Source organism: Pseudomonas sp. TE6288 (assembly GCF_054062095.1).
Genome location: NZ_JBSSEW010000027.1, coordinates 1 through 56,399 on the forward strand (window position 1 = coordinate 1; position 56,399 = coordinate 56,399).

Here is a 56,399-nt window from a genome sequence, read left to right on the forward strand (position 1 = left end):
CCCGGAGCGAAGCGGAGGGCCGGATGAATGGAGCGCCACGGCTTTGCTTACTTTGGCCACGACCAAAGTAAGCCGCCGTAAGGGCGGAAAGGTGAATAAGCGTCGACATCGCAAATGAATGCGCATACAACTTTCAACACCAACTAACCAACTAACCAAACAATCAAACAACCAAACAACCAAACAACGCCACCCCAAAAAAACTCAAAGCCGCTGAAGAATCAACTCCCCCGAGGCCCCAGCCAACCCAGGCTGCCCGGCCTGCCCAGGCCGCCCATTCCCCCCCGCATCGGTCCGATAAACCAGACACCCCTTACTGACCCCACCCGCCCCGGCCTTCCCGGCAGCCCCCGCCTTACCAGGCGCACCACCATCAAGTCGCACCACAATCCGCTCCTGCGCAAACCCTTCAGGCACCGCCAGACGAACTCGCCCACCGGGGGCCCCATCATGCCCGTTGCCACCATCATCACCATTGGCCCCACGACTGGCCTGCCCCCAGGTGCAGCCCCCCGGCTTGCCATTGGCGCCGTCGAGCCCGACATACCCCGGCGCCCCAGCCCCACCCCGGGCGTCGATCGATAGCCGATCCGCTTCCAGCGCCTGCAACCGCAGATCCAGGTTACGCCCCGGCCGCGCGGGCCGCTCGTAGCTTCCGGGCGCTCCAGGCGCACTGAATTCGCTACCCTCGCCCAGCCGAGCCGTCAACGCCTCGATGCTCAGGTCGCGCTCGGCCGGCGCGATGGCGATGCGCGCATCGCGCCCCAGTTCGAGCCGGTCGATCTTCAGCTCGGTAAGGCTGGCCGGTAGCAACAAGGTCGCCGAGTCGGCCACCCGCAGGTGCTCCAGGTGCACGCTGGCCGCCTTGTTCGGCAGGCGCAGCATCGAATGGGCAGCAACCTCCAGGCTCTCGGCCTGGGCCAAGGGTGTGGCCAGTACGGCCAGCAAAATCAGTTTACGCATGGCTCGGCGCCTCCTGCGACCGGGGGATGGACATGACATGGAAGATACCGATCAACAGAATCTGCAAGCGGTCGAACCAGCGGTGACTGCGCCCACGCAAGCTGCCATTGAAGAACAGCACCTCGAGCACATGCAGCGACAGCAGGACGATACCTGCAGCATTGATCAGCAGATTGAGCGGCAATGGCTGTGGCATGAACAGGTTGAACAGCACCACACCCCAGAACGCCACTGTCAGAGCCTTGCCCAGGCCCAGGATGAACTTCATACCCCGCCCCCATGATTTTTGTTATGCCGGCACGGTCCGTTCGAGCGGACCGTGCCGGCAACAGTAACCCTACTGCCGGGGCATGCGCCAGAGGGGTCAGTTCAGGTGCAGTTCCACCCGTCGGTTGCGTGAGCGGCCTTCATCGGTGTCATTGTCGGCCACCGGCTCACTCTCGCCACGGCCCTGGCTGGTCACCTTGTTCGGCGCCAGGCCCTGGCTGATCAGGTACTCGGCAACACCGCTGGCACGGCGCTCGGACAGGCGCTGGTTGTAACTGTCGGAGCCCACGCTGTCAGTGAAACCGATCACCTTGACACTGGCCACACTGGGGTCGTTGAGCTTGGGCAGCAAGCCCTGCAGGCGCTGCTGTGCACCTTGGGTGAGTTCGGCGGAATCGAAGGCGAACAGCACCTGGCCCTGATCATCGAGCGTGATCACTTCCGAGGTCGCCGCAGGCTCCGGCTGCGGTGCGGCGGCTGGATACTGCGGCAATGGGCAGCCCATATGGTTGACCTGGGTACCGGCCGGAGTATCCGGGCAGCGGTCGCGGCGGTCGAAAACGCCATCGCCATCCTCGTCGCCATCCTGGGCATAACAGATCAGGCCACCGGCAATCGCACCGGCAACGCCGGCACCGGCTGCCCAGCTGGAACTTTCGATGGCGCCCAGGCCGCCACCGACCAGGCCGCCAAGCAGGCTGCAGATGGGCCAGGTCCTTTGATTGAGGGGCGCGCTGCCATCGCTGTGGGTGGCGCAACCTGCCAGCAGGCTCGTGGCCACCACCAACGGCAGTGCCGCTTTCGACAAAACACGCATGGTGAATGCTCCTGTGTCACCGGCCGCTACCGGTCACACAGGAGTAAAGACGTGCCCACGCCACTTCTCAAGGCGCGGGCACGTCGCCATCAACGCTGGATCTTGATCTCGGTTCGACGGTTCATGGCACGCCCGTCGGCGGTGGCGTTGTCGGCGACCGGCTGCGTTTCACCCGCCCCCACCACCGAGACGAAGCCGGCACGCGGCACACCGCTTTCGACCAGGTAGTTGGTCACCGACTGGGCGCGGCGCTCGGAGAGCTTCTGGTTGTAGCTGTCGGAACCGACGCTGTCGGTGTGGCCGGAAACGCTCAGGCGCGCGCTAGGGGCTTCCTGCTTGAGCCTCGTGGCGATGGTGTTCAGGCGCTCCTTGTCGGTGGCCGTCAGGCGTGCCGAGTCAAACTCGAAATGCACGTCACGGATGACGATGACTTCTTCCTTCTGTACCACGACTTCCTCGACCACCGGCACCGGCTCCGGCGGGCAGCCATTGGCGTCGACCTGCACGCCGCGCGGGGTGCCCGGGCACTTGTCGCGGCTGTCCGGTACGCCGTCGCCGTCTTCGTCACCGTCGCCATGGGCCCAGCAGTAACCCGCCGCCAGGCCGCCACCGAGCAAGGCGCCCCAGCCGGCCCAGCTGGAGCTCTCGATCGCGCCCAGGGCCGCGCCGCCCACGCCCCCGACGGCAGCACACTTCGGCCAGTCGGTTTTCTGCAAACCTGCACAACCAGTCAACACACTGGTGAGCAGAACCAGGGGTATCGCTGTGCGTACTATGCTCATCTTGTTGCTTCTCCTAGGGGGAATCGGTAGAAAACCGATGCTCTGGGAGTAAAGACCGGCGCTTCCCGCTCTGCCAGCAATAAGCCACGCCGCACCGGCGCACCCCTTTGCCCGCTGGCCTGGGACCGTTAGTCTTGAGCGACCTGAACGAGGAATGGCAATGACCGACGCTTTCTCCCAACGCACGCCCCAGCAGGCCCTGGCCGCCCTGTTGGAACGTTTCACCCCGCGCCACTTGCTGCTGGTGGGCAGCCGCTTCCCTGCCCTGGAAGCCTTCGCCGCCGCCCATCCCGATACCCACATCGAAGTTGCCGCACCCGGCCCGCTGCCTGCCGAACAGGCAGCCCGGCGCTTCGACCTGGCGGTACTGGTCGATTGCCTGGAACACCTGCCCAAGCGCACCGGCCTGGAGCTGCTGGGCGGCATCCGCAACCTCAACGCCAGCCGCGTCGCGGTGCTGGCCGACCTGGCTGCCTGCGGCTGGCAGGCCACCGATTTCTACTCGCTGGCGCTCTCGGCCAGCGAGCAGTTCCAGCGCGATGAACAGGTATTGAGCCTGTTCACCTATGATCTGCATGACTACAAACAAGTCCCGGACTGGCTCAATGCGAAGTTCTGGGCCAACCCCGAAAACTTCGGCAAGTACTGGTGGTGACCGAATGAGTGTCTCGATCTGCCCCTGCGGCAGTGGCAACCTGCTCGATACCTGCTGCGGGCACTATCACAGTGGAACACCAGCGCCGGATGCCCAGACGCTGATGCGTTCACGCTACAGCGCCTATGTGCTGGGCCTGGTGGATTACCTGGTGGCTACCACCCTGCCGGCCCAGCGCCCAGGCCTGGACCGCGCCGCGATGGCGGCCTGGAGCGCGCAGAGCACCTGGCTGGGCCTGGAGGTGGAGGGCGCCGAGGTGCTGGGCGGGCAGCCCGAGCATGCCTTCGTCACGTTCACCGCACGCTGGCACGACCTTGAGGGCGATCACCAGCACCGCGAGCGCTCGGCATTCGTCCAGCATGCCGGACGCTGGTATTTCATCGACCCGACCGCGCCCCTCAAGGCCGGACGCAACGACCCCTGCCCCTGCGCCAGCGGGCAGAAGTTCAAGAAATGCTGCGCCAGTTACTTCGGTAGTTGAGCATGCGCACCCTGGCTCGCCTGCTCTCGCTCAGCCTGCTACTGGGCGGATTGGCGGGCTGCGCCAGCTGGGGCGCTGATACCTGGCGCGAACCACAGTTGCACCTGCTCGAGGTGGAACCGGTGAAGGTGCGCCTGCACCAGCAGGAGTTCGTTCTGCACCTGCGCGTCGACAACCCCAACGACACCCGCCTGTTCATCCGCCACCTGGCCTATTCTGTACGCCTCGGCGACCTGTTGCTGGCCGAAGACGAGGCCAGCCTGTGGCGCAGCGTTGGCGGCCATGCCCGGCGCACCTTCAAGGTCACCGTGCGGACCAATCTCTGGCAGCACCTCAAACCTCTGGCAAAGCTGCTCAAGAGCGGGCAACCCGTGCAATACCAACTGCGGGGCGAGCTGGCCACCGGGCTGATCGTGCATCGGGACCTGCACTTGAGGCAAAGGGGTGAGATAATCCCCGGCGATCTTAAACCGGAGTAACGCTGCAATGACCCAACAACCCCATGTCCATGGCCCCGACTGCGATCACGATCACGGTCACGACCATCACCACGACCACGGCCATGTGCATGGCCCGCACTGCAACCACGGCCATCAGGAGCCAGTGCGCAACGCCCTGAAGGACATCGGCCGCAACGACCCTTGCCCGTGCGGCAGCGAGAAGAAATTCAAGAAGTGCCACGGCGCCTGATCAACGTCAGCGCCCATGTTCAGGGCCAAGCCCACTCCCAGGCAAATCGTCGCGGGAACGGGCTTGGCCCATGATCAACCCGCTCCAGCATGACCACTGGTAAATAAAGCTCCCCGGCACCTTGCACGGCGACTGCGCGCTCACTACCTTAGCGCCTTTCAGAACCCCGCCACGCCCTGCAGGAATCCAGCCATGGCCGCCCCCGTCCTTCCACCCTTCCCTCTCCGCCTCGGCAGTGCTGCCGCGTTGCTTGGCCTGCTCGCGCTGGGCGGCTGCCAGATGGGTGGCTATCAGGACAGCGTCCTGCCCAACAGCGGCGTGCAACCGCTCAAGGGTTTGGCGCAGAACGTCTCGGTACGGCGTAACGCCATGGGCGCGCCGCTGATCGAAAGCAGCAACTTCCATGATGCGCTGTTCAGCCTGGGCTACCTGCACGCAGGGGATCGCATCGAGCAGATGGTCGCCATGCGCCTGTTGGCCCAGGGGCGCCTGGCCGAACTGGCTGGAGCCGACGCCCTGGCGATCGACCGGCTGGTGCGCGCGGCCAACCTCAAGCAGAATGCCGGTCAGCTCTATGCCGATGCCTCGCCGCGCCTGAAGCGCTTCTTCGAAGTCTATGCCCGCGGGGTCAACGCCTACCTGTTCCGCTATCGCGACAAGTTGCCGGGCGAACTCGCTCGCAGCGGTTATCGCCCGGAATACTGGAAACCCGAGGATTCGGCGCTGATCTTCAGCCTCTACGCCTTCAGCCAGTCGGTGAACCTGCAGGAGGAACTGTCGGCATTGATCCTGGCGCAGAAGGTCGGTGCCGACAAGCTGGCCTGGCTGCTGCCCGGCGCTCCGGACGAGCCCCTGGCCGAAAGCGAAGTCGACAAGCTCAAGGGCGTGAACCTGGCCAGCCAGCTGCCGGGCCTGGGCGCGCTCGCCGCCACTGGCCAGCAATTGGCCGACCTCGGCCTGCTGGGCGCCCCCGGCTCGAGCAACCTGGCCCTGTCGCCCCAGCGCAGCCGTGCCGGCAAGAGCCTGCTGGCCAGCGACAGCCGCGCTGCCTGGGCACTGAGCCCGGTGCAGATCCACACCGGCAAGTATCAGGTCGCCGGCCTGTCGCTGCCAGGGCTGCCGATCGTGCTGGCCGGCTACAACGGCAAGCTGGCCTGGAGCAGCAGCGCGGTGATGGCCGACAACCAGGACTTGTTCCTCGAGCAGGTGCGCCGCCAGGGCACCCAGCTGACCTACCTCGCCGAGGGCAAGTGGCAACCGGCGCGTGCCCGCAACGAGACCTTCTTCGTTCGCGGCCAGCGCCCCCAGCGCGAGGTGATGTACGACACCCGCCACGGCACCCTGTTGCCGGGGCATGGCAGCCTGGCCCTGGCCCTGCATCTACCGCAGCTCAAGGACGATCGCAGCCTCGATGCGCTGTTCGACCTGACCCGCGCGCAAAATATCGAGCGTGCTTTCGACAGCACCCGCGAAGTCGGTGCGGCGGCGCTGAACTTCGTCTTCGCCGAGCCCCAGCATATCGGCTGGCAGGTCAGCGGTCGTTATCCCAACCGCCGCGAAGGCCAAGGTCTGCTCCCCTCGCCGGGCTGGGATGGGCGCTATGACTGGGATGGCTACGCCGATGCAATGCTGCACCCCTACGATCAGGACCCTCCCGCCGGCTTCATCGGCCACGCCAACCAGCGCAGCCTGCCCAAGGGCTATGGCATGCAGCTGTCGAGCAGCTGGTATTACCCCGAGCGCGCCGAGCGCATGGCCCAACTGGCCGGCAACGGTCGCCACGACAGCCGCAGCCTGATGGCTCTGCAGAACGATCAGGTGACCCTGCTGGCCGACAAGCTCAAGCAGATGTTCGACGCCCCCGGCATGGCCCAGCCGCTCAAGCAGGCCATCGACGCCCTGCCTGGCGCCCAGCGCGACAAGGCTCGCGACGCCCTGGCGCGGCTGAAGGCCTTCGATGGCCGGCTAAGCTCGGTGTCGGCCGATGCCGCGCTGTACGAACTGTTCCTCCAGGCGGTCACTCGCCAGACTTTCCTCGATGAACTGGGCCCGGAATCCAGCCCGGCATGGCAAGCGTTCATCGGCGATGCCAAGCTTTCCTACTCCGCCCAGGCCGACCACCTGCTGGGACGCGAGGACAGCCCGTTCTGGGATGATCGCGGCACGCCGCAAAAAGAAGACAAGCCCACCATCCTCGCCCGCAGCCTGGCTGCGGCGGTGGATGCCGGCACCACACAACTTGGCGCCGACCGCCGCGCCTGGCAGTGGGGCAAGCTGCATCAGTACCGCTGGCCGGCACCGGCCTATCACGGCCTGGGCGACAAACTCGAGCGCGCGCCCCTGGCGGCAGGCGGTGACTTCAGCACCCTGGCCCTGACGCCTTATGCCTGGGGGAGCAGCTTCGACACCCAACTGCCGGCCTCGGCGCGGATGATCGTTGATTTCGGGCAGACCGAACCGCTGCAGCTGCTGACCAGCAACGGCCAGTCCGGCAATCCGGCCAGCCTCCATTACAGCGATGGGCTCGATGCCTGGTTCAAGGGCCGCTTCACCAGCCTGCCGCTGCAACCGCAGAATTTTGCCCGGGCCTACGGCAGCCAGCGGTTGACGCTGGTGCCTGGCAAATAGGTCTCAGAGACCAGAGCCAGCAAAATCGAGCGCCGCGCGCGCGGTGCTCGATCTCATGGTCACTGCCCCATCCTCTTGCGCTCTCCTATGTGAATAGTGCGCCGCCCCCGAAGTTATGCTTCTATCCTTGATCCCAGCCCTTGCCGCACAGCGCTCACATCAGGACCACCATGCACCACTCGACCCACGACCTGCTCTCCCCTGTCCCGGGTATCGCCCGCCAGTTGCACAGCTTCCATTTCGGCCCACGTGGCGCCGGCAAGGTGTACATCCAGGCTTCGCTGCATGCCGACGAACTGCCGGGCATGCTGGTGGCCTGGCACCTCAAGCAGCGGCTCGCGGACATGGAGCAGCAGGGGCGGTTGCGCAAGGAGGTCATCCTGGTGCCGGTGGCCAACCCGGTCGGCCTCGAGCAGGTATTGCTGGACGCGCCCTTGGGGCGTTTCGAGCTGCAAAGCGGCGAGAACTTCAACCGCAGGTTCGTCGACCTGTCGGACAGCATCGGCGACCAGATCGAAGGCCACCTCTCCCAGGACCCGGCCCACAACCTGGCGTTGATCCGTGAATACCTGCGCCGGGGCCTGGATGCCCACCCCGCGCACACGCCGCTGCAGTCCCAACGCCTGACCTTGCAGCGCCTGGCCTGCGACGCCGACATGGTGCTCGACCTGCATTGCGACTTCGAAGCCGTCGAACACCTGTACACCACGCCCGAGGCCTGGCCCGAGGTCGAACCGCTGGCCCGCTACCTGGGCGTCCAGGCCAGCCTGCTGGCCACCGACTCGGGCGGGCAATCGTTCGATGAGTGTTTCAGCCTGGTATGGTGGCAGTTGCAGCAGCGCTTCGGCAAACGCTTCCCGATCCCCCAGGGCAGTTTTTCGGTGACCATCGAGTTGCGCGGCCAGGCCGATGTCAGCCACGCCCTGGCCACCCAGGACTGCCAGGCGATCCTCGACTTCCTGACCCACGCCGGTGTCATCGAAGGGCAGCCCGCTCCTTTGCCAGCGCTGCGTCACCCGGCCACGCCGCTGGCAGCGGTGGAACCGGTCATGGCACCGCTTGGCGGGTTGCTGGTGTTCCATGCCAGCCCCGGGGAGTACCTGCAAGCCGGAGCGCTGATCGCCGAGGTCATCGACCCGCTCAGCGACCGCGTAACGCCCTTGCGCAATAGCCAGGCCGGGCTGCTCTATGCCCGCAGCATCAGGCGCATGGCCACCGCGGGCATGGTGGTCGCCCATGTGGCAGGCGAGCAGGTTTGCCGCAGCGGTTACCTGCTGGGCAACTGAGCGGCGTCAAGCCACAGGAGCGGGAGGCGGCTCATCGGGCAGGGTCGGCTCGCCCGGCTCCATCGGTGGCTGCTCGCCAGGCTGCGGCGGCTGGGGCGTGTCGGGATCAGGCTGGTGAGGCACTCCGCCTGCGCGCATGGGCAGTGGCGTGTGTGTCGGCGGATGGGCCAGCAGCGACCAGGCTAGCAATCCGATCTGGTTCGGCTGCAGGACGGCCAGCTTGGCACTGATTGCGGGATCGATTTTCATGGGGGGCTCCTGACGAGAGCCGGCGCACGTCATGCGCGCCGGAACTGTTCACTCGTTGGAGTGCCGGGCGCGGAAACAATTCCCGCGCTTTGTCGGCTCAGGTGCGCGGCAAGGTGACGCCGCGCTGGCCCTGATACTTGCCGCCGCGGTCCTTGTACGACACTTCGCACTCCTCGTCGGACTGCAGGAACAGCATCTGCGCCACGCCTTCGTTGGCGTAGATCTTCGCCGGCAGCGTGGTGGTGTTGGAGAACTCCAGCGTCACATGGCCTTCCCACTCGGGCTCGAGCGGAGTGACGTTGACGATGATGCCGCAGCGCGCGTAGGTGCTCTTGCCCAGGCAGATGGTCAGCACGTCACGCGGAATACGGAAGTACTCGACGGTACGGGCCAGGGCAAAGGAGTTTGGCGGGATGATGCACACGTCGCTCTTGATGTCGACGAAGCTGCCGGCATCGAAGTTCTTCGGGTCGACGGTGGCCGAGTTGATGTTGGTGAACACCTTGAATTCGTCGGCGCAACGCACGTCGTAGCCGTAGCTGGAGACGCCGAAGGAGATGACCCGGCTGTCGTGCTCGCCGCGCACCTGGCGCTCGACGAACGGTTCGATCATGCCGTGTTCCTGCGCCATGCGGCGAATCCACTTGTCCGATTTGATGCTCATGGCGGGGTGTCCTGAAGAGTGCAAGGTGAAAAACGAGATGCGCATCTTACCGGTCCCGGCGCGCAGGTTAAAGTTTCCTTGCCCATCCCGCGCCAGACGGGGCCTGCGCCGGCCGCCGATCCGAAATTCATCAAAGCGCTCCTTGACCATTGGCAGGTCGTGGAAAGTGGGTTAAGGTGGCGCCACTGTGCTGCACGTGACACCGAGAATCTCTAGTTTGATGCACGATTATCATCGGCCCATCGCTGAATTTTCTGCTCTCTTTGCACTCAGTCCCGGGCAGGGTACTTCCTGACCGTAATCAACTTTGTCCAAGGAGACAGAAACATGTCCAACCGTCAAAACGGTACCGTTAAGTGGTTCAACGATGAGAAAGGCTACGGCTTCATCACCCCTCAGTCGGGTGACGACCTGTTCGTGCACTTCAAAGCCATCCAAGCTGACGGCTTCAAAACCCTGAAAGAAGGCCAGGCTGTTACTTTCGTCGCTACCCGCGGCCAGAAAGGCATGCAGGCTGAAGAAGTTCAGATCGCCTAAGTCGATCTCGCTTCCTAGCTTTCAAAAAAAACCCGCCATTGGCGGGTTTTTTTGTGCCTGAGTCAATCGCCCGTACACCATCGTGGAAGCGAGCTGGCCCGCCCCCACATGATTGCCTGAACCTCAGTCCTCGCTGATGGTGATGCTCGGCATCGCCGGCGCCGCCGCTTCCTGCAACACGATTCGTGCCCCCACCTGCCGCGCCAGCTCCTGGTAGACCATGGCGATCTGGCTCTCCGGCTCGGCAATCGCGGTCGGCTTGCCACTGTCGGCCTGCTCGCGGATAAGCATCGACAGCGGCAACGACGCCAGCAGTTCGACACCGTACTGGGCCGCCAGCTTCTCGCCGCCGCCTTCGCCGAACAGGTGCTCGGCATGGCCGCAGTTGGAGCAGATGTGCACCGCCATGTTCTCCACCACACCCAGCACCGGGATGTTGACCTTGCGGAACATCTCCACGCCCTTCTTGGCATCCAGCAGCGCCAGATCCTGCGGGGTGGTGACGATGACAGAGCCCGCCACCGGCACCTTCTGCGCCAGGGTCAGCTGGATGTCGCCAGTGCCTGGCGGCATGTCGATCACCAGGTAGTCGAGGTCGTCCCAGGCGGTCTGGGTCACCAGCTGCAGCAACGCGCCCGAGACCATCGGGCCGCGCCAGACCATGGGCGTGTTGTCATCGGTGAGGAAGGCCATGGACATGACCTCGACGCCATGGGCCTTGATCGGCACAAACCACTTCTGCTCGCGCACCTGCGGGCGGGTGCCCTCGGGGATGCCGAACATCACACCCTGGCTGGGGCCATAGATGTCGGCGTCGAGTATCCCCACCCGGGCACCCTCGCGGGCCAGGGCCAGGGCCAGGTTGGCGGCAGTAGTCGACTTGCCGACCCCACCCTTGCCCGAGGCCACGGCGACGATGTTCTTGACGTTGGCCATGGCCGGCACCTGAGCCTGGGCCTTGTGGGTGGCGATCACACAATCGATGCCGACCGAGGCCGAGCTCACGCCGTCGAGGTTCTCGATGGCAGTTTGCAGCACCTGCGCCCAGCCCCCCTTGAACAGCCCGGCGGCATAACCCAACTGCAACTGCACATTGACCTGCCCGCCCTGGATATCGATGGCGCGCACGCAACCGGCGCTGACCGGATCCTGGTTCAGGTAGGGGTCGGTGTACTGGCGAAGCACGCCTTCGACGGCGGCACGGGTAACGGCACTCATGGAGGCTCCCATTGGCAAACTGAATACGAAACAGGTGCCTATGCTAACCCGTCAATCGTCAGCGGATGCGTTGTTGGGGTGAAATATATTCGCCAGCCCTTTATAGTGGCCGATCACCCTCATTTTTACCCCGTAGCCAGATAAGTAGCCGAGCCACCATGTCCGAGCCACGTCAGATTCTCGTCACCAGCGCCCTGCCCTATGCCAATGGATCGATCCACCTTGGTCACATGCTCGAATACATCCAGACGGACATGTGGGTGCGCTACCAGAAACTGCGCGGTAACCAGTGCATCTATGTCTGCGCCGACGACGCCCACGGCTCGGCCATCATGCTGCGCGCTGAAAAGGAAGGCATCACGCCCGAGCAACTGATCGCCAACGTCCAGGCCGAGCACAGCGCCGACTTCGCCGACTTCCTGGTCGACTTCGACAACTACCACTCCACGCACAGCGAAGAGAACCGCGAGCTGTCGAGCCTGATCTACACGCGCCTGCGCGATGCCGGGCATATTGCCACCCGTTCGGTCACCCAGTACTTCGATCCTGAAAAGGGCATGTTCCTCGCCGACCGCTTCATCAAGGGCACCTGCCCCAAGTGCGCGGCCGAGGACCAGTACGGCGACAACTGCGAAAAATGCGGCGCCACCTACGCCCCGACCGAGCTGAAGAACCCCAAGTCGGCAATCTCCGGCGCCACGCCGGTGCTGCGTGACTCCCAGCACTTCTTCTTCAAGCTGCCCGACTTCCAGGCCATGCTGCAACAGTGGACCCGCAGCGGCACCCTGCAGGACGCCGTAGCCAACAAGCTCGCCGAGTGGCTGGACGCTGGCCTTCAGGAATGGGACATCTCCCGCGACGCCCCGTACTTCGGTTTCGAGATCCCGGGCGAGCCTGGCAAGTACTTCTACGTCTGGCTGGACGCGCCAATCGGCTACATGGCCAGCTTCAAGAACCTTTGCGCGCGCCGGCCGGAACTGGACTTCGACGCCTTCTGGAAAGAAGACTCCACGGCCGAGCTGTACCACTTCATTGGCAAGGACATCGTCAACTTCCACGCCCTGTTCTGGCCGGCCATGCTCGAAGGCGCGGGCCTGCGCAAGCCGACCGCGGTCAACGTGCACGGCTACCTGACCGTCAATGGCGCGAAGATGTCCAAGTCGCGCGGCACCTTCATCAAGGCGCGCACCTACCTCGATCATCTGCAGCCGGAATACCTGCGTTACTACTACGCCGCCAAGCTGGGCCGCGGCGTCGACGACCTCGACCTGAACCTCGAGGACTTCGTGCAGAAGGTCAACTCCGACCTGGTCGGCAAGGTGGTCAACATCGCCAGCCGCTGCGCCGGCTTCATCCACAAGGGCAATGACGGCGTGATGGTCGCCGGTGATGCCGCGCCGGAGCTGACCGAAGCCTTCCTCGCGGTCGCCCCGTCGATTGCCGAGGCCTATGAAGCCCGCGATTTCGGGCGCGCGATGCGCGAGATCATGGCCCTGGCCGATCGCGCCAACGCCTGGATCGCCGACAAGGCCCCGTGGTCGCTGGCCAAGCAGGAAGGCAAGCAGGACGAGGTACAGGCCATCTGCGCCCAGGGCGTCAACCTGTTCCGCCAGCTGGTGATCTACCTCAAGCCGGTCCTGCCGGTGCTGGCCAGCGACGCCGAGGCCTTCCTCAATGTCGCGCCGTTGACCTGGAACGACCATCAGTCGCGCCTGGAAAATCACCAGCTCAAGCCGTTCAAGGCGCTGATGAGTCGCATCGAACCGGCCAAGGTCGAAGCAATGATTGCCGCCAGCAAGGAAGACCTGCTGGCCGCCGAGGCCAACACCGCCCCGGCGGGCAATGGCGAGCTGGCCAAAGACCCGCTGTCGGCCGAGATCGGGTTCGACACCTTCGCCGCAGTCGACCTGCGCGTGGCATTGATCGTCAAGGCCGAAGCCGTGCCGGGTGCCGACAAGCTGCTGCAATTGACCCTGGACATCGGTGATGAGCGTCGCAATGTGTTCTCGGGCATCAAGTCGGCCTACCCGGATCCATCCCAGCTGGAAGGCCGCCTGACCATGATGGTGGCCAACCTCAAGCCACGGAAGATGCGCTTCGGTGTTTCCGAGGGCATGGTCATGGCAGCCGGCCCGGGCGGCGAGGAGATCTACCTGCTCAGCCCCGACAGCGGTGCCAAGCCAGGCCAGCGCATCAAGTAACCAAATCAGGCAACCAATATGCCCCGGCCCCCTGGCCGGGGCATTTGCATCTGCCGTCCGCTGCCGGATAATGGCGCCATCGTCCCGCCGTCGGCACCTCCATGAGTGACTACGTTCTGGTCCTGGTCAGCGCCGCGCTGGTCAATCACCTGGTCCTGCAGGCAGAGCCGGTCGAGCGTGTGCGCCTGCATGCGCTGGGCCTGTGCTCCGCCCTGCTGATCCTCATGGCACTGCCAATCGGCGCCTGGCTGTGCCAACAACTGCTCGTGCCATTGCAGTTGCAGGACCTTCAGCTGTTGGTCTTCCTGCCGTTGCTGGCGGCATTGGCCTGGGCGCTGCCGAACCTGCTCCAGCGCCTGCGCCCGGACTGGCCCACACAAGGCCTGTCGGGCCTGCTGAGCGCAAATGCCGTGGTGCTAGGCTTGCTGGTGCAACTGTCCCATGACGACATGCGCGGCTGGCGCCTGCTGGCGTGGCCCCTCGTTGCCGCTTTGGGCTTCTGGCTCGCGCTGGTGCTGTATGCGGACCTAGATATGCGCAGCCGCCAAGCCGAGGTACCCGCAGCGTTACGCGGCCTGCCTATTCAACTGATCGGTGCCGGGGTGATGGCCATGGCGTTTTCGGGACTCAACGGACTGTTCACCCAATGAATCTGTCTCTACACATCGACGTCTTGCTGCCGGCCCTGCAAAACATTGCCCGGCAATACCTCGAGGAGCTGCAGGCCCATGCCGCCACCTGATCCGCGCCTGCGCAGCGCCATGCAACTGGTGCTGCTGGCCTGCACCCCTGGCCTGTTGGCGCTGTTCTGGCTGCATGGCTGGGGCGTGCTGATCAACCTGCTGCTGAGCAGTTGCGCGGCGCTGGCCACCGAGGCCTTGCTGCTGAGCTGGCGCAAGCTGCCGGTGGTCTCGGCCCTGGGCGATGGCAGCGCGCTGGTCACCGCCGTCCTGCTGGCTGCCGCCCTGCCCATCCACGCCCCTTGGTGGCTGCCGCTGATGGCAGCCTGTGTTGCCATTGGCCTGGGCAAACAAGCCTTCGGGGGAGTGGGACGCAACCTGTTCAACCCGGCCATGGTGGGCTATGCGTTCGTCCTGCTGAGCTTCCCCTTGCAGATGAACCACTGGCCTGGCCAGACCGCCGGGTTGCTGGACAGCCTGAACCTGAGCCTGGGTACCGGCGATCGCATCGATGCCTGGGCCAGCCCCACGGTACTCGACGTGCTGCGCCATAACCGCAGCCTGACCATCGACGAACTGTTTGCCAGCCATTCGGCCTTTGGCCATATCGGTGGGAGCGCCAGCGAATGGGTCAACCTCGCCTTCCTGCTCGGCGGGCTATTTCTGATACAACGCAAGGTCTTCACCTGGCACGCGCCCATCGGCTTGCTCGGCGCCTTGTTTCTGTTCAGCCTGCTGGGCTGGAACGGCTCAGGCTCCGACTCCAATGGCTCACCATTGCTGCACCTGCTGTCAGGCTCGACCATGCTGGCCGCGTTCTTCATCGCCACCGAACCGGTATCTGGTTGCAGGCAGCCACTGGCCCGTCTGCTGTTCGGTGCCAGCGCCGGCCTGCTGATCTACCTGATCCGTACGTGGGGCAGCTTTGCCGATGGCACGGCATTCGCCATTCTGCTGATGAACCTTGCCGCACCGTCCCTGGATCGCTGGGCGGAGCGTCGCCAGCAGGCCTGCCCGTGAGTGCCCGCTGGCGCAGCGCCGCGTGCCTGTTACTGCTGGCAGTGCTGGCCGTTGTCACGACTTTGGCCTGGCAACGCTTCACTGCCAAACCTATTGCGCAGGCCCAGCGCCAGTGGCATGAACAGCAGTGGCTGGCAGTGCTGCCACCAGGCAGCTATGACAACCAGCCCTTGCAAACAGCCTTGGCCCTGGCAGATACCAGCCTGCGCCATAGCCGCCTGTTGGCCGCTTATCGCGCCACGCTGGCGGGAGCCCCAACCGCCATCCTGCTGCACAACAGGTTCCTGGGCTATGGCGGCGCCATCGAAATGGTCATCGCCATCAACACCCAGGGCCGCCTGGTGGGCATGCGTGTACTCGAGCAACAGGAAAGCCCAGGCCTGGGCGACCAACTGGCAGACCCGGCGCGTCAATGGCTCAACCAGTTCATCGGCCGGGCACAGGAAAATACACCCGAGCAGGCCTGGGCGATCAAACGTGACCAGGGCGCGTTCGATCAACTGGCCGGGGCGACGGTAACCTCTCGAGCAGTCATCGCGGCGATCCAGGATGCACTGCGCTATTTCGACGACCACCGCCCCGCACTGCTCGGCGAGGCGCGCCCATGAGCAGGTTCTGGCTACTGATGATCAGCCTGGTACCGCTGCTCGGCGCAACCCGGACCATTGTCCAGGCGATCTCCATCAGCCTTTGCGCTTGCCTGCTGACAGGCCTGCATCAGGCGCTGATGGCACCACTGCGTCGCCACCTTGCTCAGGGCGCCAGCCTGTGGGCGAGCGCTGTGATGACGGCCAGCTTGGTAACCTGTCTGCACCTCGGGCTGCGGGCGTGGACCCTGCCCCTGGCCGAGGAGCTTGCCCCCTACCCTCTGTTACTGGCCCTGCCCTGCCTGGCCTGCGAACAGTTGCTGCCACAGCAGTACCGCTATCGCCAACTGTGTCGCGGCCTGGGCGGGCTCCTGGTGGCCGGCCTTGCCCTGGGTGCCTGTCGACAAGTGCTCGCCGACGATCTCGGCCTGCACATTGCCACGCTAGCCCCAGGCGCCTTGATACTGCTCGGCCTGCTGCTGGGCTTGTACAATCACCTGCGCCCATCGACCACCTCCCCTAGCCGTCAAGGAAGCCGTTGACCCCATGAATGCCGCCAAACGCCTGGAGATCTTTCGCAGGCTGCATGAAGACAATCCCGAACCCAAGACCGAACTGGCCTACTCCACCCCCTTCGAACTGCTGATCGCCGTGATCCTTTCGGCCCAGGCGACGGACGTCGGCGTCAACAAGGCTACCGCTCGCCTGTTCCCGGTCGCCAATACGCCGCAGGCCATCCACGCCCTGGGTGTTGAAGGCCTGAGCGAGTACATCAAGACCATCGGGCTGTACAACAGCAAGGCCAAGAACGTCATCGAGACCTGTCGCCTGCTGGTCGAACTGCACGCAGGTGAAGTCCCGCAGAGCCGCGAAGCGCTGGAAGCCCTGCCCGGCGTTGGGCGCAAGACCGCCAACGTAGTGCTCAACACTGCCTTTCGCCAACTGGCCATGGCCGTCGATACGCATATCTTCCGGGTCAGCAACCGCACCGGTATCGCGCCGGGCAAGACCGTTCTAGACGTCGAAAAGAAATTGCTCAAGTTCGTACCCAAGGACTTTCTGCTCGACGCCCACCATTGGCTGATCCTGCATGGCCGTTATGTCTGCCAGGCTCGGAAACCGCGCTGTGGCAGCTGCCGAATCGAGGACCTGTGCGAATACAAGTTCAAGACCTCGGACGATTGAAGCAATAGCTGACAACAGCACAAGGCGATTGAAAAAATCTTTTTTACCCGCTCTGCGATTCCCGTTATAAGGACGGCCAATGGCCCTTTGGCTTGGAGTGACGCATGAGCACCGATAAAGAAGACTTGGCAACCGATGACGACTTCCAAAGTACGGACGACGACGTGGAGCCGCAGGCCGAACCGGCCAAGACCAACCTCAGCAAGCGCCGCACCATCGACAACATGCTCGAGGAGCGACGCCTGCAGAAACAGCTGGCCGACTTCGACTACGATCTGTAACGCAGACATGCAAAAGCCTCCTGAACGGAGGCTTTTCAACAGGGCTCAGGCCAGCCCATGGCGCTGGGCGAGTTCGATCAGGTCCACCAACGAGCGGGCATTCAACTTGAGCAGCAGGCGAGTCTTGTAGGTACTGACCGTCTTGTTGCTGAGAAACATGCTGTCGGCGATCTCCTTGTTGCTCTTGCCCCGGGCCAGTTGCTGGAGCACCATCATCTCCCGGCCGGAAAGCCGCTCGACCATCTCCATTTCCGTGGCGCCTCCCGTGCCCGAGCGCCCCTTGTGCAATGCCTGGTTGGGGAAATAGCTGTAGCCGGACATCACGGCCTTGATGGCACTGAGCAGCTCGGTCAACTCCTGTTGCTTGCAGACATAACCTGCCGCCCCCGCTTGCATGCAGCGCATCGAGAAGTGCCCCGGGGCCTGGGAAGTCAGTACCAACACCTTGCTCGCCGGGCTCGCCAGCGTCATCCGCGCAATCACTTCCAGCCCATCCAGTTTGGGGATCCCGATATCCAGAATGACAATATCCGGCAGATACTCCCGCGTCAGTTGCAGGGCATCCACACCATTGTCACTCTCCGCCACCACTTCGTAGCCATGCCGTTCCATCAGCATGCGTACGGCCAGGCGAATGACCGGGTGATCATCCACGATCAGCACTTTATTCATGCGATTCCCATTGATACGTTATTTTTAGTTCGATAGACCACCACACCCGAGCATAACGATTATTTATGCAGCGGTTTCCCTGGTAAATTCACCGAAAGAAGCGGCCTACAATTAATAGAGACTCTTCCTACGCACTACCCCTTTCACAAAATGTAATAGATACAGGTTCGTCGCAACGATTCAGAAAGTAACAGCCGGAAGAATTGGATCCAAGTGCCATTGAGTCACACTTCACGCGGGAAAATTCGACTGTACACACTGGATAAAGGTAGGCGTCGAGCGCGGCGACTTGGCCAGGGAGGGAAACGAGGCACGCTTAATTACAGTGGGGAAAACACGCTACAGATGGGCAAAGCATCACCAGGCCCTCATCATGAACCGCGACCCCATCAGTCCGTTGACCCTTATCGCTGTCTTTGCCGGCGTGATCGAAGCGTCTGCCCTGGCATCACTCCCGTTCCTCAGCGAAGACAGCCAGACCCTGTACACCTGGTTCCTGGTGGGCTTCCCGTTCTTCCTTACCGTACTGTTCTTTCTTACCCTCAACTTCAACACTCGCTCGCTGTTTGCACCTGACAGCAATGCCCGCAGCGCCCGCAAGCCTTTACGCACACCTGTCTCAGGGAGCAAAGGCGCGATGATCATCGCCATTTCCGGAGCCGACAGTCAGAAGATCATCGAAAACCATGTACTGCGAATGATCGATCGCCCCCACAGGCGACAACGACGCTGGGTGCTGTACAACCTGGATACGCGCACCTGTATCCATCTCTCAGCCGTGCCCATGCAGGATGACGAGACCGCGACCGCCACCGAAGCAGAAACCCAGGCATGAAAAAACCCGGCCAAGGCCGGGTTTTTCGTACGCTCGAGGCTGCTTACAGCAGCGAACGGCCTTTGTTGGCCGCGATACGCATACGCAATGCATTGAGCTTGATGAAGCCCGCGGCATCGGCTTGGTTGTAAGCCCCGCCGTCTTCCTCGAAGGTCGCAATGTTGGCATCGAACAGAGAATCGTCCGACTTGCGCCCCACGACGGTGACATTGCCCTTGTACAGCTTCAGGCGAACAACGCCATTCACGTTGAGCTGCGAGGCGTCGATCATCTGCTGCAGCATCAGACGCTCCGGGCTCCACCAGTAGCCGGTGTAGATCAGGCTGGCGTACTTGGGCATCAGCTCATCCTTCAGGTGAGCGACTTCGCGGTCCAGGGTAATCGACTCGATGGCGCGGTGAGCCTTGAGCATGATGGTGCCGCCTGGGGTCTCGTAGCAACCGCGCGACTTCATGCCGACATAGCGGTTCTCGACGATATCCAGGCGACCGATGCCGTTGGCGCCGCCAATGCGGTTGAGCTCGGCCAGCACGGTGGCCGGGGTCTTCTCGACACCGTCGATGGCGACGATGTCACCGTTGCGGTAGGTCAGCTCGATGTAGGTGGCCTGGTCCGGGGCATTCTCCGGGGAGACGCTCCATTTCCACATGTCTTCCTCGTGCTCGGTCCAGGTATCTTCCAGGACACCGCCTTCGTAGGAAATGTGCAGCAGGTTGGCGTCCATCGAGTACGGCGACTTTTTCTTGCCGTGGCGCTCGATCGGGATACCGTGCTTCTCGGCGTAGTCCATCAGCTTCTCGCGGGACAGCAGGTCCCACTCACGCCATGGCGCGATGACCTTGACGCCAGGCTTGAGCGCATAGGCACCGAGCTCGAAACGCACCTGGTCGTTGCCCTTGCCGGTGGCACCGTGGGAAATGGCGTCGGCGCCGGTTTCGTTGGCGATTTCGATCAGGCGCTTGGCGATCAGCGGGCGGGCGATGGAAGTACCCAGCAGGTACTCGCCTTCGTAGACGGTGTTGGCGCGGAACATCGGGAAGACGAAATCACGCACGAACTCTTCGCGCAGGTCGTCGATGTAGATTTCTTTCACGCCCATCGCCTGGGCCTTGGCGCGGGCCGGCTCGACCTCCTCGCCCTGGCCGAGGTCAGCGGTGAAGGTCACCACTTCACAGTTGTAGGTGTCCTGCAGCCACTTGAGAATCACCGAAGTATCAAGGCCGCCGGAATACGCCAATACGACCTTTTTTACGTCCGCCATGCCATCACTCCACGGGGTTGTACGGAAAGCCGATGATTCTACCGGCCTTGCCGAAAAATTTACAATGGGGCGACAGCTTGTGACGACAAAGCGACAGGAATTGTCGAGAGCGCGACCCGCTGTCGCACTCAGGATTTCGCAGGCGCGGGCTGGGTGGCAGCGGCCGCAGGCGTCGCAGGCGCAGGTGCGGTAGCCGCGGGTGCCGGAGCCGCCGGCGCAACCGGTGGCGCCGGCTTCTCCAGCGGTTTCTCGACCGGTGTCACACGCTCGAGCTGGATGTTCACCCGGCGGTTTCGCGCCCGGTTGGCGGCAGAGTTGTTCTTCGCCAGCGGATAACGTTCGCCGTGGAACCGCACGGTGATCTGCTCTTCCGGCACGCCATGGGCCTTGAGGTAGTCGGCAACCGCCAGTGCCCGTCGACGCGAGGTGTCACGGTTGGTCAGACGGTTGCCGCTGTTGTCGGAATGGCCGTTGAGCTCGATGCGGTTGACCGTCGGATCGGCCTTCAGATAATCGAGCAGCACATCCAGGCGAGCGCGCGCCGAGCTGTCCAGCTCGATACCGCCACCGGGGAAGCCGACCTGGGTCTGACGGATCTGGTCATAGTTCATCGGCAGCAGCTTGGCAGCACACAGTTGGTAGTCGCTGTAGGCCTTGGCGAAGCTGACTGGCATCACCTGCACTTGCATCGGCCGGCCACCCTCGCCCCGGTAGTTGCGCACCACCGTGCTACGGCCATCGAGCAGGCCATTGATCAGGCGGCTGGCCTGCCCCTGGCTGGAGGTGAACAGCACGCCAGTGCGGGCCATGTGCACCGCACCAAGGTTGATATCGCCCCGCCCTGGCTGCCAGGGGGCTGCGGCGGCCAGCAAGGTGGCGGAACCGGCGCCGAGGACGTTGCTGTCCGAACGCAGCTGGAACGTCGGTTGTTCGCCGGCACGGCGCACGAACTCGCCGCTGCCGAAACCGTCGATCGGCTGGATCAAGCGACATTCGAACTGATCACCCTCGACTTTCCAGGCGACGTTCTCCACGCGGGTCTGGAAGGTCATGGCCCCGGCCGGCAGGCTGGCGACAAGGGTGAACAGGGCTAGGTAACGCTGGCGCACGGTCGGCTCCACTGATTCTGACGGCTTACCTGAATGCTATCGGACGCCCGTCGGAAAACTTGATAGCCGTGCTCGAACAGGGGTTTTCCGGTAGCATTGGCTTCTGAGTTCGACCCGCCTGGAATCTCCAATGTCCGATCGCCTGACCCTCCTGCGCCCCGACGACTGGCACATCCATCTGCGCGATGGTGCCGTCCTGCCTCACACCGTCGGTGACGTGGCGCGTACCTTCGCCCGCGCCATCATCATGCCCAACCTGGTTCCGCCGGTGCGCAACGCCGTCGAGGCCGATGCCTACCGCGCCCGCATCCTTGCCGCACGCCCCGCCGGCAGCCGTTTCGAGCCACTGATGGTGCTGTATCTTACCGACCGCACCAGCCCGGAAGACATCCGCGCCGCCAAGGCCAGTGGGATCGTGTTCGCCGCCAAGCTCTACCCGGCCGGCGCCACCACCAACTCCGATTCGGGCGTGACCAGCATCGACAACATTTTCCCGGCAATCGAGGCCCTGGCCGAAACCGGCATGCCCCTGCTGGTGCATGGTGAGGTCACGCGCAGTGAAATCGACGTGTTCGACCGCGAGAAGCGCTTCATCGACGAGCACATGCGCCGCCTGGTCGAGCGCTTCCCGACCCTGAAAGTGGTGTTCGAGCACATCACCACCGCCGACGCCGCGCAGTTCGTCACCGAGGCGCCGGCCAACGTCGGTGCCACCATCACCGCCCAGCACCTGCTGTACAACCGCAACCACATGCTGGTCGGCGGTATCCGCCCGCACTTCTATTGCCTGCCGATCCTCAAGCGCAACACCCACCAGGTTGCGTTGCTGGATGCCGCGACCAGCGGCAACTCGAAGTTCTTCCTCGGTACCGACTCGGCGCCTCACGCCAAGCATGCCAAGGAAGCCGCCTGCGGCTGCGCCGGCTGCTACACCGCCTACGCCGCCATCGAGTTGTATGCCGAGGCGTTCGAGCAGCGCAACGCGCTGGACAAGCTCGAAGGCTTCGCCAGCAAGCATGGCCCTGACTTCTACGGCCTGCCGCGCAATACCGACACCATCACCCTGGTGCGAGAGCAATGGACAGCGCCGGACAGCCTGCCCTTCGGTGACACCACCGTCATTCCCCTGCGCGCTGGTGAAACGCTGCGCTGGCGCCTGCTGGAGGACAACGCGTGAGCGAAGATCTGTACGAAGACGACCAGGACAGCCAGGTCAGCAGCGGCTCGCGCCATCCGATGGCCGAGCGTTTCCGCGGCTACCTGCCCGTGGTGGTGGATGTCGAGACTGGAGGCTTCAACAGCGCCACCGACGCGCTGCTGGAGATTGCCGCCGTCACCATCGGCATGGATGAAAAGGGCTTCCTGTTCCCCGAGCACACCTACTTCCATCGGGTCGAACCGTTCGAGGGCGCCAATATCGAGGCCGCCGCGCTGGAGTTCACCGGCATCAAGCTCGATCACCCGCTGCGCATGGCGGTGAGCGAGGAAAGCGCGCTGACCGATATTTTCCGCGGCGTGCGCAAGGCGCTGAAGGCCAATGGCTGCAAGCGGGCGATCCTGGTGGGGCATAACAGCAGCTTCGACCTGGGTTTCCTCAATGCTGCGGTGGCGCGCAACGATATCAAGCGCAACCCGTTCCACCCGTTCTCCAGCTTCGATACCGCCACCCTCGCTGGCCTTGCCTACGGCCAGACCGTGCTGGCCCGAGCCTGCCAGAGCGCAGACATCGACTTCGACGGCCGTGAGGCGCATTCGGCGCGTTACGACACCGAGAAGACCGCCGAGCTGTTCTGCGGCATCGTCAATCGCTGGAAAGAGATGGGCGGCTGGCGCGACTTCAACGACTGATCACACGCTTGTAGCTTGAAGCATAAAAAAACCGGCCACCAGGGCCGGTTTTTTCATGCGCTTGGCAAATTACAGCTTGCCAGCGTTCTCGCTCAGGTAAGCCGCGACACCTTCCGGCGAAGCGTTCATGCCCTTGTCGCCTTTCTTCCAGTTGGCCGGGCAGACTTCGCCGTGCTCTTCGTGGAATTGCAGGGCGTCGACCAGGCGCAGCAGCTCGTCCATGTTGCGGCCCAGCGGCAGGTCGTTGACGATCTGCGAGCGGACAACACCGTTGGTGTCGATCAGGAAGGCACCACGGAAGGCCACGCCGCCTTCGGACTCGACGTCGTAGGCCTTGCAGATTTCGTGGGTCATGTCGGCTGCCAGGGTGTACTTGACCTGGCCGATGCCGCCATTGTTGACCGGGGTGTTGCGCCAGGCGTTGTGAGTGAAGTGCGAGTCGATCGACACGCCGATCACTTCCACGTTGCGCGCCTGGAAGTCAGGGATGCGGTTGTCCAGGGCAATCAGCTCGGACGGGCAGACGAAGGTGAAGTCCAGCGGGTAGAAGAATACCAGGCCGTACTTGCCCTTGATGGCCGAGGCCAGGTTGAAGCTGTCGACGATCTCGCCGTTGCCCAGCACGGCTGGAACGGTGAAGTCCGGGGCTTTTTTGCCAACGAGTACGCTCATTCGATCTCTCCTGATGAGGGGTGAAAAACCTTGCCCGGGCGGAACGCGTCCCCCGGATCCAGCAAAGGCCGACCATCATACACAGCTTTGCGTGACAGGCCGAATCTCAACCGCCGGTCGCTCTGGAACGCACCTTACACAATGTGTTTTGACAAGCATTCTCATTACCATTACTCTCCAATCCATCGAATCAACCCGCGATGGTCAGCCTTTATGTATGTGTGTCTTTGTGTCGGTGTCACCGACGGACAGATCCGCGATGCGATCTACGAAGGATGCTGCAGCTACAAGGAAGTTCGAGCCGCCACCAATGTCGCCAGCCAGTGCGGCAAGTGCGCCTGCCTCGCCAAGCAGGTGGTGCGCGAAACCCTCACCGAGCTGCAACTGAGCCAGCAGGCCGCCCTGCCCTACCCCGTTGAATTCAACGCGGCGTAATGTCCCCAAATTTGAAGAACCGGACCTAGTGTCCGGTTTTTTATGCCTGCAATTCAATAAGTTAGCGTTCGAACGCAGTTCACAAACATTCTTATTCCGATTAATTTTCATTTATTATTCAATAACTTAGGTTTGACATAGATAGTTGCGAGGCTCAAACTTGTTTGCATTGGCTCAACTTCTACAGGGCAGACCCCATCATGAAAGGCGACGTAAGCGTCATCCAGCATCTCAACAAGGTCCTCGGAAACGAGCTGGTCGCAATCAACCAGTACTTCCTGCATGCGCGCATGTACGAAGATTGGGGCCTGAACAAGATCGGCAAACTCGAGTACAAAGAGTCCATCCAGGCGATGAAGGATGCTGACAAGCTGATCAAGCGCATCCTCTTCCTCGAAGGCATCCCCAACGTCCAGGACCTGGGCAAGCTCATGATTGGCGAGCACACCAAGGAAATGCTCGACTGCGACCTGAAGCTTGAGAAAAAGGCCCACGCCGACCTGAAAGCCGCCATCGCCCACTGCGAAACCGCTGGCGATTTCGGTTCGCGTGACGTGCTCGAGGACATCCTCGAAGACCAGGAAGAGCACATCGACTGGCTGGAAACTCAGCTGGGCCTGATCGACAAGATCACTATCGAGAACTACCTGCAGTCGCAGATGGGCGAAGAGTAACTGCTCGATCGACGACAACAAAAAGCCCCGCTATTGCGGGGCTTTTGCATGCTGGCGAAGAACGCCGGAATCAGGCTTCGGAAGCCTTGGCCTTGGCGGCCGCATCCTTGATCAGCGTCTGCAGCTCACCCTTTTCGAACATCTCGATCATGATGTCGCTGCCGCCGACCAGCTCACCCGCCACCCACAGTTGCGGGAAGGTAGGCCAGTTGGCGTACTTGGGCAGGTTGGCGCGGATTTCCGGGTTCTGCAGGATGTCGACATAAGCGAACTTCTCGCCACACCCCATCACGGCCTGCGAAGCCTTGGCCGAGAAACCGCACTGCGGGGCATTCGGCGAACCTTTCATGTAAAGCAGAATGGTGTTGTTGGCGATCTGCTCTTTGATTGTATCGATGATATCCATGAAGCACCTCGGCTGAACTTTCCGACTGGGTCGTCGGCACGGTGACGCATTGTATCGGAAAGCCGAGCGGCGTGCTCGGCCTTGCCGATGCTCAGGCGGCCTCCACTTGCACAGGTACGCCATTGAGGGCGGCGTTGCCGGATACGCCATCACGCAAGTGCTCGTCGGTCAGGTCATTGGCGCTCACTCCTGGCTGGGCACTGGCTACCTGCAAGCGCGCGCCCTGGCGCCCGTGACCGTAGCCATGGGGCAGGCTGACCACTCCTGGCATCATCTCCTCGCTGGCTTGGACAGGCACTTCGATCACGCCGGTGCGTGAGCGGATTCGCACCATCTGCCCGTCCACCAACTGACGGTGGCGCAGATCCTCCGGATGCATCAACAGATGATGCCGCGGTTTGCCTTTGACCAGCCGATGATAGTTGTGCATCCACGAATTGTTGCTGCGCACATGGCGGCGGCCGATCAGCAACAACTGGCCCACCGTCGGCGCTGCCTGCCGGGCCAGGCGTTGCAGATCACCGAGCAGCACCGCCGGTGCGGCTTCGACTTTGCGGCTGGTCGTGCGCAAGCGCGGCGCAAGGTTGGCCGCCAGTGGTCCTAGATCCAGGCCGTGGGGGTGTTCATCGAGCCTCTGCAGGGAAAGCTTCCAGGACGACTCGTCACCATAAGGGCCCCTGCGCAAGGCAAAGTCGATCATCCGTGCCGGTGGCAGGGTGGCCTTGAGCTCGGCCTGCGCACGCTGGGCAAAGGCTTCGGCCAGGCCCACGAAAATCTCCCAGTCATGCAGTGCCCCCTCCGGCTTGGGCAGGATCGCCCGGTTGAAACGGGTGACATTGCGCACAGCCAGCAGGTTGAAGGTGGAATCGTAGTGATCATTCTCCAGCGCCGAGGTGGAGGGCAGGATCAGGTCGGCATGACGCGTGGTCTCGTTGATGTAGAGGTCGATGCTGAGCATGAACTCCAGGCCGGCCAGCGCCTGGTCCAGGCGCCGCCCGTTGGGCGTGGACAACACCGGGTTGCCGGCCACGGTCACCAACGCCCGCACTTGCCCGTCACCGGGCTCGAGGATCTCCTCGGCCAAGGCCGAGACCGGCAGCTCGCCAGCATATTCGGGCAATCCCGAGACACGACTGCGCCATTGGTCGAAGTGGCCACCCGATGTGCTGGCGACCAGATCGACAGCCGGCTCGGTGCACAACGCACCACCCACTCGATCAAGGTTGCCGGTGACCAGGTTGATCAATTGCACCAACCAGTGGCACAACGAACCGAAGGCCTGGGTCGATACCCCCATCCGGCCGTAGCACACGGCCTTGTCGGCAGCGCCGAAGTCCCGCGCCAATCGGCGGATGTCCTCGGCCGGGATGCCGCACAACGCGCTCATGCTGGCGGCATCGAACGGCAGGATCGCCTCGCGCACCTGCTCCAAGCCATTGATCGGCAAGTGCGAGCCACGGGCCAGGCCCTCGACGAACAGGGTGTGCAACAGCCCACACAGCAACGCTGCGTCGCCGCCGGGGCGGATGAACAGGTGCCGGTCGGCCAGTAACGCCGTCTCGCTGCGCCGCGGATCCACCACCACCAGCTGCCCGCCCCTGGCCTTGAGCGCCTTCAGGCGCTTTTCCACGTCGGGGACGGTCATGATGCTGCCATTGGAAGCCAGGGGGTTGCCGCCAAGGATCAGCATGAACTGCGTGTGGTCGATGTCCGGGATGGGCAGCAACAGACCATGGCCGTACATCAGGTGGCTGGTCAGGTGCTGCGGCAGTTGGTCCACCGAGGTGGCCGAGAAGCGGTTGCGGGTCTTGAGCAGGCCGAGGAAGTAATTGCTGTGGGTCATCAAGCCATAGTTGTGCACGCTGGGGTTGCCCTGGTAGACCGCAACAGCATTGCGCCCATGGGCCTGCTGCACCGCCCACAGCCGCTGTGCGGCGAAGGCGAAGGCCTCATCCCAGCCAATCGCCTGCCACTGGTCACCGATGCGCCGATGAGGCTGGCGCAGGCGGTCAGGGTCTTCCTGGATGTCCTGCAGGGCGACCGCCTTCGGGCAGATATGGCCGCGGCTGAACGGATCCTGCGGATCGCCCTTGATCGAGCTGATCCGCGGCGGCCCTTCCGCCCCATGGGTAACTTCGATGTTCAGGCCACAAATGGCCTCGCACAGGTGACAGGCTCGGTGATGCAGGGTCTTGGTCATGGCCGCCTCTGCCTTGTTGTTCGCAAGGCTCGACTATGCGCCGGCCAACCGATGCCCGCCAGCGAGGTTCGCAGCGTGAATCGGACGACATCAGGCAGACGGTTCACGACAACAGGTTTGCCAAACGCGCATCGAGCCGTGTACAACCGCTGTAGCAAATAAAAAACAGCTGCTCGCCAAAGGCTTACGACACCCTTTGACACAGAGGCGCTGTTTCCCCTCTTGGTTTCAGGCGACATTTAATTATAGTATTGCGCCTTTCCCTATTCCGTCCGCCCCGTGCGGCTTACGCCGCAGGTCACTCCCGTTGTCAACAAAACCCATACGGTCGACCTGCAAAACGTTGCAGATAAGGTAGTCAATCATGAGCGCTAGGCACTTTCTCTCCCTGCTGGATTTCACCGCTGACGAATTGCTCGGCGTGATCCGTCGCGGCATCGAGCTGAAGGACCTGCGTAAACGAGGCGTGCTGTTCGAGCCGTTGAAGAACCGCGTGCTGGGGATGATCTTCGAGAAATCCTCGACCCGTACCCGAGTGTCCTTCGAAGCGGGCATGATCCAGCTTGGCGGCCAGGCGATCTTCCTGTCGCCGCGCGACACCCAACTGGGCCGCGGCGAGCCGATCGCCGACAGCGCCATCGTACTGTCGAGCATGGTCGACGCGGTGATGATCCGTACCCACGCCCACAGCACCCTCACCGAATTCGCCGCCAACTCGAAGGTGCCGGTCATCAATGGCCTGTCCGACGAATCGCACCCCTGCCAGCTGCTGGCCGACATGCAGACCTTCTTCGAGCACCGTGGCGCGATCCAGGGCAAGACCGTGGCCTGGGTCGGCGACGGCTTCAACATGTGCAACTCCTATATCGAAGCTGCCGTGCAGTTCGATTTCCAGCTGCGCATCACTTGCCCTGAAGGCTACGAGCCCGATCCGCGCTTCCTGCAACTGGGTGGCGACCGCGTGCAGATCATCCGTGATCCGAAGGAAGCCGTGCGTGGCGCCCACCTGGTAACCACGGATGTCTGGACTTCCATGGGCCAGGAAGAGGAAACTGCACGGCGCCTGGCGCATTTCGCGCCTTACCAGGTCACCCGCGAACTGCTCGACCTGGCGGCACCCGACGCCCTGTTCATGCATTGCCTGCCCGCCCACCGTGGCGAGGAAATCAGCCAGGACCTGCTCGACGACCCCCGTTCAGTCGCCTGGGACGAAGCTGAGAACCGCCTGCATGCGCAGAAGGCCCTTCTGGAATTCCTTGTAGAACCGGCTTACCACCACGCATGAGTCAACAGCTACTGCTCAACCTGCGCAACCTGGCCTGCGGCTATGGCGACCAGCGCATCGTCCAGAACCTCAACCTGCACCTCAACGCGGGCGACATCGGTTGCCTGCTAGGGTCCTCCGGTTGCGGCAAGACCACCACGCTGCGCGCCATCGCCGGGTTCGAGCCGGTGCACGAAGGCGAGATCCAGCTGGGCGGCGAGGTCATCTCCCGCGCCGGGTTCACCCTGGCGCCGGAGAAACGCCGGATCGGCATGGTGTTCCAGGACTACGCGCTGTTCCCCCACCTGACCGTCGCGCAGAACATCGCCTTCGGCATCGGCAAGCACCCGCACCAGGCCATGGTGATCGAGGAGATGCTCGAACTGGTCAAGCTGGCTGGCCTCGGCGGCCGTTACCCGCACGAGCTGTCGGGCGGCCAGCAGCAACGCGTGGCCCTGGCCCGGGCGCTTGCACCGAAGCCACAGCTGCTGTTGCTTGACGAACCCTTCTCCAACCTCGACGTGGAGCTGCGCCGACGCTTGAGCCATGAGGTCCGCGACATCCTCAAGAGCCGCGGCACCAGCGCCATCCTGGTCACCCACGACCAGGAAGAAGCCTTTGCCGTCAGCGACCACGTGGGGGTGTTCAAGGAGGGGCGCCTGGAGCAGTGGGACACGCCCTACAACCTCTACCACGAGCCGCAAACGCCGTTCGTCGCCAGCTTCATCGGCCAGGGTTACTTCATTCGCGGCCAGATGAGCAGCCACGAGGCAGTGACCACCGAACTCGGCGAGCTGCGCGGCAACCGGGCCTATACCATGGCGCCCGGAAGCTCGGTGGACGTGTTGTTGCGCCCCGACGATATCATCCATGCCCCCGACAGCACGCTACGGGCACAGGTCATCGGCAAAAGCTTCCTCGGCGCTTCGACCTTGTATCGCCTGCAGCTTCCCACCGGCAGCCAGCTAGAAGCGATCTTCCCCAGCCACAACGACCACTCGCTCGGCCAGGACGTCGGCATCGCCGTGGCCGCCGATCATCTCGTGCTGTTCCCGGTCCCCGGTAGCGTTGCTGCGCAGCTACCGCGCCAGGAGAACGGCGTGCGTCGCATCAGCTCGGCGCTCTGAGGTTCGACAGCTCGCGGGGCAAGCCCGCTCCCGCGCCCTGTCGCAGGCGTGGGCGCGCTTGCCCTGATCGCTTTGCATCACACCCTCAAAGTACCAGAGGCCACCAGGCGGGCCTGTCCACCGATCTTCACCCGCTCCCCTTCCAGCCGGCAGAACAGCTCGCCACCGCGTGTCGAGCGCTGGAACGCGTGCAACTGCGGTTTGCCCAGGCGTGCCGCCCAGTAAGGAATGAGCGAGCAGTGGATTGAACCGGTGACCGGATCCTCAGGGATTCCGATACCCGGCGCAAAATAGCGCGACACGAAATCATGCTCTTCGCCCGGCGCCGTCACGATCACCCCCGGCCCCGGCAAGCGGGCCAGCGCCGCCATGTCCGGCCTGCAGGCGCGCACCGCCTGCTCCGAGCCGAGCACCACCAGCAGCTCGCGGGCCTGGTAAACCTCCCGAACCTCACAGCCCAGCGCTTCGGCCACCGCGACCGGCTCGGCCAGCGGCTGCGGATCGACGCGTGGGAAGTCCAGCCACAGGCGCCCGCCCTCACGGCTGACGCCCAACCGGCCGGATTGGCAGTGAAAATCCAGGTGCGATGCGTCTACGCCATAGACCTCGAACAGCACGTGGGCACTGGCCAGGGTGGCGTGGCCGCACAAGGGCACCTCGGTGCCAGGAGTGAACCAGCGGATCCGATACCCCGCGCCTTCAGCTACCACGAACGCGGTTTCGGCGAGGTTGTGCTCGGCGGCGATCTGCTGCATCAGCCTGCCGTCAAGCCACTGTTCCAGGCAGTAGACGATGGCCGGGTTGCCGGCAAAAGGGCGATCGCTGAAGGCGTCCACCTGATGATAATGCAACTGCATGCCACGACTCCTGTATTGGGCTGTCAATCGCCCGAGCATGCGACATGCCGCCAGCGGCCGACAGTGACAGCGTCGTGGATTTTCAATCAGTACAGATGTTAACCGCGGCCGATCTCGGCGAACTGTGCCTGGGTGTGGGTAGCGAGCACCGTTGCCGCCAGCTCCACTTCGAGGCCACGGCGGCCAGCGCTCACATGAATCGTTTCATGTTGTTGCGCGGTTTGGTCGATAAAAGTGCGCAGGCGCTTCTTCTGCCCCAGCGGGCTGATCCCGCCAACCAGGTAGCCCGTGGCACGCTGGGCAGCCTGCGGGTCGGCCATCTCGCACTTCTTCACGCCGGCCGCATGGGCCAACGCCTTCAGATCGAGCGTCCCGCCCACCGGTACCACCGCCACCAGCAGCTCGCCTTTTTCGCTGCTGGCAAGCAGCGTCTTGAACACCCGCAATGGGTCAAGGCCGAGCTTTTCCGCCGCTTCCAGGCCGTACGACGCAGATTTCGGATCATGTTCGTAGCTGTGCACGCGGTGCTCGGCACGCGCCTTTTTCAGCAGGTCCAGGGCGGGGGTCATCAACGGCTCCAGGCGATCATAAGTCGCTCGGTACTTTAGGGTAAATCCGCCGGGGCAGCCAGTGCACGACCCAGGCTAGAGCAGCGGCCAGGGATTCACGGCGCGGCATGGCAGTCAGAATGTGGCCATGCGTTCATTTTCGACCTTTGACATCAGCGTTTCTTGTCTATATTTTTTCGTTTATGAATAAATGGTGCACCTATAAGGTGCGCTTCCTGTACCTGCCCGGCGTCAATGGGGATCGACTCCGGGCTTTTTGCTGTCGAGCGCCCAGCGCCTCACAACAACAAGAACCGAGGTCATACATGACGACTGCTCTACGACAACCCACGCTATCTGCCCAGTGCCTGGCCGAATTCCTCGGCACTGCCCTGCTCATCTTCTTCGGTACCGGCTGTGTCGCCGCGCTCAAGGTCGCCGGTGCCAGCTTTGGCCTGTGGGAGATAAGCATCATCTGGGGGGTCGGGGTGAGCATGGCGATCTACCTCACCGCAGGCGTGTCCGGCGCGCACCTGAACCCAGCGGTCAGCATTGCGCTCGCCGTGTTCGCCGGCTTCGACAAGCGCAAGCTGCCGTTCTACATGCTCGCCCAGGTGTGCGGCGCATTCTGCGGCGCCGCGTTGGTGTACTTCCTGTACAGCAACCTGTTCTTCGATTTCGAACAAAGCCACGCCATGCTGCGTGGCAGCCAGGCCAGTCTCGAGCTGGCCTCGGTGTTCTCCACCTACCCGCATCCGGCGCTGTCCACCGGGCAGGCCTTCCTGGTCGAAGTGATCATTACCGCCATCCTGATGGCGGTGATCATGGCCCTGACCGACGACAACAATGGCCTGCCCCGCGGCGCCACCGCACCCCTGCTGATCGGCCTGCTGATCGCCGTGATCGGTAGCGCTATGGGCCCGCTGACCGGCTTTGCGATGAACCCGGCGCGCGATTTCGGGCCTAAACTCATGACCTTCCTGGCCGGCTGGGGCGAAATCGCCTTCACCGGCGGGCGCGATATTCCGTATTTCCTGGTACCGGTGTTCGCGCCGATCCTCGGTGCCAGTCTGGGCGCGGCCCTGTACCGCGGGCTGATCGCCCGCAACTTGCCGACGACACAAGCCGTGACCCAGCAGACAGACGATAATCCTCAGGGCGACACCCAGGTTTCCTGATGCCAGCGCCGGGCCCGGACCGCAAGTCCGGCGCCCGCCACGCCCTGACCTACTCCCATATTCGTGCAAGGCCACCGACATGACCGATACCCTGGACAAGAACTACATCATCGCCCTGGACCAGGGCACCACCAGTTCGCGCGCCATCATCTTCGATCGCGACGCCAACGTGGTGGGCACCTCGCAGCGTGAGTTCGCCCAGCACTACCCACAGGCGGGCTGGGTCGAGCACGACCCGATGGAAATCTTCGCCACCCAGAGCGCGACCATGGTCGAGGCCCTGGCCCAGGCCGGCATCAGCCACGCCCAGGTCGCAGCCATCGGCATCACCAACCAGCGCGAAACCACCGTCGTCTGGGACAAGGAAACCGGGCGCCCGGTGTACAACGCCATCGTCTGGCAATGCCGGCGCAGCACCGAGATCTGCGCCCAGCTCAAGCGTGACGGCCATGAGCAGTACATCCGCGAGGCCACTGGCCTGGTCACCGACCCGTACTTCTCCGGCACCAAGCTCAAGTGGATCCTCGATAACGTCGAGGGCGTGCGTGAACGCGCCGAGCGTGGCGAGCTGCTGTTCGGCACCATCGATACCTGGCTGATCTGGAAGTTCTCCGGCGGCAAGGTGCATGTCACCGACTACACCAACGCCTCGCGCACGCTGATGTTCAACATCCACAGCCTGCAATGGGACGACAAGCTCCTCGATATCCTCGGCATCCCAAGCCAGATGCTGCCCCAGGTTCGTCCGTCGTCCGAAGTCTACGGCCATACCAAGAGCGGCATCGCCATCGCCGGTATCGCCGGCGACCAGCAAGCGGCCCTGTTCGGCCAGATGTGCGTGGAGCCCGGCCAGGCCAAGAACACCTACGGTACCGGGTGCTTCCTGCTGATGAACACCGGCGACAAGGCGGTGCAGTCGTCCCATGGCCTGCTCACCACCATCGCCTGCGGCCCGCGTGGCGAAGTGGCCTACGCCCTCGAAGGCGCGGTCTTCAACGGTGGCTCCACCGTGCAGTGGCTGCGCGACGAACTGAAGATCGTCAACGACGCCTACGACACCGAATACTTCGCCAGCAAGGTCAAGGACAGCAACGGCGTTTACCTGGTGCCGGCCTTCACCGGCCTGGGCGCGCCCTACTGGGACCCGTATGCCCGGGGGGCGCTGTTCGGCTTGACCCGTGGCGTCAAGGTCGATCACATCATCCGTGCCGCCCTGGAGTCGATCGCCTACCAGACCCGCGACGTGCTCGACGCCATGCAGCAGGACTGCGGCCAGCGCCTGTCCGAACTGCGTGTGGACGGTGGCGCGGTGGCCAACAACTTCCTCATGCAGTTCCAGGCCGACATTCTCGGCACCTGCGTCGAACGCCCGAAAATGCGCGAAACCACAGCGCTGGGCGCGGCCTACCTGGCAGGCCTGGCCTGCGGTTTCTGGAGCGGCCTGGACGAGCTGCGCGACAAGGCGATCATCGAGCGCGAGTTCAGCCCGCAGCTGGACGAAACGGCCAAAGAGAAGCTGTACAAGGGCTGGCGCAAGGCTGTCGATCGCACCCGCGACTGGGAAGATCACGACGACTGATCCCGCAAGCATCGCGGGGCAAGTCGCAGCGGCGTACCGCCGATGCGACTTGCCCCGCGGTAAGCCTTTACGCATTAACCAGACTGGTCCTACACCACGACCTACGGCATCATTGCAGAATTTGTCCGGCTGCCCCAAAGGACCGCCCATGAATCTGCCTCCACGCCAACAACAAATCCTCGAGCTGGTCCGCGAACGCGGCTATGTCAGCATCGAGGAAATGGCGCAGCTGTTCGTCGTCACCCCACAGACCATCCGCCGCGATATCAACCAGCTCGCCGAAGCCAACCTGTTACGCCGCTACCATGGTGGCGCCGCCTACGACTCGAGCATCGAAAACACCGCCTACGCCATGCGCGCCGACCAGATGCGCGACGAGAAGCAACGTATCGCCGACGCCGTGGCCCGGCAGATTCCCGACCATGCCTCGCTGTTCATCAACATCGGCACCACCACCGAATCCATCGCCCGCGCCCTGCTCAACCACAATCACCTGAAAGTCATCACCAACAACCTGCACGTGGCGGCGATCCTGGCGGCCAAGGACGACTTCGAAGTGCTGGTGGCCGGCGGCACGGTACGCCGCGACGGTGGCGTGGTCGGCCAGGCGAGCGTCGACTTCATCAACCAGTTCAAGGTCGATTTCGCCGTGGTCGGCATCAGCGGCATCGATGAGGACGGCAGCCTGCTGGACTTCGACTACCAGGAAGTACGGGTATCCCAGGCAATCATCGCCAATGCTCGCCAGGTGCTACTGGCCGCGGACTCTAGCAAGTTCGGCCGCAATGCCATGGTTCGCCTGGGCTCGATCAGCCTGGTCGACTGCCTGGTGACCGACCAGGCGCCTTCCCCGGCCCTGACCCAACTGCTCAACCAGTACAAGATCCGCCTCGACGTGGTTTGAGTCCAAGGGCCTCGCCCCGCCCCCTTGCGTACCGCTGGGTCGAGTACCGTCCCGGCGGCACTTGATCTCTGCCTTGCAAATCGACACCCTGCCTTTTCGCAAATGTTCATTTCCCTGTCACCCGATCAGTTTTTTCTATGAAGACTGACTGGCAGCCGCCTGTTCATTACGCTACTATTTTCGGAAACGAACATTAATGTTCACATTCGATGTGAACAGCCCCAGGAGGCCTTGCCCGTGTCCCAGCCCGTTTCGTCCCAGCCACCCCTCCAAGACTGCTACGACCTCGCCGTTATCGGCGGTGGCATCAATGGCGTGGGCATTGCTGCCGATGCCGCCGGGCGCGGCCTCAAGGTGTTCCTTTGCGAAAAGGACGACTTGGCCCAGCACACCTCCTCGGCCAGCAGCAAACTGATACACGGCGGCCTGCGCTATCTGGAGCACTACGAGTTCCGCCTGGTGCGCGAAGCGCTGGCCGAACGCGAAGTGCTGCTGGCCAAGGCACCGCACATCGTCAAACCCATGCGTTTTGTGCTGCCTCATCGCCCGCACCTGCGCCCGGCCTGGATGATCCGCGCCGGCTTGTTCCTTTACGATCACCTCGGCAAGCGCAAGCGCCTGGGCGCTTCGCGCAGCCTGCGCTTCGGCCCTGGCTACCCGCTAAAACCCACCATTACCCGCGGCTTCGAATATGCCGACTGCGCCGTCGATGACGCCCGCCTGGTCGTGCTCAACGCCATGGCCGCGCGCGAACACGGTGCCGACATTCTCACCCGCACCCGCTGCTTGCGGGCCGAACGTGTCGATGGCCTCTGGCAGGTAGACTTGCAACACGCCGATGGCAGCCTGCAGACCATTCGTGCGCGCGCCCTGGTCAACGCCGCCGGCCCATGGGTCGCCAGCTTCATCAAGGACGACCTCAAGCTCGACGCGCCGTACGGCATTCGCCTGATCCAGGGCAGCCACCTCATCGTGCCGCGCCTGTACGAAGGCGACCACGCCTACATCCTGCAGAACGAAGACCAGCGCATCGTCTTCTGCATCCCTTACCTGGACCGCTTCACCCTGATAGGCACCACTGACCGCGAGTACAGCGGCGACCCTGCCAAGGTAGCGATCACCGAGCAGGAAACCGACTACCTGCTGAAGGTCGTCAACGAGCACTTCAACCATCAACTGAGCCAAGCCGACATCCTGCATACCTACTCCGGGGTGCGGCCGTTGTGCAACGATGAGTCGGACAACCCTTCGGCAGTGACCCGCGACTACACCCTCGCCCTCTCCGCACAAACAGGCCAGGCGCCGCTCCTGTCAGTGTTCGGCGGCAAGCTCACCACCTACCGCAAGCTGGCCGAATCGGCCATGGCTGAACTGAAGCCCTTCTTTACCCAGATGCGCGGCAGCTGGACTGCCGACGCGCCACTGCCAGGCGCCGAGGGGATGACCACGGTGCCGGCGCTGATCGATGCCGTACTGGCACGTTGTGGCTGGCTGCCTGCCGACATCGCCAAACGCTGGGTGCTCACCTACGGCAGCCGGGTGTGGCGGCTGCTCGATGGCATTGATGGGCCCGAGGGGTTGGGACAGGCTATCGGGGCCGGGCTGTTCACCCGCGAGGTAGATTACCTGCTGAAGGAAGAATGGGCCGTGCAAGCCGCTGATATCCTCTGGCGTCGTACCAAGCTGGGCCTGTCGCTGACCGCGCAGGAGCAGATGGCTCTGGAGGCGTACTTGCAGCAAGCCCGCAAGCTGCGCGCCAATAGCCGCGCAGCCTGACAGTGACCATGAAGCCCTCTTGATGGGTCAAGAGGGCTTACCCGGCCAGCGCTCATGGGCTTCGCGCGCCAACCGCAACAGCAATGCCCGCTCGCTGCGATCGTAATCAGTCTTCAGTGCTTCACAGCGTTGCAGAAACTCGCTTTCGTTGATCACTTGCTCATCTACCTGAGCCTGTAGGGCCTCCATGCGCTGGTGCAGTGGTTGAACCAGCTCTTCAAATCGCTGGGCATGAAAGTCCCGCGCGTATCGTTCCCAGAAAGGCCGCTGTGCCAACGAGGCAATCAGAGCATCCGCCGACTCGTGCTGCAAGACCGTGTCCTGGGCCCGCAGCAGATCACTGGTGGTTACGTTCGCAAAACTCGGGAAATGCATTTCGTCGATCTCGACAGGCAAGCCCAACGGACGCGCAAGCCGCTGCCTGTAGAAGAGCCTGGTCTCAATTTCATCGATAATAGGGGCGTGCTCGGCATGCAAGCGTTGCACGTGCAGGGTAGCGAGGCGGTCGACCTCGTCCAGCCTGAACAAGTCACGCCCCAAGTTCAGCAACCGGGCTTCTATCTGGTTGCCATGGGCATCTTCGACGGCACGCAGTACCAAAACCCCAAGTTCCATCTGCTCCAGCAGCATCAGCAACTGGTCTACACAGCCGCGTGGGCCAGAGGCCTCGAGAAACAACTGTTGGCGCAACCGTTCGTGCTGTTCGCATGCTTCCAGAATCCGCCAGATCCGGCTGCGATAATGCCCAGGGTGCTGTTCGAAGTCCTGGGTAATGGCGAAGTCCGCCAAAAACTGGAACAACCCTCCCGACTCCGGTTCCCCGCGCAGCGCTGTCCATATTGCCTGCTGGCGATCACGTTCACTGTCGCCTGCACGGTTGGCCCAGTTGTCGAACAGATCGCTGTCGATTGCACGGTGGCGCGCGGACGCTGACCCCCAACTTCCCGGCGTCACACCGCGCGCCTCATCCAGCAGTAATCTGTCAGCTTCGCTCAGTGGATTGTCATGCAAGGACAAATGGTTCACCTGCAAGCGCAACTGGTGCAACTCCTGGCGCAGTGCGCGGATGTTGTTGTTACGCAAGTCCACATGGGCACGAAACGAAATCCGCTCAGGCAACGCCTCCAGGCTCGCAGCGCGCAGGTTGACTTCACGCAGATTGCCGAGGCGAGTGAGGACCGGCGCCCTTCCCAGCGGGTTGTGGCTCAGGTCCAGGTGCCGCAGGGCGGCACTCCCGGCCAGACGCAATTCACCGGCCTCGTCCATCACCAGCCTGTTGCGGCTCAGGTTCAAATGGCGCAGATGGGACAACCGTTCAATGCCCTGAGGAACACCAGTCAAGCGATTGCCGGACAGGTCGAGCTCAACCAGATTGGGAAAGCGCCGAAGAAAATCCTGATTGATTTCACCAAGGCCCAGGTCGCTGAGGATCAGCCGTCGCACATGAACAAAGCTCACCCCCTCCGGTAAATGGGGCAGGCTACCGATACGCTCCCCGGTGATGATCAGCGCGTGGTCCCCGGCCTCGTCGGTTATCTTGCGCCGCCAACTGCGCCTTATGGCGGTAGCGACCCGGCGGCGGCGTAGAGCGTCCAGCGGGTTACTGGCGTCCCTACGCCACTGACGCAGGCCTTCACGCAGGCGCGTGAGCTGATCCATGAGCTGGCTATAGTGCTCCCACAACCCGACCCGCCGTTCCATGAGGTCGAGCAGGTAGGCTTGCAGTTCCCCGTCAGTCATTGTCGGAAACACTTGGTGAATACCCCGGCCAATGGCACGTCGGCTGCTTTCACCTCGCCCACTCAAGACATAACCGATACGCCCATCCCCCAAACGGCTGGGGGGGCGCAGGCCAACGCCCAGTCGGGGCATGCCACAGAGCTCGGCCGCCTGGGTACGGTCGCTGGCAGCGGCCTCGATCAGCAAAGTGCCCAAAGCGTCAGGACTGGCAGCTGCGTCGCCAAGATCGGCTGTCTGCGTCTCATCCAGAGCAGCCAACAACGCCGCAAGATATGAACCGGTCGTGTTTTGGCCGGCATAGTGGTAGCCGTCGCTGCGGCGTACGATACACCGTACGTCCTGCGCAGCCTCGGCGCCCATGCCGGCCAAGTATCGCCCACCAGGGCTAGCGTCGCGCACTTCGATGCGTAAGTCGTCCGGCCAATTCACTTGACGCTTCAGTAAGCCCAAGGCCAGGCGTTCAGTGTCGGGATTGACGCAACGCGGCAGACGCAAGCCAGCGCATGCCCTGTCCAGACGGCTCTCGCGCAGTGACCACCGTGCACGCTCGGCCACCGCCAAAGGAATCCGCTGCATGGCGCTGAGAGTATCGAGCTGCGCCCCGCTGCAGTGCTGCAGCAGCTCATGCGTACAGCGTGCCGACAGGCCTGGGAAAGTGCGCTGCAACAGCCGCTCGATGCCGTTGGGCCGTACTTGCCGGGCAGCAACGTGTTGCGCCAGTTGTGGTGCGCTGTAGTCCGGGTGGCGCTCATGTGCCTGATAAAGCTCCAGGGCATCGAGCAACCGTGCAGGTGCGCCGGTGTGTTCGACATGCAAACGGCGAACCTGTGCTTCACTCAGCCCTGTCACCTGCAGCAGGTAATCACAAGCCTGCGCCGGTAGCTCTGCCAGCGGTGTACTCAAGCGGCGGACCAGATTGGCCCGCCCTTCCCAGCCCTGGGGAGCTTCGAGTTCATGACGCCAGCCGCCGGCTCCGTTCTGTTCGATCACCGGCCGGTAGGCACTGGGACGGCGAGGGTGCAGGATCCTGGAGCGGCCATCCTGCGGATCCTCCATCACCCTGTAACGCCCCTCATTGAGGTGCCAGAGCCATTCCTGCGCGCCGACACCACGCACCGATTGGGTATCGTAACCTGGCAGGTCCGTAGCCATGAGCTTGACCTTGCCAGCAGCGTGGCATACCGGCGCCAATTCATCCACGAAGGCCACACGCTCCAGGGCGCGCACGGCAATTTTGCTGCCAGCGGCGATCATCCCGCCTACCACAACGTTTTCGGCAACGTTGAACAGGTGGTTCAACGCCCCTTCGCGATCCCCCATGCGCCAATCTTCGTACCCTTCATACACTTCATCAGCCAGCTGTACCGCATTGGCTACCAGCAACACTTCACCCAGCACTGGCACGAAGAACCCCGCCACGTTCAGCAAGTCCATACCCAGTTCTTTGTAGCCCCGCATGCGCGCTTCGCGGTCTTCATCATCCTCGACATCGGTGGGCACGGCGAGCACTTTGGCGTCGTCCCTGACCTTGGCGATGAATTGCCGGCGCAGGTGTGCGAACGGCGCATCAGTGATCGTTGCAGAACGAGCGTCAAGTTCAACCCCGGCCGCCTGCGCCTGTGCGACCCGTTCGTTCAATACGCGATAGAAATTGACCCGCTCTCGCTCGGTAATGAAGCGTGCGAAAAAGCGCCGATATGCCGGCTTGAGAAAGCGCTTTCCGAGGTAGGTGTCGAGGGCGTTCCAGCTGGCATGGCCGGAGACAGGCGCAAGCGGGTCACCGGGTATCCAAAGCACCACCGACTCGACTGCACCATCCGTCGAGGGACGCACTTCCAGCGTCAGCACACCTTGAATCGGGCGGCCCAGCAGGTACAGCTGTCGGGGTACAACAGTACCAACCCGCGCAGGCACCACCGGCTTTTCGGCAACAAGCGGCAACAACAACCAATACGTGCGTTCGTCAATTTCGCCTTTGAACACAGCGATCCGCATCGCCACCTCGAAATTGGCCCTGAAACTCGCCTCGAACTGCCCGTGCAAGCGAGCGGTGGCCTGGCCCGGCTCATCCTGGGGGCCATCCTCAGGCTGCAGGTGGTGGGTGAGCAACGCCTGATACTTGCCACCGGCATCTATTTCACGACACGCCGAGGCAAACGCATGGAAGCTCATTGGCAGGCGTTTGCCGTCGCCATCGACCAGTTCACCCTTGAGCATGTGCCCGGGGCGCGTTTCCTTGCGATGATAGTTATGCAGCGCCGCCGCCAGCAAAGATCGCCCGGAGCGACGAACATAGGTTGGCCGCAGCAGAACAGGCGAAGCGCTGGGCAGCAACAACCGCTTCGAGATCCGCACCTTGCAGCTGTTCACATCCGGGTTGCTGATGCCGCTGTTGCGCAGTTTCGTTGTGAGCAACGCTGCTGTGTAGGCCTGCAGAGAAGGGATGGCCTGGAGGATCGGGCCAAGCCGAGCATTGCAGTTCGCCTGTCGGCGCAGGGCGTTACGTAACGCATCGAGCCTTTCCGGTTGCGCGTGGTCGACTAGCCATCGGGGCAGGTTCTGGGCAATCAGGCTATCGATGGAGCCTTTCGGCGGCTGGTGCGGTGACATCTGCGGAGCTCTCCAGGCAAAGAGGACAGCTCACTACGCCCAAGCACGTACCGGGCACTGCCTAGTTACCGCATGCACACACGCAAGGTGTTGTAGCGCAATGCGTTCGGACAACCGAACGGGAAAGCAGCATTCATTCGGCCAAACGAACGCTACTGGGATCTCTAGACTGTCAAGCGCGAGCAATACACGTGGTTTAAGGTCGACAGCATGGCTTGGCACGAGTCATGCTCTACACTTGGAAGCCGAATGCACACCGCTTCATGCTGTATTCGTTGAACGAAAGAGTCCGCCAACGGCTCCATAAAAAAAACAAACACGTCGAGGAAAATTTGATGCGTATCGTTCGTCAATTGCTGGGCGCCGCCATCGCGGCTGCAGTCATCGCATCGCCGGTCATGGCTGAAGAGCTGACCGGTACTCTGAAGAAGATCAAGGATTCGGGCACCATCACCCTGGGCCACCGTGACTCTTCCATTCCGTTCTCCTACCTGGCCGGCAGCACCACACCGGTCGGTTACTCCCACGACATCCAGCTGGCCGTCGTCGAAGCCCTGAAAAAGCAACTGGGCACCGACATCAAGGTCAAGTACAACCTGGTAACCTCGCAAACCCGCATCCCGCTGGTGCAGAACGGCACCGTGGACCTTGAGTGCGGCTCCACCACCAACAACGTCGAGCGCCAGCAGCAAGTCGGCTTCTCGGTAGGCATCTTCGAAGTCGGCACACGCCTGCTGACCAAGGTCAAGGATGGTCAACCGTCCTATAAAGACTTCCCGGACCTGGCCGGCAAGAACGTGGTGACCACCGCCGGGACCACCTCCGAGCGCATCCTCAAGGCGATGAACGCCGACAAGCAGATGAAGATGAACGTGATCTCCGCCAAGGACCACGGCGAAGCCTTCAACATGCTCGAAGGCGGCCGCGCCGTGGCCTTCATGATGGACGACGCCCTGCTGGCCGGTGAAATGGCCAAGGCCAAGAAACCTGGCGACTGGGTCATCACCGGCACGCCACAGTCGTACGAAATCTACGGCTGCATGGTGCGCAAGGAGGATGCTGCGTTCAAGAAAGCGGTCGACGAAGCCATCGTCGCCTACTTCAAGTCGGGTGAAGTCAACAAGAGCTACGACAAGTGGTTCCAGCAGCCAATTCCGCCAAAGGGCCTGAACCTGCAGTTCCCGATGAGCGACGAGCTGAAGAAGCTGATCGCCGAGCCGACCGACAAGGCAGCGGACGAGAAGAAGTCCTGATCTCCGGCAAATAGTGGCCTGAAGCGCATCCGCGCGAATCCATCCGACAGGCCACTTAGTTAGTGTCTAACCTTTACATCCGAGGGCGTCGAACGCCCCCGGATGTATCGAGGTGCCCGTGAAACAACCGTCTGAGGGGAAATCCCGATGAATTACAACTGGGACTGGGGCGTGTTCTTCAAGTCCACCGGCGTGGGCAGCGAAACCTATCTGGACTGGTACATCACCGGCCTGGGCTGGACCATCACCATCGCCATCACCGCCTGGATCATCGCCTTGCTGCTGGGCTCGCTGCTCGGCGTGATGCGTACCGTACCCAATCGTCTGGTGTCAGGGATCGCCACCGCCTACGTCGAGCTGTTCCGCAATGTGCCGCTGCTGGTGCAGCTGTTCATCTGGTACTTCCTGGTGCCGGACCTGCTGCCCGAAGGCTTGCAGGAGTGGTTCAAGCAGGACCTCAACCCGACCACCTCGGCGCTGATCAGCGTGGTCATCTGCCTGGGCCTGTTCACCGCCGCCCGTGTCTGCGAGCAGGTGCGTACCGGCATCCAGGCGCTGCCCCGCGGCCAGGAGTCGGCCGGGCGCGCGATGGGCTTCAGCCTGCCGCAAATCTACATGAACGTGCTGCTGCCCCAGGCCTACCGGATCATCATTCCGCCGCTCACTTCGGAATTCCTGAACGTTTTCAAGAACTCCTCGGTGGCCTCGCTGATCGGCCTGATGGAGCTGCTGGCGCAGACCAAGCAGACCGCCGAGTTTTCCGCCAACCTGTTCGAGGCGTTCACCCTGGCTACGCTGATCTACTTCACCCTGAACATGGGCCTGATGCTGCTCATGCGCATGGTCGAGAAGAAAGTCGCCGTGCCTGGCCTGATTTCCGTGGGGGGCAAGTAAATGGAAATGGATTTCAGCGAAATCATCCCCGCGCTGCCCGCTCTGTGGGACGGCATGCTGCTGACCCTGCAACTGATGGTCATGGGCGTGGTTGGCGGTATCGCCCTGGGTACCGTCCTGGCCCTGATGCGGCTGTCGTCGAGCAAGCTGCTGGCCAACGTCGCCGGCGCCTACGTCAACTACTTCCGCTCCATCCCGCTGCTGCTGGTGATCACCTGGTTCTACCTGGCGGTGCCTTTCGTGCTGCGCTGGATTACCGGTGAAGACACCCCCGTGGGCGCGTTCACCTCTTGCGTGGTGGCGTTCATGATGTTCGAGGCGGCGTACTTCTGCGAAATCGTGCGTGCCGGCGTGCAGTCGATCTCCAAGGGCCAGATGGGCGCCGCGCAAGCGCTGGGCATGAGCTACGGCCAGTGCATGCGCCTGATCATCCTGCCCCAGGCGTTTCGCAAGATGACCCCGCTGCTGCTGCAACAGAGCATCATCCTGTTCCAGGACACCTCGCTGGTCTACACCGTCGGCCTGATCGACTTCCTCAACTCGGCCCGCGCCAACGGCGACATCATCGGGCGCTCCCACGAGTTCCTGATCTTCGCCGGTGTCGTCTACTTCCTCATCAGCTTCTCCGCTTCCTGGCTGGTCAAGCGCCTGCAAAAAAGGATCGCCGTATGATTTCCATCAAGAACGTCAACAAGTGGTACGGGGACTTCCAGGTACTGACCGACTGCAGCACCGAGGTCAAGAAAGGTGAAGTGGTGGTTGTGTGCGGCCCGTCCGGCTCGGGCAAGTCGACGCTGATCAAGTGCGTCAACGCCCTTGAACCGTTCCAGAAGGGCGACATCGTGGTCGACGGCACCTCCATCGCAGACCCGAAGACCAACCTGCCCAAGCTGCGCTCGCGGGTGGGCATGGTATTCCAGCACTTCGAGCTGTTCCCGCACCTGTCGATCACCGAGAACCTGACCATCGCCCAGCGCAAGGTGCTCGGTCGTAGTGAGGCGGAAGCCACCAAGAAGGGCCTTGCCCTGCTCGACCGCGTCGGCCTCGGCGCCCACGCCAAGAAACACCCCGGCCAGCTGTCCGGCGGCCAGCAGCAGCGCGTGGCGATCGCCCGCGCCCTGTCGATGGACCCGATCGTCATGCTGTTCGACGAACCGACCTCGGCACTGGACCCGGAAATGGTCAACGAAGTGCTGGACGTGATGGTCGAACTCGCCCACGAAGGCATGACCATGATGTGCGTGACCCACGAGATGGGCTTCGCCCGCAAGGTCGCCAACCGGGTGATCTTCATGGACAAGGGCAACATCATCGAGGACTGCCAGAAGGAAGACTTCTTCGGCAACCCCGAAGGCCGCCACGAGCGTACCCAGCACTTCCTCAGCAAGATCCTGCAACACTAAGTCGGCCACAGTGACGCTGCCCGGCCACCTGCCGGGCAGCGGAAGCTGGTCGTGACAAGGCCACTGTGATGAAATGCGACCCTTCGCTCCTTCGCCCCGCCCAGCCCACCGTGAAAACCCGCCTGATTCGCCAATTGCTCGTCCCCCCCCTGGTCATCCTGTTGATGGTCGGTTTAGGGATGGCTGGCTTCCTGATCAGCGAAAGCAACGGTATCCGCACGCTCAGTGAAAACGGCGAGCGCCAGCTGGAGCTGCATGCGCGCACCGTCGAAAGCGAAATAAGCAAGTACACCTACCTGCCCAGCCTGCTCGAGCTGGAAGACAGTGTCTCGCGCCTGCTCACCGACCCCGATGCCGGTGACCGCCAGGCCGTCAACGAATACCTCGAAGGTCTGAACCGGCGCAGCCGCAGCCGGGCGATCTTCGTCCTCGATACCAATGGCCGGGTCCAGGCCACCAGCAACTGGCGCGACGCCGACTCTTTCCTCGGCGAGGACCTGGCATTCCGCGCCTACTTCCAGGTCGCCGTGCGCGGCGAACCCGGGCGGTTCTACGGTATCGGCAGCACCACCGGCGAGGCCGGCTACTACCTGGCCCACGGCCTGGAGGAACACGGCAAGATCATCGGCGTGGCCGTGATCAAGGTGCGCCTCGACACCCTCGAGGAGCGCTGGCAGCGTGCCCGCCTGGAGGCTTTTGTCAGCGACGAGAACGGCATCATCATCCTTTCCAGCGACCCGTCCCGGCGCTTGAAATCGGTGCGCCCGCTTAACCCACAGATCAAGGAGCGCCTGGCGCGCAGCCTGCAGTACTACTGGTGGCCGCTCAACGAGCTGCAGCCGCTGGCCCGGGAAACCCTCGCCGATGGCGTGGAGAAGCTGACCTTTCCGGCCAACAGCGAGACCGAGCACGGCAAGCAGCGCGACGTCTCCTACCTGGCCCAGACCCGCCGCCTGGCCGACACGCCCTGGCACTTCACCCTGCTCACCCCCCTGCAGGACCTGCGCCGCGAGTCGATGGTGCAGGGCATTCTGGTCGGGGTGGCTTTCGCCCTGCTGGCGATCCTGGCCATCGCCTGGAATGAGCGACGCAAGGTGATCGCCACCCGCCTGGCGGCACGCGAGGCACTGGAAGAGGCCAACAGCCAGCTGGAGCGCAAGATCACCGAGCGCACTGCCGACCTGCGCGCCAGCAACGAACGCCTCAAGGGCCAGATCCGTGAGCGCCGCCATGCCGAACAGACCTTGCGCCACGCCCAGGACGAGCTGGTCCAGGCCGGCAAGCTGGCGGCCATCGGCCAGATGTCCACCAGCATCGCCCACGAACTCAACCAGCCGCTGGCGGCGTTGCGCACCCTGTCCGGCAACACGGTACGCTTCCTCGAGCGTGGCGCGCTGGAAACCGCCAGCACCAACCTGCGCACCATGAACGACCTGATCGATCGCATGGGCCGCATCACCGCGAGCCTGCGCTCGTTCGCCCGACGCGGCGACGACAGCGGCCAGGCGTCGCTGGAAAAGGCCGTGGAAGCCACGTTGCAAGTGCTGGCCAACCGCATCAGTGCCTGCCACCTGCAACTGCACCGCCAGTTCGACGACCCGTTGCTGGCCATCGACCAGACCCGCCTGGAACAGATCCTGGTCAACCTGATCGGCAACGCCCTCGACGCCATGGCCACCCAGCCCTTGCCGCAACTGTGGCTCGAAGGCGAAACACAGGGCGACAAGTACCGCCTGCGGGTGCTCGACAATGGCCACGGCATCGACGCCGAGGCGCGCAAGCACCTGTTCGAACCCTTCTTCACCACCAAACCGGGCGAGCATGGTCTGGGCCTGGGCCTGACCTTGTCGGCAAGCCTTGCCACCGCGGCCAAGGGTACACTGAGCGTCGAACACCCCAGCGGTGGCGGCACCGCGTTCGTCCTTGCCCTGCCCCTGGTCACGCCCCCTAGCGAATTGGCTGAGCCTCTATGAATCAAGCACCTCTCACCGTCCTGATCGTCGAAGACGACCCGCACGTGCTGCTCGGCTGCCAGCAGGCGCTGGCCCTGGAAGATATCGCCTGTGAAGGCGTCGGCAGCGCCGAACAGGCCCTCGAGCGCATCGGCGACGACTTCGCCGGCATCGTCGTCAGCGATATTCGCCTGCCGGGCATCGATGGCCTGGAGCTGCTAAACCGCCTCAAGGCCCGCGACCGCAGCCTGCCGGTGGTGCTGATCACCGGCCACGGCGATATCGACATGGCGGTCGGCGCCATGCGCAACGGCGCCTACGATTTCATGGAAAAGCCCTTCTCGCCGGAGCGCCTGGTCGATGTGGTGCGCCGCGCCCTGGAGCAACGCGGGTTGTCCCGCGAAGTGTTCGCGCTGCGCCGCCAGCTGGCCGAACAGAGCAGCCTGGAAGGCCGCATCATCGGCCGCTCGCCGGCCATGGAACATCTGCGCGAGCTGATCACCAACGTCGGCGATACCTCGGCCAACGTGCTGATCGAAGGTGAAACCGGCACCGGCAAGGAACTGGTCGCCCGCTGCCTGCACGATTTCAGCCGGCGCCAGGGCCAACCATTCGTGGCGTTGAACTGCGGCGGTCTGCCGGAGAACCTGTTCGAAAGCGAGATCTTCGGCCACGAGGCCAATGCTTTCACCGGCGCGGGCAAGCGCCGCATCGGCAAGATCGAGCACGCCAACGGCGGCACGCTGTTCCTCGACGAAGTCGAGAGCATGCCGATCAACCTGCAGATCAAGCTGCTGCGCGTGCTGCAGGAGCGTACCCTGGAGCGCCTGGGCTCGAACCAGAGCATCCCGGTAGACTGCCGGGTGATCGCCGCAACCAAGGCCGACCTCGCCACCCTGGGCCAGAGTGGCCAGTTCCGCAGCGACCTGTACTACCGCCTCAACGTGGTCACCCTCGAGCTGCCACCGCTGCGCGAACGTCGCGAGGACATCCTGCAGCTGTTCGAACACTTCTTGCAGCAATCGGCCTTGCGCTTCGACCGCGAGGCGCCGACCCTCGACAGCCAGACCCTTTCGCAGCTCATGGCCCATGACTGGCCAGGCAACGTGCGCGAGTTGCGCAACGTCGCCGAGCGCCATGCCCTGGGCCTGCCCGCGTTCAAGAAGGGCACCAGTTCCGGCGCCAGCCAGGGGCTTGGCTTCGCCGAAGCGGTGGAGGCATTCGAGCGCAACCTGCTCAGCGATGCGCTGCAACGCACAGGCGGCAACCTCAGCCAGGCCAGCCAGGAACTGGGCATGGCCAAGACCACGCTGTTCGACAAAGTGAAGAAATACGGCCTCGGCTGACCTGCAACCCGAACCTGGAAAGACAACGTGGACCTGGTATTCAAAGCGGCCCTGGGCGCCGGCGTGGTGGTGCTCCTGGCGGTTCTGTCGAAGACCCGCAACTACTACATCGCCGGTCTGGTACCGCTGTTTCCCACCTTCGCCCTGATTGCCCACTACATCGTCGGCAAGGGCCGTTCACTGGCAGACCTGAAGACCACCATCCTGTTCGGGATGTGGTCGATCATTCCCTACTTCGTGTACCTGGCGACGCTGTACCTGCTGGTCGAGCGCATGCGCCTGGAGGCCTCGCTGGCCCTGGCCACGGTGGCCTGGCTGGTGGCGGCCACCGTGCTGGTGACCCTGTGGGTGCGGATGCACTGAAGCCATCGTGATTCGCTCTAAAGCCCGGCGATATGCGTATCCTGCCGGTTCGACTGCAGGTAAGGCAGTACCGCCCCCAGCAGCGGCGCCTTGAACGGCTCCTGGAACCGGTGCGCCAGCCCTGGAATCAGCCGCAACTGGCTACCCTGGATGTGCGCCGCCAGATGCACCCCATGCATCACCGGCAACAACGGGTCGGCCGTTCCATGCACCACCAATGTCGGCACCCGCAGTTGGTTGAGCAACTCGACCCTGCTGGGTTCGGCGAGGATCGCCATGATCTGGCGTTTCACACCCTCCGGATTGAACGCCCGGTCATAGGCCAAGGCGGCCTGCTCGATCAGGGCAGCGCGGTCATCATGGACCTCGGGGCTGCCTAACGCCGCCAGCAAGTCGGCTTGCTGCTCGATGGCCACCTCACGACTCGGTGCACTGCGCCGCGCCAGCAGTTGTACCAGTGCCGGGGCCGGGGCTGGCAGGCCAACGGCGCCCGAACTGGACATAACCAGTGTCAGGCTGCGTACCCGCTGCGGCGCCATCGCGGCTATATGCTGGGCGATCATGCCGCCCATGCTCACCCCCAGCACGTGAAACTGGCGAACCTCGAGCGCATCCATGAGGCGTACGCCATCATTGGCCATGTCCGACAGGCTGTAGGGTGCAGAAACCGGCAACCCCAGCTTGTAGCGCAGCAATTCGAGGGTCAGGCTCGCCGAAGCCGGCATTTGGTTCCAGCGCGACAGGCCGACATCGCGGTTGTCGTAGCGGATCACCCGAAAGCCCTGGCGACACAAGGCCTCGACCACATCATCCGGCCAGTGGATCAATTGCCCGCCCAGGCCCATCACCAACAGAAGCACAGGATCGCGGGGCGCACCGACACTCTGGTAGACCAGGCTCAACTCACCCAGCTCGGCCCGTTGCACAGGCACATGGACGTCACAACGGCTCTCGGCAAAGCTCGCCGGCACGACCAGTAAAAAGAAGAAAAATAAAAACGCCCGCATGAAAGAAACACCAGAATGCAGATCCCCAATTGAGCGCGAGTCTGATAAATCTCTTGCCAGCGCGCTGCCACAAAACAGTGACAGTTTGATGAATCCTGCCGAATGGCGAGATACGATAATTAACTACGACCCAGCAAGCGCCCCCCTTTCCTTCAATGGCGTTGCCGTATCCGGCAACTCTCAAGAAGGATCGACCGATGCACGAGCTGACACGCCCCCTCCCTCCCTTTGCCCTTAAGCCCCTGCCACTGGACGCCGTGCCGCCGGACGTCCCGGTTGTTCATCGAGCACGCAAAGCGTGCGAAGACCAGCGACGGACATTCGATACACTGCTGCGCCAGGCGCCCGGCGTTCGCCAGATCATTGGCACTTGGTTGAAAGAAACACTGTCCATCGCCCCCGGGCAAGTCGACCTGGTGCTTGAAAGTGCGCAGCAACCACAAAGTATCAATCTCGTTGCGTTGACTGCCTGGGCCCGACATCACGCCACACATCCCACGATTGACCGTTGCGCACGCATCACCGGTAACCTTGGAGCGCTGCCCCGGCCACCCAGCAAATTAGTGGCACATCTGGCAACTCTGAATCTCCCCAGCCTCGTTCGGCAGTGCTGGAGCCGCTACTGGGGGGAACGGGCTGCGGGAACGCCCATGAGTCGAAAGGAACAGGCACGCGCACAGTACCGACGCCATTTCGAGTCCACCGTCGATATCGCGTTCGCCATTGATCCCTCGGCGGCGGCGCTCCGTCCAGTGCTAGGTGCCATGGACAATCCGCAGTGGCTGCGGATCGATCATCGCCAACTGTTTATCGAAACACCCGCCTGCGAGCCAGGAGCGCTGATCTTCAGCATCGAAGGCGAAGCGGCGCTGACCGTCTACTCCCCCGGTAGCAGCGAAACCCTCAGTTACCACGTGTCACGCCAGGCTCTGGAGTCCAAGCTCGGGCATACCACCTACAACGCACTGGACTCGATCGACAAAGGTTTCGATACCCTCTTCGATAATCTGGAGAGCCGCCTGCTGGCAACGCTCGACCACGACCCCGGCGAAAGCCTTGGCAACGCAGCCACAGCATTGGCGCTGGCTGATCAACTGTATAGCGACTGGCGCCATCCAACGGTTTTCGCCATGCCGTTTGCCCTTGAATCCGCAGAGGACGACGATCCCTGCGACCACTCACTGTTCGAGCTGGCCCCCTTTGGCATTGAGGCACAATGGTCAAGGCGCGTGCAGTTGGTCGCTCTACAACTGGAAAAGTTGGCAGAGCTTTCCCAGCAAGACCTTGAGGAATACCAGCGCCAACAAGGTGTTCTGCTCAAGGCGCGTGAGGCCGCCCAGCCCCAGATAGAGGCCATCCTGACCTCGGCGAAATGGCACTCCGACGCTCGCCCGGTCACAGCCCCACCCGCTTTGTTGGCGGCTCACGGCCAAGCCCTGCTGGCCCATGCCCGAATGAAACGGTTGCTGGGCGAACTGGCGCCTGACGTACTCGCGTTGGTTGAATCACTTTTCAACCCGCAGGACGACAGCGCGCTGACGGCTTCACCCGTATTGCGCTCGGCCCCAAGTGCCCCGTCAGGCAGCCCTCGCGAACAGGTGCTGCACGACGTTGTTGTCATCGCCAAGCGCACGCTCCTAGACACCCCCGATACCCGCCAACCCTTCGCCATTTACTGGCTCGGTGGGCACGGAGGGCTGTTGCAGTGCAACGACCAGGGCGTACTCGCTCGTTATCTGTTCCAACATGGCACAGAGCTGTCGCTTCGCTTCGAGCCTATCGTCGGCGACAGCCTTGCCTACGCACTCGACACGCAACTGACGCATGCGCGCCAAGCCTGGCAGACACTGCAGAACGAGAAAGGGCTCGATGCCGCGGCCGCTGAACTACCGCAGGCAAGACAGACCCTGGGCCAACACCTGCAGGTCTCATGGCAGGGCACGCGGGAGGCGGCGCTCTCCCACCTGAAAGAGGAGCAACAGCTTACAAGCAGGTTAGGCAGCTCACCCACCGCCTTCGCCAAGATGACCGAAGAGGTGCGCACCTCTTTCAAGACCATGGCCAATGACTACTTGGCAGCCTTGCGCGACAGCCAGGCGCTGATGGATCGCGACCTGCCGGAGCGCGAGGCGTTCTGCCAGAAATGGGTGTCGAAAACCCTGATACAGGATTTCGATGGTTTCGACGGTGGCCGGATTCTTCTGCAACTCCCGCTATCAACAAGCTGGCGCAATCATCCGGTCGTCGGCAGTGGCGCTCCAGGAACACCGACCCGGCCAGTGCTGACCGCAAGCCTTGAGACCGAGGAGGTCACGCTGGAAAGCCTGCTGTTGCAAAACATCGACAGCACCATGCTGGAACGCCTGAATTTCGTCAAACCCAAGCGCGCCGATGGGCAGCCGCCAGGGCAGTCCATCGAGAAAGGCCTCGATCGCAAATACTTGCAAGGCCTGGCACACCGCCTGGACCTCGCTGGGCGCTACGAATCGGCGCTCCATGCCGCATTCAGCGACCCCACTGAGTCGGAATATGCCCATGCCTACCGCCGAGAGTGCCTGATCGCCCCTCACCGTTTGATGCTGAAGTTGCAAAACCTGCTGTATCACCAGCGAGGGGACTTGGATAGCGTCGGTCACGCGATCCTTTGCGTGGCAATCGATGCCGACAGCCGATCGGCCTTCCAGGCCGACGGCCATGACATTCAATTGTTGCCCGCCCAGTTGACGGCTGGCGGCAAGGATACCGACGAGCAATCCACGACACTGTCGGGGGTGACGTTCATCGAGGACCGCGCCAGCAAGGTCACCTTGCTCTATCGTCCCGATCACCCGACCCACGGGCTGCGCCAGTACGACAGTCTCGAACAAGCGCGGCTGGCGCTGTTCGATGAACGCGACGACTACCTCGTCAGCCGGGCACTGAGCGGAAACCCTGGCGCCCATCGCACACGGCTGCGCGAAGCGCGCATTCGCCATTTCGACCGCATGATAGGAGTAGGTACCGCCTGGCCCGCCACCACCTCACTGGCCGCCCACCTGCTCGAGGCCCATCGAGGGCGCCTGGTGATGGAACATCGCGCGACGTCGCGCTCCAACCTGGACCTGTTCTTCGAGCACTTGGCCGGGCAGAGCGCTGGCGTGCTGATAGGGTTCAAGATCGCCCTGGGGGCGATCCCGTTCCTGGGGCTGCCGATCAGCGCCTACGACGCATTCGTCAGTGCCACCGAGGTGGTGAAAGCACTTTCCAAAGGCTCGTCCAGTGACGTCCTGCAAGCTATCAACGACTTGATCGTCTCGCTGGTCGATGTCGCAATGGATGCTCTCGGTGTCGGTATTGGCCTCAATACCGCGTCCCTGCGTCGAGCGGCCAGGATGCGTCGTATCCGTGGACAGGGTGAAGGGACCGTACACCTGCGCCAGGATTCATCGCCCCAACGCAGCCTCGACCGCTTCACCGGGCTGGAGTATGAGCAGCCACTGTCACTGGAGGGACTGCAACCGGCCACCCATGGCAAATACCGAGGCATCTATCGGCATACCGAAGGCAACTTCATCCGGGTCGGCAAGCAAACCTACAAAGTGAGCTGGGACACGACCGCCCACACCTGGCAGTTGGATGGCAACACCCGCCACAAGTGGAAACGCGCCATTGCTCAAGACGAGCACGGCCAGTGGGATACGCACTTCGCGCTCTATGGTGTACACCGCCAGGGCGCAGGCAGCGGTGGCGGACAAGTCCTTGGGCGTGTCGCCGGACAAGCCCTTGGGCCTGTCGCCGATACGCTCGAACCACTCTGGCCCGCGGCGATACGCGAACGCTTGCCACGCTGGTGGCGAGACCACGCCTATCGCCAGCACAGGCGCTTGCGCGACAGCATTCCCCGCGACTTAGAGTTACTGCAACGTCGTAGCGACGAGCTCAATCAGCAAATGACGCGCGCCCTGGAACAACAGGGAAAGCTCGACGCGCGACTGAAGGCTTCGCTGAAAAGCACCCTCGCCGACGCAGAACGCATTCACCGTGATTGCCAGGCATTCCAGCAGGTTGCCGCCGGGCGGATTCACAAAAGGGCGCAAGATCAGGCGAACGACCTGGCCCTACTCATTTGCAATGGTCGTCAACGCCTCAGCAAAGAAGCCGGTACCCAACTCACCCTTGCGATGGATGAAGTAGATAATCTCAAGCTACGTCTTCAGCAAAAATCCGACAAACTCGCGACGGACCTCGACGACGAGCAGTTCCTGATCGTCGCCCAGCAGTTGTCCTCGCTGAGGGTCAACATGAACCAGGCCCGACTAAACGCACTGGCGGCTGTAGACGATATCCGCGAGCAAGTCACCCATCTACGAACCTGGCGCAAGCAGGTACGACAGGTGGGCGAACATCGGGACATGCTGAACACCATCGACGGCACCCTGAGCGCTTTCACCGATCCTGTCCTGAACTACATGACTGTCGGCCAACTGACTGCGTTGTTGGTCAAACCGGGCCAGGCCTTGAGCGGCGCCGGCATCCATTTGCAATTGTTGATGAAAGAACCGCGAGCAACACTGGACCGCGCACTGTATGCCCTGCATCAGCTGGGTGAAACAAAAGCCTCCGCCGTACAACGTGTCGCCATCATGACGACGTCGCTACAGCACTCCGAACGTTTTCGTCATCAGTTGAAATATTGGCTCGATAGCTATGCTCCGTGTATCGAACCCGCTGCCGCGCAGCGCCTGGAGACATCATTGACGGCCTATGAAGCGCATTTCAAAGGGCTGCTGCTCAATAAAACCAAGCCAGCGCCGCTGTCCAGCAAGAAAGGTACCCAACAGCCCCGCGTCTTCGAGACCACCGACAACCGCCTGCTAGTCGGTGAGCCAGACCAGCATAGCCCCAACGTGTACCGCATCACCGGGGTCAACGGGCGGACCGAAATCTATCTTCAGGATCGCTCGGGAAAATTCACCCTGACCAACCCGGACACCGCTCCCAGCGTTGGCCGTACCGTATCCCTGAAGGAGCTGCGTACCGAGGCCAGGCGTCAGCTGGACGAACTGCAAGCGTATCGAGGTAAGGTGCAGCAGTACGCCAATCAAGGCATGGAAGGTGGGAGTCTTGACGATCTCATGCAGTTCAAGGCTACCGACCTGGAAAACCTGGCCTCGCGAATCGCTGAGCAGGCGAGCGACGACAGCCTGGTGCAACGGTTGCGCGACATGGCACGGGAGTCGACGCGGCATGGCAAGGCACTGCGCGTCAGCTACATCATGGGTACTCACCAACCGAATGGCGGGCAGCTTGATTATTTGCACGAAGCGGGCCTGGTCCGGATCGAGAAGGAGGGCGCACTGGTAGAGCTGCGAAGGACCAGCGAGGGCCGCAGGGACTTCCTGCAGGAGTTCGTGGTACTCGATACCCGTGAAACCCCGCCACGTCCACTATGGTATGCCCACTTCCATTTCAACAAGGCCAATCCCTCCTTCGACGATTTCGTCAAGGCGCACTTGAAGACCGTCCCTCAACGGCGCCTTGGGCGGGAATGGCAGGACAGCCACGTCGAGCAGATCTGGCGCGGTGAACTGACGCGGGTCATCGCTCGCAAGCACTTCACGGCATTGTTCTGATCGACCGCGAGGGGCCCGGCCCAGGCCCCTCGCGCCATACATCGACAGACACCATCAACATGAGGGAAACTCAACATTTCTGAGCAGTCTGCGCCCGAATATCGTTGGAGTTTCACCGTGCTGGAAATACGTCACTTGAAAACCCTTCACGCCCTGCGCGAAGCTGACAGTCTGGTGGAGGCCGCTGAACGGTTGCACCTGACGCAATCGGCGCTCTCCCACCAGTTCAAGGAACTGGAGGAACGCCTCGGCCTGCCCCTGTTCGCGCGCAAGACCAAGCCGATCCGCTTCACCAGCGCCGGCCTGCGCCTGCTGCAACTGGCCGACGCCACCCTGCCCCTGCTACGTGGCGCCGAGCGTGATATCGCCCGCCTGGCCGGCGGCACCGCCGGGCGCCTGCACATGGCCATCGAGTGCCACAGCTGCTTCCAGTGGCTGATGCCGACCATCGACCAGTTCCGCGACGCCTGGCCGGAAGTGGAGCTGGACCTGGCCTCGGGCTTTGCTTTCGCCCCGTTGCCGGCCCTGGCCCGTGGCGACCTCGACCTGGTGGTGACGTCCGATCCGGTGGACCTGGCCGGCATTACCTACGTGCCATTGTTCACCTACGAAGCCATGCTCGCCGTGGCCAACCAGCACCCGTTGGCCGGCAAGCCATACATCGTGCCCGAGGACCTGCTCGACCAGACCCTGATCACCTACCCGGTGGAACGCGACCGCCTGGACATCTTCACCCGCTTCCTGGAGCCGGCCGACATCGAGCCGGCCGCGGTGCGCACCTCGGAGCTGACGGTGATGATGATGCAACTGGTGGCCAGCGGTCGTGGCGTATGCGGCATGCCGCACTGGGCCCTGCACGAGTACAGCTCGCGGGGTTATGTGAAGGGCAAGCGACTGGGCGACAAAGGGTTGTTTGCCACGCTTTATGCAGCGGTGCGCACCGACATGCTCGATGCGCCGTACATGCGTGACTTCCTGCTGACCGCCAAGGACACCTCGTTCGCCACCCTCGACGGGGTCAGCGCGGTGCGTTGAGGCCTGCGCGCCACAGCGGCAGGATCAGGTCGCGGGTCAGCGGCGCCAGGTTCAGCGTGTTCGTCTGGTCTAGGGCCAGCCAGATGACCTCTTCGATTTCCGCCGCCGGAGCCACCGCCTCGCGGCACTCGACACGGAACAGTTCGGCCTGGACCTCAAATCCCGGTTCGTTGGCGGCCGGGGCGCTGAAGCGGCCCAGGTGGATGGCCTGGGCGGGATCGACATGCAACCCCAGTTCCTCGTGCAGCTCACGCACCAGCGCCTGCGCCGGCGACTCGCCCGGGTCGATCTTGCCACCCGGCTGCATGAAGGCCAGGGTGTCGCGCTTGCGTACCAGCAGCGTCCGCCCTTGGGGGTCGATGAGCAGGGCGGCGGCGATTCGGATGGTCTTGGGCATGTTGGACACTCGGTTTACTGAGGTTGCGCAGGATACCTGACAGGGCCCTGTCGCGGGGCAAGTCGCAGCGGAGAACCGCTGCTCCCACGAGTACTCGACAGGGCCAGAACAGGCAGACGAACGGCCCCTTGTCATTCCTCTGCTTACCCGCCATAACCAACCCATGAACCTGCCCGCCCAGCTCCACCCGGTGCTCGACCTGTTCCACCCCGCCGTCGCCACCTGGTTCCGCCAGCGCTTTGCCACGGTCA

General features: G+C 63.0%; 53 protein-coding genes (1 of these 53 running past the window's edge). 35 read left to right on the plus strand and 18 right to left on the minus strand.

The features are described 5' to 3' along the window. Positions 1-204: 204 nt before the first annotated feature. From ACVWY1_RS23190 to ACVWY1_RS23205, 4 genes are all read right to left on the minus strand, one after another. The gene (locus tag ACVWY1_RS23190; RefSeq protein ID WP_277501745.1) at positions 205-963 is read right to left on the minus strand and encodes a collagen-like protein; all 759 of its coding nucleotides are present in this window, start codon (positions 961-963) and stop codon (positions 205-207) included. Next, positions 956-1,231: a DUF1145 domain-containing protein gene (locus ACVWY1_RS23195; RefSeq protein WP_102684784.1), complete on the minus strand. Its 276-nt coding sequence runs from the start codon at positions 1,229-1,231 to the stop codon at positions 956-958. The genes ACVWY1_RS23190 and ACVWY1_RS23195 overlap by 8 nt, the downstream gene beginning before the upstream one ends. Before the next feature lie 96 nt (positions 1,232-1,327). Beyond that, positions 1,328-2,047, minus strand: a complete 720-nt coding sequence (locus tag ACVWY1_RS23200; RefSeq protein ID WP_102684783.1) for an OmpA family protein — start codon at positions 2,045-2,047, stop codon at positions 1,328-1,330. 89 nt (positions 2,048-2,136) lie between these two features. After that, positions 2,137-2,829: an OmpA family protein gene (locus ACVWY1_RS23205; RefSeq protein WP_457378807.1), complete on the minus strand. Its 693-nt coding sequence runs from the start codon at positions 2,827-2,829 to the stop codon at positions 2,137-2,139. 160 nt (positions 2,830-2,989) lie between these two features. Between ACVWY1_RS23205 and ACVWY1_RS23210 the strand changes: the two genes are divergently transcribed. The 6 genes from ACVWY1_RS23210 to ACVWY1_RS23235 all read left to right on the plus strand — a co-directional run bounded on the left by ACVWY1_RS23210 (position 2,990) and on the right by ACVWY1_RS23235 (position 8,569). Continuing rightward, entirely contained in the window at positions 2,990-3,484 is a 495-nt protein-coding gene (locus ACVWY1_RS23210) for a DUF6231 family protein (protein WP_102684781.1), read from the plus strand. A 4-nt stretch (positions 3,485-3,488) separates the two neighbouring features. Continuing rightward, on the plus strand, positions 3,489-3,965 hold the full coding sequence (locus ACVWY1_RS23215; protein WP_102684780.1) for a YchJ family protein: 477 nt from the start codon (positions 3,489-3,491) through the stop codon (positions 3,963-3,965). A gap of 2 nt (positions 3,966-3,967) precedes the next feature. Then, positions 3,968-4,444, plus strand: coding sequence for an LEA type 2 family protein (locus ACVWY1_RS23220; RefSeq protein ID WP_457378808.1), 477 nt, complete (start codon positions 3,968-3,970; stop codon positions 4,442-4,444). A gap of 7 nt (positions 4,445-4,451) precedes the next feature. Then, a complete protein-coding gene (locus ACVWY1_RS23225) occupies positions 4,452-4,655 on the plus strand; it encodes an SEC-C metal-binding domain-containing protein (RefSeq protein ID WP_457378809.1) in 204 nt (67 codons plus the stop codon). Positions 4,656-4,847: 192 nt separating this feature from the next. Next, entirely contained in the window at positions 4,848-7,283 is a 2,436-nt protein-coding gene (locus ACVWY1_RS23230; RefSeq protein ID WP_457378810.1) for a penicillin acylase family protein, read from the plus strand. Positions 7,284-7,453: 170 nt separating this feature from the next. Then, positions 7,454-8,569 carry a succinylglutamate desuccinylase/aspartoacylase family protein gene (locus ACVWY1_RS23235; RefSeq protein WP_457378811.1) on the plus strand — a complete coding sequence of 372 codons (1,116 nt, stop codon included), beginning with the start codon at positions 7,454-7,456 and terminating at the stop codon, positions 8,567-8,569. A gap of 6 nt (positions 8,570-8,575) precedes the next feature. On the opposite strand, the gene ACVWY1_RS23240 is transcribed toward ACVWY1_RS23235, so the two are convergent. Continuing rightward, a complete protein-coding gene (locus tag ACVWY1_RS23240; RefSeq protein WP_102684776.1) occupies positions 8,576-8,818 on the minus strand; it encodes a hypothetical protein in 243 nt (80 codons plus the stop codon). Between the two features lie 97 nt (positions 8,819-8,915). Beyond that, positions 8,916-9,482, minus strand: a complete 567-nt coding sequence (gene dcd / locus ACVWY1_RS23245) for a dCTP deaminase (RefSeq protein ID WP_023630764.1) — start codon at positions 9,480-9,482, stop codon at positions 8,916-8,918. 327 nt (positions 9,483-9,809) lie between these two features. On the opposite strand from dcd, the gene ACVWY1_RS23250 reads away from it, so the two are divergent. After that, on the plus strand, positions 9,810-10,019 hold the full coding sequence (locus ACVWY1_RS23250; RefSeq protein ID WP_012273869.1) for a cold-shock protein: 210 nt from the start codon (positions 9,810-9,812) through the stop codon (positions 10,017-10,019). A 123-nt stretch (positions 10,020-10,142) separates the two neighbouring features. Here the strand turns inward: ACVWY1_RS23250 and apbC are convergent, their stop codons facing one another. Further along, positions 10,143-11,237, minus strand: a complete 1,095-nt coding sequence (gene apbC, locus ACVWY1_RS23255) for an iron-sulfur cluster carrier protein ApbC (protein ID WP_102684775.1) — start codon at positions 11,235-11,237, stop codon at positions 10,143-10,145. A gap of 158 nt (positions 11,238-11,395) precedes the next feature. On the opposite strand from apbC, the gene metG reads away from it, so the two are divergent. The 7 genes from metG (at position 11,396) to ACVWY1_RS23290 (ending at position 17,191) form a co-directional block, all read left to right on the plus strand. Continuing rightward, positions 11,396-13,438, plus strand: coding sequence for a methionine--tRNA ligase (metG, locus tag ACVWY1_RS23260; protein WP_457378812.1), 2,043 nt, complete (start codon positions 11,396-11,398; stop codon positions 13,436-13,438). A gap of 101 nt (positions 13,439-13,539) precedes the next feature. Beyond that, entirely contained in the window at positions 13,540-14,088 is a 549-nt protein-coding gene (locus tag ACVWY1_RS23265) for an Rnf-Nqr domain containing protein (protein WP_139669286.1), read from the plus strand. A gap of 78 nt (positions 14,089-14,166) precedes the next feature. Then, positions 14,167-15,138, plus strand: coding sequence for an RnfABCDGE type electron transport complex subunit D (locus tag ACVWY1_RS23270; protein WP_102684772.1), 972 nt, complete (start codon positions 14,167-14,169; stop codon positions 15,136-15,138). Next, positions 15,135-15,746, plus strand: coding sequence for an RnfABCDGE type electron transport complex subunit G (locus tag ACVWY1_RS23275; protein ID WP_457378813.1), 612 nt, complete (start codon positions 15,135-15,137; stop codon positions 15,744-15,746). Before ACVWY1_RS23270 ends, ACVWY1_RS23275 begins: the two co-directional genes overlap by 4 nt. Next, the gene (locus tag ACVWY1_RS23280; RefSeq protein ID WP_102684770.1) at positions 15,743-16,267 is read left to right on the plus strand and encodes an Rnf-Nqr domain containing protein; all 525 of its coding nucleotides are present in this window, start codon (positions 15,743-15,745) and stop codon (positions 16,265-16,267) included. The genes ACVWY1_RS23275 and ACVWY1_RS23280 overlap by 4 nt, the downstream gene beginning before the upstream one ends. A 4-nt stretch (positions 16,268-16,271) precedes the next feature. Continuing rightward, positions 16,272-16,910, plus strand: a complete 639-nt coding sequence (nth, locus tag ACVWY1_RS23285; RefSeq protein ID WP_102684769.1) for an endonuclease III — start codon at positions 16,272-16,274, stop codon at positions 16,908-16,910. A gap of 104 nt (positions 16,911-17,014) precedes the next feature. Next, entirely contained in the window at positions 17,015-17,191 is a 177-nt protein-coding gene (locus ACVWY1_RS23290; protein ID WP_457378814.1) for a PA3496 family putative envelope integrity protein, read from the plus strand. Positions 17,192-17,236: 45 nt separating this feature from the next. On the opposite strand, the gene ACVWY1_RS23295 is transcribed toward ACVWY1_RS23290, so the two are convergent. Next, positions 17,237-17,863, minus strand: a complete 627-nt coding sequence (locus ACVWY1_RS23295; RefSeq protein WP_102684768.1) for a response regulator transcription factor — start codon at positions 17,861-17,863, stop codon at positions 17,237-17,239. A 373-nt stretch (positions 17,864-18,236) separates the two neighbouring features. On the opposite strand from ACVWY1_RS23295, the gene ACVWY1_RS23300 reads away from it, so the two are divergent. After that, positions 18,237-18,698: a hypothetical protein gene (locus tag ACVWY1_RS23300; RefSeq protein ID WP_457378815.1), complete on the plus strand. Its 462-nt coding sequence runs from the start codon at positions 18,237-18,239 to the stop codon at positions 18,696-18,698. 43 nt (positions 18,699-18,741) lie between these two features. Here ACVWY1_RS23300 and ACVWY1_RS23305 read toward each other — a convergent pair whose 3' ends face one another. Together ACVWY1_RS23305 and ACVWY1_RS23310 are read right to left on the minus strand one after the other, a co-directional pair. After that, positions 18,742-19,959, minus strand: coding sequence for an argininosuccinate synthase (locus ACVWY1_RS23305; protein WP_102684766.1), 1,218 nt, complete (start codon positions 19,957-19,959; stop codon positions 18,742-18,744). A gap of 128 nt (positions 19,960-20,087) precedes the next feature. Further along, entirely contained in the window at positions 20,088-21,068 is a 981-nt protein-coding gene (locus tag ACVWY1_RS23310; RefSeq protein ID WP_102684765.1) for a flagellar protein MotY, read from the minus strand. A 130-nt stretch (positions 21,069-21,198) separates the two neighbouring features. Here ACVWY1_RS23310 and pyrC point away from each other — a divergent pair, with 130 nt between their 5' ends. Next, on the plus strand, positions 21,199-22,245 hold the full coding sequence (gene pyrC, locus ACVWY1_RS23315; protein ID WP_139669273.1) for a dihydroorotase: 1,047 nt from the start codon (positions 21,199-21,201) through the stop codon (positions 22,243-22,245). A gap of 59 nt (positions 22,246-22,304) precedes the next feature. Then, positions 22,305-22,916 carry a ribonuclease T gene (gene rnt / locus ACVWY1_RS23320; protein WP_225933324.1) on the plus strand — a complete coding sequence of 204 codons (612 nt, stop codon included), beginning with the start codon at positions 22,305-22,307 and terminating at the stop codon, positions 22,914-22,916. Between the two features lie 69 nt (positions 22,917-22,985). Here the strand turns inward: rnt and ACVWY1_RS23325 are convergent, their stop codons facing one another. Next, positions 22,986-23,588, minus strand: a complete 603-nt coding sequence (locus ACVWY1_RS23325; RefSeq protein ID WP_003254945.1) for a peroxiredoxin — start codon at positions 23,586-23,588, stop codon at positions 22,986-22,988. 213 nt (positions 23,589-23,801) lie between these two features. Here ACVWY1_RS23325 and ACVWY1_RS23330 point away from each other — a divergent pair, with 213 nt between their 5' ends. After that, the gene (locus ACVWY1_RS23330) at positions 23,802-24,023 is read left to right on the plus strand and encodes a bacterioferritin-associated ferredoxin (RefSeq protein ID WP_046854452.1); all 222 of its coding nucleotides are present in this window, start codon (positions 23,802-23,804) and stop codon (positions 24,021-24,023) included. A 200-nt stretch (positions 24,024-24,223) separates the two neighbouring features. Then, on the plus strand, positions 24,224-24,697 hold the full coding sequence (gene bfr / locus ACVWY1_RS23335; RefSeq protein WP_046854451.1) for a bacterioferritin: 474 nt from the start codon (positions 24,224-24,226) through the stop codon (positions 24,695-24,697). Positions 24,698-24,767: 70 nt separating this feature from the next. Here the strand turns inward: bfr and grxD are convergent, their stop codons facing one another. Then, complete coding sequence (gene grxD / locus ACVWY1_RS23340) at positions 24,768-25,103, minus strand: Grx4 family monothiol glutaredoxin (RefSeq protein WP_110701969.1); 336 nt, start codon at positions 25,101-25,103, stop codon at positions 24,768-24,770. Between the two features lie 91 nt (positions 25,104-25,194). Further along, positions 25,195-27,303 carry a molybdopterin oxidoreductase family protein gene (locus tag ACVWY1_RS23345; RefSeq protein ID WP_277501754.1) on the minus strand — a complete coding sequence of 703 codons (2,109 nt, stop codon included), beginning with the start codon at positions 27,301-27,303 and terminating at the stop codon, positions 25,195-25,197. Between the two features lie 364 nt (positions 27,304-27,667). Between ACVWY1_RS23345 and argF the strand changes: the two genes are divergently transcribed. Further along, positions 27,668-28,588: an ornithine carbamoyltransferase gene (argF, locus tag ACVWY1_RS23350; protein WP_046854449.1), complete on the plus strand. Its 921-nt coding sequence runs from the start codon at positions 27,668-27,670 to the stop codon at positions 28,586-28,588. Beyond that, on the plus strand, positions 28,585-29,694 hold the full coding sequence (locus ACVWY1_RS23355; protein WP_139669265.1) for an ABC transporter ATP-binding protein: 1,110 nt from the start codon (positions 28,585-28,587) through the stop codon (positions 29,692-29,694). Before argF ends, ACVWY1_RS23355 begins: the two co-directional genes overlap by 4 nt. 77 nt (positions 29,695-29,771) lie before the next feature. On the opposite strand, the gene ACVWY1_RS23360 is transcribed toward ACVWY1_RS23355, so the two are convergent. Both ACVWY1_RS23360 and ybaK read right to left on the minus strand, forming a co-directional pair. Continuing rightward, on the minus strand, positions 29,772-30,551 hold the full coding sequence (locus tag ACVWY1_RS23360) for a PhzF family phenazine biosynthesis protein (RefSeq protein WP_139669263.1): 780 nt from the start codon (positions 30,549-30,551) through the stop codon (positions 29,772-29,774). 98 nt (positions 30,552-30,649) lie between these two features. Next, entirely contained in the window at positions 30,650-31,120 is a 471-nt protein-coding gene (ybaK, locus tag ACVWY1_RS23365) for a Cys-tRNA(Pro) deacylase (protein WP_139669261.1), read from the minus strand. 305 nt (positions 31,121-31,425) lie between these two features. Between ybaK and ACVWY1_RS23370 the strand changes: the two genes are divergently transcribed. The 4 genes from ACVWY1_RS23370 (at position 31,426) to glpD (ending at position 36,536) form a co-directional block, all read left to right on the plus strand. Next, positions 31,426-32,277, plus strand: a complete 852-nt coding sequence (locus tag ACVWY1_RS23370) for an MIP/aquaporin family protein (RefSeq protein ID WP_102684758.1) — start codon at positions 31,426-31,428, stop codon at positions 32,275-32,277. Between the two features lie 79 nt (positions 32,278-32,356). After that, positions 32,357-33,856 (plus strand): glycerol kinase GlpK, encoded by a 1,500-nt coding sequence (gene glpK / locus ACVWY1_RS23375; RefSeq protein ID WP_198755608.1) that lies wholly within the window; start codon positions 32,357-32,359, stop codon positions 33,854-33,856. A 148-nt stretch (positions 33,857-34,004) separates the two neighbouring features. Then, positions 34,005-34,760, plus strand: a complete 756-nt coding sequence (glpR, locus tag ACVWY1_RS23380; protein WP_023629017.1) for a DNA-binding transcriptional repressor GlpR — start codon at positions 34,005-34,007, stop codon at positions 34,758-34,760. Positions 34,761-34,997: 237 nt separating this feature from the next. Beyond that, entirely contained in the window at positions 34,998-36,536 is a 1,539-nt protein-coding gene (glpD, locus tag ACVWY1_RS23385) for a glycerol-3-phosphate dehydrogenase (RefSeq protein ID WP_277501757.1), read from the plus strand. A gap of 27 nt (positions 36,537-36,563) precedes the next feature. On the opposite strand, the gene ACVWY1_RS23390 is transcribed toward glpD, so the two are convergent. Next, positions 36,564-40,886, minus strand: a complete 4,323-nt coding sequence (locus ACVWY1_RS23390; protein ID WP_457378816.1) for an NEL-type E3 ubiquitin ligase domain-containing protein — start codon at positions 40,884-40,886, stop codon at positions 36,564-36,566. A gap of 335 nt (positions 40,887-41,221) precedes the next feature. On the opposite strand from ACVWY1_RS23390, the gene ACVWY1_RS23395 reads away from it, so the two are divergent. From ACVWY1_RS23395 to ACVWY1_RS23425, 7 genes are all read left to right on the plus strand, one after another. Next, positions 41,222-42,139: a glutamate/aspartate ABC transporter substrate-binding protein gene (locus ACVWY1_RS23395; protein ID WP_139669254.1), complete on the plus strand. Its 918-nt coding sequence runs from the start codon at positions 41,222-41,224 to the stop codon at positions 42,137-42,139. A gap of 147 nt (positions 42,140-42,286) precedes the next feature. Next, positions 42,287-43,033 carry an amino acid ABC transporter permease gene (locus ACVWY1_RS23400; RefSeq protein ID WP_110701949.1) on the plus strand — a complete coding sequence of 249 codons (747 nt, stop codon included), beginning with the start codon at positions 42,287-42,289 and terminating at the stop codon, positions 43,031-43,033. Then, positions 43,034-43,705: an amino acid ABC transporter permease gene (locus tag ACVWY1_RS23405; protein WP_023629013.1), complete on the plus strand. Its 672-nt coding sequence runs from the start codon at positions 43,034-43,036 to the stop codon at positions 43,703-43,705. Continuing rightward, positions 43,702-44,436: an amino acid ABC transporter ATP-binding protein gene (locus ACVWY1_RS23410; protein WP_038706667.1), complete on the plus strand. Its 735-nt coding sequence runs from the start codon at positions 43,702-43,704 to the stop codon at positions 44,434-44,436. The genes ACVWY1_RS23405 and ACVWY1_RS23410 overlap by 4 nt, the downstream gene beginning before the upstream one ends. A gap of 68 nt (positions 44,437-44,504) precedes the next feature. After that, positions 44,505-46,409 (plus strand): two-component sensor histidine kinase AauS, encoded by a 1,905-nt coding sequence (gene aauS / locus ACVWY1_RS23415; protein WP_102685431.1) that lies wholly within the window; start codon positions 44,505-44,507, stop codon positions 46,407-46,409. Next, entirely contained in the window at positions 46,406-47,734 is a 1,329-nt protein-coding gene (gene aauR / locus ACVWY1_RS23420; protein ID WP_277501760.1) for a two-component response regulator AauR, read from the plus strand. The genes aauS and aauR overlap by 4 nt, the downstream gene beginning before the upstream one ends. Positions 47,735-47,761: 27 nt before the next feature. Continuing rightward, positions 47,762-48,097: a GlpM family protein gene (locus ACVWY1_RS23425; protein WP_277501761.1), complete on the plus strand. Its 336-nt coding sequence runs from the start codon at positions 47,762-47,764 to the stop codon at positions 48,095-48,097. A 17-nt stretch (positions 48,098-48,114) separates the two neighbouring features. Here ACVWY1_RS23425 and ACVWY1_RS23430 read toward each other — a convergent pair whose 3' ends face one another. Beyond that, positions 48,115-49,104 (minus strand): alpha/beta fold hydrolase, encoded by a 990-nt coding sequence (locus ACVWY1_RS23430; protein WP_102685428.1) that lies wholly within the window; start codon positions 49,102-49,104, stop codon positions 48,115-48,117. A 197-nt stretch (positions 49,105-49,301) separates the two neighbouring features. Here ACVWY1_RS23430 and ACVWY1_RS23435 point away from each other — a divergent pair, with 197 nt between their 5' ends. After that, complete coding sequence (locus ACVWY1_RS23435; RefSeq protein WP_457378817.1) at positions 49,302-54,716, plus strand: hypothetical protein; 5,415 nt, start codon at positions 49,302-49,304, stop codon at positions 54,714-54,716. Between the two features lie 117 nt (positions 54,717-54,833). Then, a complete protein-coding gene (metR, locus tag ACVWY1_RS23440; RefSeq protein ID WP_110701935.1) occupies positions 54,834-55,751 on the plus strand; it encodes a transcriptional regulator MetR in 918 nt (305 codons plus the stop codon). Here the strand turns inward: metR and ACVWY1_RS23445 are convergent. After that, positions 55,735-56,148 (minus strand): NUDIX hydrolase, encoded by a 414-nt coding sequence (locus tag ACVWY1_RS23445; RefSeq protein WP_102685179.1) that lies wholly within the window; start codon positions 56,146-56,148, stop codon positions 55,735-55,737. The genes metR and ACVWY1_RS23445 overlap by 17 nt on opposite strands. A 163-nt stretch (positions 56,149-56,311) precedes the next feature. Here ACVWY1_RS23445 and ACVWY1_RS23450 point away from each other — a divergent pair, with 163 nt between their 5' ends. Continuing rightward, positions 56,312-56,399 carry the 5' portion of an Lhr family helicase gene (locus tag ACVWY1_RS23450; RefSeq protein WP_457378818.1) on the plus strand. It continues 4,196 nt past the right edge of the window, so 88 of the gene's 4,284 nt are visible here — the first part of the coding sequence; it begins with the start codon at positions 56,312-56,314; its stop codon lies beyond the right edge, outside the window.

What these genes read in the sequence shown, in the direction of transcription:
- ACVWY1_RS23190 (WP_277501745.1), bottom strand. Translation starts at nt 963, where the DNA reads ATGCGTAAACTGATTTTGCTGGCCGTACTGGCCACACCCTTGGCCCAG.
- ACVWY1_RS23195 (WP_102684784.1), bottom strand. Translation starts at nt 1,231, where the DNA reads ATGAAGTTCATCCTGGGCCTGGGCAAGGCTCTGACAGTGGCGTTCTGG.
- ACVWY1_RS23200 (WP_102684783.1), bottom strand. Translation starts at nt 2,047, where the DNA reads ATGCGTGTTTTGTCGAAAGCGGCACTGCCGTTGGTGGTGGCCACGAGC.
- ACVWY1_RS23205 (WP_457378807.1), bottom strand. Translation starts at nt 2,829, where the DNA reads ATGAGCATAGTACGCACAGCGATACCCCTGGTTCTGCTCACCAGTGTG.
- ACVWY1_RS23210 (WP_102684781.1), top strand. Translation starts at nt 2,990, where the DNA reads ATGACCGACGCTTTCTCCCAACGCACGCCCCAGCAGGCCCTGGCCGCC.
- ACVWY1_RS23215 (WP_102684780.1), top strand. Translation starts at nt 3,489, where the DNA reads ATGAGTGTCTCGATCTGCCCCTGCGGCAGTGGCAACCTGCTCGATACC.
- ACVWY1_RS23220 (WP_457378808.1), top strand. Translation starts at nt 3,968, where the DNA reads ATGCGCACCCTGGCTCGCCTGCTCTCGCTCAGCCTGCTACTGGGCGGA.
- ACVWY1_RS23225 (WP_457378809.1), top strand. Translation starts at nt 4,452, where the DNA reads ATGACCCAACAACCCCATGTCCATGGCCCCGACTGCGATCACGATCAC.
- ACVWY1_RS23230 (WP_457378810.1), top strand. Translation starts at nt 4,848, where the DNA reads ATGGCCGCCCCCGTCCTTCCACCCTTCCCTCTCCGCCTCGGCAGTGCT.
- ACVWY1_RS23235 (WP_457378811.1), top strand. Translation starts at nt 7,454, where the DNA reads ATGCACCACTCGACCCACGACCTGCTCTCCCCTGTCCCGGGTATCGCC.
- ACVWY1_RS23240 (WP_102684776.1), bottom strand. Translation starts at nt 8,818, where the DNA reads ATGAAAATCGATCCCGCAATCAGTGCCAAGCTGGCCGTCCTGCAGCCG.
- dcd (WP_023630764.1), bottom strand. Translation starts at nt 9,482, where the DNA reads ATGAGCATCAAATCGGACAAGTGGATTCGCCGCATGGCGCAGGAACAC.
- ACVWY1_RS23250 (WP_012273869.1), top strand. Translation starts at nt 9,810, where the DNA reads ATGTCCAACCGTCAAAACGGTACCGTTAAGTGGTTCAACGATGAGAAA.
- apbC (WP_102684775.1), bottom strand. Translation starts at nt 11,237, where the DNA reads ATGAGTGCCGTTACCCGTGCCGCCGTCGAAGGCGTGCTTCGCCAGTAC.
- metG (WP_457378812.1), top strand. Translation starts at nt 11,396, where the DNA reads ATGTCCGAGCCACGTCAGATTCTCGTCACCAGCGCCCTGCCCTATGCC.
- ACVWY1_RS23265 (WP_139669286.1), top strand. Translation starts at nt 13,540, where the DNA reads ATGAGTGACTACGTTCTGGTCCTGGTCAGCGCCGCGCTGGTCAATCAC.
- ACVWY1_RS23270 (WP_102684772.1), top strand. Translation starts at nt 14,167, where the DNA reads ATGCCGCCACCTGATCCGCGCCTGCGCAGCGCCATGCAACTGGTGCTG.
- ACVWY1_RS23280 (WP_102684770.1), top strand. Translation starts at nt 15,743, where the DNA reads ATGAGCAGGTTCTGGCTACTGATGATCAGCCTGGTACCGCTGCTCGGC.
- nth (WP_102684769.1), top strand. Translation starts at nt 16,272, where the DNA reads ATGAATGCCGCCAAACGCCTGGAGATCTTTCGCAGGCTGCATGAAGAC.
- ACVWY1_RS23290 (WP_457378814.1), top strand. Translation starts at nt 17,015, where the DNA reads ATGAGCACCGATAAAGAAGACTTGGCAACCGATGACGACTTCCAAAGT.
- ACVWY1_RS23295 (WP_102684768.1), bottom strand. Translation starts at nt 17,863, where the DNA reads ATGAATAAAGTGCTGATCGTGGATGATCACCCGGTCATTCGCCTGGCC.
- ACVWY1_RS23300 (WP_457378815.1), top strand. Translation starts at nt 18,237, where the DNA reads ATGAACCGCGACCCCATCAGTCCGTTGACCCTTATCGCTGTCTTTGCC.
- ACVWY1_RS23305 (WP_102684766.1), bottom strand. Translation starts at nt 19,959, where the DNA reads ATGGCGGACGTAAAAAAGGTCGTATTGGCGTATTCCGGCGGCCTTGAT.
- pyrC (WP_139669273.1), top strand. Translation starts at nt 21,199, where the DNA reads ATGTCCGATCGCCTGACCCTCCTGCGCCCCGACGACTGGCACATCCAT.
- rnt (WP_225933324.1), top strand. Translation starts at nt 22,305, where the DNA reads ATGGCCGAGCGTTTCCGCGGCTACCTGCCCGTGGTGGTGGATGTCGAG.
- ACVWY1_RS23325 (WP_003254945.1), bottom strand. Translation starts at nt 23,588, where the DNA reads ATGAGCGTACTCGTTGGCAAAAAAGCCCCGGACTTCACCGTTCCAGCC.
- ACVWY1_RS23330 (WP_046854452.1), top strand. Translation starts at nt 23,802, where the DNA reads ATGTATGTGTGTCTTTGTGTCGGTGTCACCGACGGACAGATCCGCGAT.
- bfr (WP_046854451.1), top strand. Translation starts at nt 24,224, where the DNA reads ATGAAAGGCGACGTAAGCGTCATCCAGCATCTCAACAAGGTCCTCGGA.
- grxD (WP_110701969.1), bottom strand. Translation starts at nt 25,103, where the DNA reads ATGGATATCATCGATACAATCAAAGAGCAGATCGCCAACAACACCATT.
- ACVWY1_RS23345 (WP_277501754.1), bottom strand. Translation starts at nt 27,303, where the DNA reads ATGACCAAGACCCTGCATCACCGAGCCTGTCACCTGTGCGAGGCCATT.
- argF (WP_046854449.1), top strand. Translation starts at nt 27,668, where the DNA reads ATGAGCGCTAGGCACTTTCTCTCCCTGCTGGATTTCACCGCTGACGAA.
- ACVWY1_RS23355 (WP_139669265.1), top strand. Translation starts at nt 28,585, where the DNA reads ATGAGTCAACAGCTACTGCTCAACCTGCGCAACCTGGCCTGCGGCTAT.
- ACVWY1_RS23360 (WP_139669263.1), bottom strand. Translation starts at nt 30,551, where the DNA reads ATGCAGTTGCATTATCATCAGGTGGACGCCTTCAGCGATCGCCCTTTT.
- ybaK (WP_139669261.1), bottom strand. Translation starts at nt 31,120, where the DNA reads ATGACCCCCGCCCTGGACCTGCTGAAAAAGGCGCGTGCCGAGCACCGC.
- ACVWY1_RS23370 (WP_102684758.1), top strand. Translation starts at nt 31,426, where the DNA reads ATGACGACTGCTCTACGACAACCCACGCTATCTGCCCAGTGCCTGGCC.
- glpK (WP_198755608.1), top strand. Translation starts at nt 32,357, where the DNA reads ATGACCGATACCCTGGACAAGAACTACATCATCGCCCTGGACCAGGGC.
- glpR (WP_023629017.1), top strand. Translation starts at nt 34,005, where the DNA reads ATGAATCTGCCTCCACGCCAACAACAAATCCTCGAGCTGGTCCGCGAA.
- ACVWY1_RS23390 (WP_457378816.1), bottom strand. Translation starts at nt 40,886, where the DNA reads ATGTCACCGCACCAGCCGCCGAAAGGCTCCATCGATAGCCTGATTGCC.
- ACVWY1_RS23395 (WP_139669254.1), top strand. Translation starts at nt 41,222, where the DNA reads ATGCGTATCGTTCGTCAATTGCTGGGCGCCGCCATCGCGGCTGCAGTC.
- ACVWY1_RS23400 (WP_110701949.1), top strand. Translation starts at nt 42,287, where the DNA reads ATGAATTACAACTGGGACTGGGGCGTGTTCTTCAAGTCCACCGGCGTG.
- ACVWY1_RS23405 (WP_023629013.1), top strand. Translation starts at nt 43,034, where the DNA reads ATGGAAATGGATTTCAGCGAAATCATCCCCGCGCTGCCCGCTCTGTGG.
- ACVWY1_RS23410 (WP_038706667.1), top strand. Translation starts at nt 43,702, where the DNA reads ATGATTTCCATCAAGAACGTCAACAAGTGGTACGGGGACTTCCAGGTA.
- aauS (WP_102685431.1), top strand. Translation starts at nt 44,505, where the DNA reads ATGAAATGCGACCCTTCGCTCCTTCGCCCCGCCCAGCCCACCGTGAAA.
- aauR (WP_277501760.1), top strand. Translation starts at nt 46,406, where the DNA reads ATGAATCAAGCACCTCTCACCGTCCTGATCGTCGAAGACGACCCGCAC.
- ACVWY1_RS23430 (WP_102685428.1), bottom strand. Translation starts at nt 49,104, where the DNA reads ATGCGGGCGTTTTTATTTTTCTTCTTTTTACTGGTCGTGCCGGCGAGC.
- ACVWY1_RS23435 (WP_457378817.1), top strand. Translation starts at nt 49,302, where the DNA reads ATGCACGAGCTGACACGCCCCCTCCCTCCCTTTGCCCTTAAGCCCCTG.
- ACVWY1_RS23445 (WP_102685179.1), bottom strand. Translation starts at nt 56,148, where the DNA reads ATGCCCAAGACCATCCGAATCGCCGCCGCCCTGCTCATCGACCCCCAA.